The sequence below is a fragment of the Rubneribacter sp. genome (assembly GCF_965361815.1).
The window spans coordinates 1-57,671 of record NZ_CBDTNW010000185.1 but is presented as its reverse complement, the minus strand read 5'-3'; the positions used below and the strand labels follow the sequence as shown (position 1 = coordinate 57,671).

Annotated in this window: 40 protein-coding genes (1 of these 40 running past the window's edge); 27 read left to right on the top strand and 13 right to left on the bottom strand. The window is 63.7% G+C overall.

The annotated features are described in order from the left end of the window. Together cydB and ACWKY3_RS13430 are read left to right on the top strand one after the other, a co-directional pair. On the top strand, positions 1-242 hold the 3' portion of the coding sequence (gene cydB, locus ACWKY3_RS13435; RefSeq protein WP_449316902.1) for a cytochrome d ubiquinol oxidase subunit II. The gene continues 796 nt to the left of window position 1, outside the view; the window shows 242 of its 1,038 coding nt (coding positions 797-1,038); its start codon lies beyond the left edge, outside the window; the stop codon is at positions 240-242. Between the two features lie 297 nt (positions 243-539). Next, positions 540-1,628 carry a hypothetical protein gene (locus tag ACWKY3_RS13430; RefSeq protein WP_449316901.1) on the top strand — a complete coding sequence of 363 codons (1,089 nt, stop codon included), beginning with the start codon at positions 540-542 and terminating at the stop codon, positions 1,626-1,628. A gap of 29 nt (positions 1,629-1,657) precedes the next feature. On the opposite strand, the gene ACWKY3_RS13425 is transcribed toward ACWKY3_RS13430, so the two are convergent. Beyond that, positions 1,658-2,101, bottom strand: a complete 444-nt coding sequence (locus ACWKY3_RS13425) for a GatB/YqeY domain-containing protein (protein ID WP_449316900.1) — start codon at positions 2,099-2,101, stop codon at positions 1,658-1,660. A gap of 1,023 nt (positions 2,102-3,124) precedes the next feature. Between ACWKY3_RS13425 and ACWKY3_RS13420 the strand changes: the two genes are divergently transcribed. The 8 genes from ACWKY3_RS13420 (at position 3,125) to ACWKY3_RS13385 (ending at position 11,198) form a co-directional block, all read left to right on the top strand. Next, positions 3,125-3,613 (top strand): PH domain-containing protein, encoded by a 489-nt coding sequence (locus ACWKY3_RS13420; RefSeq protein ID WP_449316899.1) that lies wholly within the window; start codon positions 3,125-3,127, stop codon positions 3,611-3,613. After that, complete coding sequence (locus tag ACWKY3_RS13415) at positions 3,613-5,418, top strand: PH domain-containing protein (protein WP_449316898.1); 1,806 nt, start codon at positions 3,613-3,615, stop codon at positions 5,416-5,418. Before ACWKY3_RS13420 ends, ACWKY3_RS13415 begins: the two co-directional genes overlap by 1 nt. Positions 5,419-5,584: 166 nt before the next feature. Continuing rightward, complete coding sequence (gene trhA / locus ACWKY3_RS13410; RefSeq protein ID WP_449316897.1) at positions 5,585-6,268, top strand: PAQR family membrane homeostasis protein TrhA; 684 nt, start codon at positions 5,585-5,587, stop codon at positions 6,266-6,268. Between the two features lie 15 nt (positions 6,269-6,283). Next, entirely contained in the window at positions 6,284-7,624 is a 1,341-nt protein-coding gene (locus ACWKY3_RS13405; RefSeq protein ID WP_449316896.1) for a hemolysin family protein, read from the top strand. Then, the gene (locus ACWKY3_RS13400; RefSeq protein ID WP_449316895.1) at positions 7,621-8,622 is read left to right on the top strand and encodes a PspC domain-containing protein; all 1,002 of its coding nucleotides are present in this window, start codon (positions 7,621-7,623) and stop codon (positions 8,620-8,622) included. The genes ACWKY3_RS13405 and ACWKY3_RS13400 overlap by 4 nt, the downstream gene beginning before the upstream one ends. 273 nt (positions 8,623-8,895) lie before the next feature. Beyond that, a complete protein-coding gene (locus tag ACWKY3_RS13395) occupies positions 8,896-9,714 on the top strand; it encodes a CMP-2-keto-3-deoxyoctulosonic acid synthetase (RefSeq protein ID WP_449316894.1) in 819 nt (272 codons plus the stop codon). Between the two features lie 113 nt (positions 9,715-9,827). Continuing rightward, positions 9,828-10,487: a potassium channel family protein gene (locus tag ACWKY3_RS13390; RefSeq protein WP_449316893.1), complete on the top strand. Its 660-nt coding sequence runs from the start codon at positions 9,828-9,830 to the stop codon at positions 10,485-10,487. Positions 10,488-10,520: 33 nt separating this feature from the next. Beyond that, complete coding sequence (locus tag ACWKY3_RS13385) at positions 10,521-11,198, top strand: potassium channel family protein (RefSeq protein ID WP_449316892.1); 678 nt, start codon at positions 10,521-10,523, stop codon at positions 11,196-11,198. A 95-nt stretch (positions 11,199-11,293) separates the two neighbouring features. On the opposite strand, the gene ACWKY3_RS13380 is transcribed toward ACWKY3_RS13385, so the two are convergent. Beyond that, the gene (locus tag ACWKY3_RS13380) at positions 11,294-11,827 is read right to left on the bottom strand and encodes an MOSC domain-containing protein (RefSeq protein WP_449316891.1); all 534 of its coding nucleotides are present in this window, start codon (positions 11,825-11,827) and stop codon (positions 11,294-11,296) included. 786 nt (positions 11,828-12,613) lie between these two features. On the opposite strand from ACWKY3_RS13380, the gene purB reads away from it, so the two are divergent. Continuing rightward, positions 12,614-13,963 carry an adenylosuccinate lyase gene (gene purB, locus ACWKY3_RS13375; protein ID WP_449316890.1) on the top strand — a complete coding sequence of 450 codons (1,350 nt, stop codon included), beginning with the start codon at positions 12,614-12,616 and terminating at the stop codon, positions 13,961-13,963. 368 nt (positions 13,964-14,331) lie between these two features. Beyond that, positions 14,332-15,387, top strand: a complete 1,056-nt coding sequence (locus ACWKY3_RS13370; RefSeq protein ID WP_449316889.1) for a DNA cytosine methyltransferase — start codon at positions 14,332-14,334, stop codon at positions 15,385-15,387. 273 nt (positions 15,388-15,660) lie between these two features. Here the strand turns inward: ACWKY3_RS13370 and ACWKY3_RS13365 are convergent, their stop codons facing one another. The 3 genes from ACWKY3_RS13365 to ACWKY3_RS13355 form a co-directional block, all read right to left on the bottom strand. Then, entirely contained in the window at positions 15,661-16,755 is a 1,095-nt protein-coding gene (locus ACWKY3_RS13365; protein ID WP_449316888.1) for a restriction endonuclease, SacI family, read from the bottom strand. 484 nt (positions 16,756-17,239) lie between these two features. Then, positions 17,240-19,492 (bottom strand): oxidoreductase, encoded by a 2,253-nt coding sequence (locus ACWKY3_RS13360; RefSeq protein WP_449316887.1) that lies wholly within the window; start codon positions 19,490-19,492, stop codon positions 17,240-17,242. Between the two features lie 100 nt (positions 19,493-19,592). Continuing rightward, positions 19,593-21,140, bottom strand: coding sequence for a response regulator transcription factor (locus ACWKY3_RS13355; protein ID WP_449316886.1), 1,548 nt, complete (start codon positions 21,138-21,140; stop codon positions 19,593-19,595). Positions 21,141-21,686: 546 nt separating this feature from the next. Here ACWKY3_RS13355 and ACWKY3_RS13350 point away from each other — a divergent pair. The 6 genes from ACWKY3_RS13350 to ACWKY3_RS13325 all read left to right on the top strand — a co-directional run bounded on the left by ACWKY3_RS13350 (position 21,687) and on the right by ACWKY3_RS13325 (position 27,517). Continuing rightward, the gene (locus ACWKY3_RS13350) at positions 21,687-21,899 is read left to right on the top strand and encodes a hypothetical protein (protein ID WP_449316885.1); all 213 of its coding nucleotides are present in this window, start codon (positions 21,687-21,689) and stop codon (positions 21,897-21,899) included. A gap of 33 nt (positions 21,900-21,932) precedes the next feature. Further along, entirely contained in the window at positions 21,933-22,928 is a 996-nt protein-coding gene (locus ACWKY3_RS13345; RefSeq protein ID WP_449316884.1) for a PDDEXK nuclease domain-containing protein, read from the top strand. 412 nt (positions 22,929-23,340) lie between these two features. After that, complete coding sequence (locus ACWKY3_RS13340) at positions 23,341-24,228, top strand: AraC family transcriptional regulator (protein WP_449316883.1); 888 nt, start codon at positions 23,341-23,343, stop codon at positions 24,226-24,228. A gap of 246 nt (positions 24,229-24,474) precedes the next feature. Further along, complete coding sequence (locus tag ACWKY3_RS13335; RefSeq protein WP_449316882.1) at positions 24,475-25,086, top strand: MptD family putative ECF transporter S component; 612 nt, start codon at positions 24,475-24,477, stop codon at positions 25,084-25,086. Positions 25,087-25,095: 9 nt separating this feature from the next. Next, complete coding sequence (locus tag ACWKY3_RS13330; RefSeq protein ID WP_449316881.1) at positions 25,096-25,974, top strand: energy-coupling factor transporter transmembrane component T; 879 nt, start codon at positions 25,096-25,098, stop codon at positions 25,972-25,974. Between the two features lie 19 nt (positions 25,975-25,993). Further along, a complete protein-coding gene (locus ACWKY3_RS13325) occupies positions 25,994-27,517 on the top strand; it encodes an ABC transporter ATP-binding protein (RefSeq protein WP_449316880.1) in 1,524 nt (507 codons plus the stop codon). Between the two features lie 19 nt (positions 27,518-27,536). On the opposite strand, the gene ACWKY3_RS13320 is transcribed toward ACWKY3_RS13325, so the two are convergent. Then, positions 27,537-28,586, bottom strand: a complete 1,050-nt coding sequence (locus tag ACWKY3_RS13320) for a helix-turn-helix transcriptional regulator (RefSeq protein WP_449316879.1) — start codon at positions 28,584-28,586, stop codon at positions 27,537-27,539. Positions 28,587-28,687: 101 nt separating this feature from the next. Here ACWKY3_RS13320 and ACWKY3_RS13315 point away from each other — a divergent pair, with 101 nt between their 5' ends. Further along, positions 28,688-30,583, top strand: a complete 1,896-nt coding sequence (locus ACWKY3_RS13315) for an ABC transporter ATP-binding protein (RefSeq protein ID WP_449316878.1) — start codon at positions 28,688-28,690, stop codon at positions 30,581-30,583. Continuing rightward, positions 30,584-32,314 carry an ABC transporter ATP-binding protein gene (locus ACWKY3_RS13310; RefSeq protein ID WP_449316877.1) on the top strand — a complete coding sequence of 577 codons (1,731 nt, stop codon included), beginning with the start codon at positions 30,584-30,586 and terminating at the stop codon, positions 32,312-32,314. A gap of 324 nt (positions 32,315-32,638) precedes the next feature. On the opposite strand, the gene ACWKY3_RS13305 is transcribed toward ACWKY3_RS13310, so the two are convergent. Then, positions 32,639-34,216, bottom strand: coding sequence for a twin-arginine translocation signal domain-containing protein (locus ACWKY3_RS13305; RefSeq protein ID WP_449316876.1), 1,578 nt, complete (start codon positions 34,214-34,216; stop codon positions 32,639-32,641). A gap of 150 nt (positions 34,217-34,366) precedes the next feature. Here ACWKY3_RS13305 and ACWKY3_RS13300 point away from each other — a divergent pair, with 150 nt between their 5' ends. The 6 genes from ACWKY3_RS13300 (at position 34,367) to ACWKY3_RS13275 (ending at position 48,566) form a co-directional block, all read left to right on the top strand. Beyond that, positions 34,367-35,077, top strand: coding sequence for a response regulator transcription factor (locus ACWKY3_RS13300; RefSeq protein ID WP_087192522.1), 711 nt, complete (start codon positions 34,367-34,369; stop codon positions 35,075-35,077). A gap of 132 nt (positions 35,078-35,209) precedes the next feature. After that, a complete protein-coding gene (locus ACWKY3_RS13295) occupies positions 35,210-36,727 on the top strand; it encodes a sensor histidine kinase (RefSeq protein WP_449316918.1) in 1,518 nt (505 codons plus the stop codon). Between the two features lie 156 nt (positions 36,728-36,883). Beyond that, entirely contained in the window at positions 36,884-37,762 is an 879-nt protein-coding gene (locus tag ACWKY3_RS13290) for a phosphoribosylaminoimidazolesuccinocarboxamide synthase (RefSeq protein WP_449316875.1), read from the top strand. A 231-nt stretch (positions 37,763-37,993) separates the two neighbouring features. Further along, positions 37,994-38,713, top strand: coding sequence for a hypothetical protein (locus ACWKY3_RS13285; protein ID WP_449316874.1), 720 nt, complete (start codon positions 37,994-37,996; stop codon positions 38,711-38,713). Positions 38,714-38,723: 10 nt separating this feature from the next. Continuing rightward, positions 38,724-42,614, top strand: a complete 3,891-nt coding sequence (locus ACWKY3_RS13280; RefSeq protein ID WP_449316873.1) for a phosphoribosylformylglycinamidine synthase — start codon at positions 38,724-38,726, stop codon at positions 42,612-42,614. Between the two features lie 570 nt (positions 42,615-43,184). Continuing rightward, on the top strand, positions 43,185-48,566 hold the full coding sequence (locus ACWKY3_RS13275; RefSeq protein WP_449316872.1) for a YDG domain-containing protein: 5,382 nt from the start codon (positions 43,185-43,187) through the stop codon (positions 48,564-48,566). Between the two features lie 165 nt (positions 48,567-48,731). On the opposite strand, the gene ACWKY3_RS13270 is transcribed toward ACWKY3_RS13275, so the two are convergent. Continuing rightward, positions 48,732-50,291, bottom strand: a complete 1,560-nt coding sequence (locus ACWKY3_RS13270; RefSeq protein WP_449316871.1) for a response regulator transcription factor — start codon at positions 50,289-50,291, stop codon at positions 48,732-48,734. A 259-nt stretch (positions 50,292-50,550) separates the two neighbouring features. Here ACWKY3_RS13270 and ACWKY3_RS13265 point away from each other — a divergent pair, with 259 nt between their 5' ends. Continuing rightward, entirely contained in the window at positions 50,551-52,368 is a 1,818-nt protein-coding gene (locus ACWKY3_RS13265; protein ID WP_449316870.1) for an FAD-binding protein, read from the top strand. Positions 52,369-52,425: 57 nt separating this feature from the next. Here ACWKY3_RS13265 and ACWKY3_RS13260 read toward each other — a convergent pair whose 3' ends face one another. From ACWKY3_RS13260 to ACWKY3_RS13240, 5 genes are all read right to left on the bottom strand, one after another. Then, positions 52,426-53,592 carry an Mbeg1-like protein gene (locus ACWKY3_RS13260; RefSeq protein ID WP_449316869.1) on the bottom strand — a complete coding sequence of 389 codons (1,167 nt, stop codon included), beginning with the start codon at positions 53,590-53,592 and terminating at the stop codon, positions 52,426-52,428. A 743-nt stretch (positions 53,593-54,335) separates the two neighbouring features. Continuing rightward, on the bottom strand, positions 54,336-54,809 hold the full coding sequence (locus ACWKY3_RS13255; RefSeq protein ID WP_449316868.1) for an Asp23/Gls24 family envelope stress response protein: 474 nt from the start codon (positions 54,807-54,809) through the stop codon (positions 54,336-54,338). A gap of 20 nt (positions 54,810-54,829) precedes the next feature. After that, the gene (locus tag ACWKY3_RS13250; RefSeq protein ID WP_449316867.1) at positions 54,830-55,186 is read right to left on the bottom strand and encodes a DUF2273 domain-containing protein; all 357 of its coding nucleotides are present in this window, start codon (positions 55,184-55,186) and stop codon (positions 54,830-54,832) included. Between the two features lie 7 nt (positions 55,187-55,193). Next, entirely contained in the window at positions 55,194-55,817 is a 624-nt protein-coding gene (gene amaP / locus ACWKY3_RS13245; RefSeq protein WP_449316866.1) for an alkaline shock response membrane anchor protein AmaP, read from the bottom strand. Between the two features lie 184 nt (positions 55,818-56,001). Continuing rightward, positions 56,002-57,579: a response regulator transcription factor gene (locus ACWKY3_RS13240; protein ID WP_449316865.1), complete on the bottom strand. Its 1,578-nt coding sequence runs from the start codon at positions 57,577-57,579 to the stop codon at positions 56,002-56,004. Positions 57,580-57,671 lie beyond the last annotated feature (92 nt).

Sequence of the window (57,671 nt, the reverse complement as noted above, 5' to 3'; positions counted from 1 at the left end):
CGGCTTCGGCGCTGCTTTTGGTGCTGCTGCTTGCGGCCTCGATGTTCCCGAACCTCGTGGTCGCCTCGGCCGACAGCGTAGGTCCGGCCATCACGGCCATGAGCGCGGCGTCCTCCGAGCTGTCGCTCATGTGGATGACCGGCATCACGTGCGTGGGCCTGCCGCTGGTGCTGATCTACCATGTGATCATCTACCGCACGTTCCGCGGGCGCATCCGCGAGGAGGATCTGGCCCACTACTAGGAGGACCCGCCTCCCGGCGCGGTTGACGACGGCCCGGTCGCCCGATGGCGGCCGGGCCGTTTCGCGTGCGGCGGCCTTGTGAGTCGGGAGCGGCCTTGCGAGAGCGGCCTTTCGGGACCGCCTCGCGGGATCGCCTCGCGGGACCGGCCTTGCGACGGTGTGGCGAAGGGCCGCTTCAAGGGTTCAATGACGGGTTGAAGCTGGGGCGTTCCGCCCCCTCGCCCTCCTTTGTAAACCATCTCTATGTTATATTTTCTTAGTTGTCTGAAAACGAACCACCGAGAAGGGGAGGGTTCCATGGAAGATAAGATCAACGAGCCGCAGCCGGCCGGGCCGGCGCCCGAGGACCAGCCGCCAACGCCTCCGTCCGAAGCCGCCACGCCCGAGCCTGCGGCCGAAGCCGCGACACCCGAGCCTGCGGCCGCGCCGGAGCAGCCGACGGCGCCGTACGCGCAGCCGCCCGTCACGCCCCCGGTTCCCGCTCCGGGCCAGCCCTACCAGGGTTACGGCCAGCCCGCATCCGGCGCTGCGAAAAGCGCGGGCACGGGCGCGCTCGTGTGCGGCATCCTGGCCATCGTGTTCTCGTGGCTTCCCCTCGTCGGCATCGTCTTGGGCATCGTCGCCATCGTGCTTGCCGGCAAGACCGTGAAGCAGGGCGGCAAAAACGGCAAGACGACGGGCGGCAAGGTGTGCGGCGCCATCGGCATCGCGCTGGCGGTCGTCTGCTTCGTCATATACCTGCTCTTCGGCAGCATCATGATGGCCCTGGTGTCCTCCAACGACCTCTCTTCCGAATACGACGCCATGCTGTCCCAGAGCCTGCAGGAGAACGCCGACGAGATTGCCGGGAGCCTGCCCGACGCCTCCTCGCTTGTGGACCCCGAGGAAACCGCCGCCATCGATGCGGCCACGCCGTACCTCCAGTCCCTCGGCGCGCTTGACGATGCGCAGGTGCAGGCCATTGTCGACGAGGTGGACCAGCGCGCCGCCGAATCCGTGGGCATGACCCTTTCCGAGATGGGCGTGGATCCGGCGTCGCTCGTGCGCTGGGTGTTCGCCGATTACGACTACGAGATAGACGACATACAGATTGTCAAAGGCGGCACCAGCACCATATACGCCCTGGCCACGGTGCGCGACGCCGACGAGCTGGGCACGCTGTTCTTGGAGCGGACGAATGAGTTCGTGAACTCCAGCGAGATGGACGCCATAGCGTCCGAAGAAGAGCTGATCGCGCGCGTGGGTCAGATCTACGAGCAGTGCCTGTCCGAGGTGACCGGCACCACGACGACTTACTTCGAGGTGTCCTTGACGCAGGAGGGCGACGCGTACGTGGTGGACGAGGAAGCCTGGCAGAGCCAGCTGCTCGACTTCTTCGCCCTCTAAGGTTTTGCGACGGCGGGCGTCGCCGGATGCTACGCCAGCTTTTGGCCGAGCATCGCGGCGGCGCCCGCTTTGTCGAAGTTCCCGCCGGTCCGCTGCGTGAGGGCGCCCATGACGCGTCCCATGTCGCGCTTCGTTGAGGCGCCGGTTTCGGCCAGCACCTCGTCGATGAGGGCGGCCAGCTCCTCGCCGGTCACCTGCTTGGGCAGATAGCCCTCCAGAATGGCAACTTGCACGGTCAGGGTGTCGGTGCGCTCTTGGTCGTTGCCGGCTTTGATGGAGCCGTCGAGCGTTTCCTTCGTCTGCTTGATCAGGCGTTTGAGCATGGCGTCCACGTCGGCGTCGGTGATGTCGCGACGCTCGTTCACCTCGATGTTCTTGATCTCGCCGTGCACCTGGCGCAAGATGGACAGTCGCGGCTTGTCCTTGGCTTTCATGGCGGCCTTGATCTCGTCTTTCAGTTGGTCGTAATTCATGCGCGGCCTCCTTTTCGCTGCGTTTGCCTTCCTGCGAGTATACCGCATGAGGCAACCGGCGGCACGGGGCTGCGGTCAGGGGGTGCGAGGGGCGCGAGTCGCGCGCCGCAGAGGGCGACCATCCCTTTCGCAGGATGCTCGGTGCGGACGCCACGGAAGCCGCAGGATGCGAAGGCCGCATGCTGCGGGGATGCGGGAGCCACAGGGGCGCGGGCGCCGCGGAGATGCGAAAGTCGTGCGATTGCGGGAGCTGCGGAGATGCGGACGCCGCAGGAGCGCAAAGGCTGCAGGCATCGCGGGGGGGGGTACGAGCGTTGCAAGAGCCACAGGGATACGGATTGCGCGGCAGCAAGATGGCCAAGATGGCCACAAGATGGCCACAAGCCGTTTACGGTAACGAGTCAGAAAATTTTCGCGCATATTTTACCGTTGGGTTCCCTCACATAGGCTTCGGAGCGAAATCGAAGCCTTTTAGACGCTCGGAAAGCCTTGTTTTCGCCATTTTTTGTTGCATTTACAACAAAAAATGGCTTTTACCAGCACAGACTGATCGAGAACGGTAAAATATGCGCGAAAATTCTTGGATCCATTACCGTAAAAATGCGCAACCGTGACGGGCGGGATGGACGGGATGGGCGAGATGACGGGGTTGGCGGCAGAAGGCGGGCGCGCGCAGATAACGGCCTCCCGCGGCACGGCTGACGGCCGAAACGCCCCCTGCGGCGTGCGTCTAGAAGCTGAGAGCCTCCTGCGAGTCGGCCAGCGGCTGGCGCGATCCCTCCTGCGAGTCGGCCAGCTGCCGAGGCGCTTCCCCTGAGAGGGGCGGCTACCACAGCCCTCCTGCGATGCGGCTGACGGCCAGGGTGCGTAGATGACCGCCACGAAAAGGACGCGCGCATGCAAGCGAAGGGAATGTGGGGGGGGGGTATGGAAGCGCATGACTTCTCAGCTGAAGAGCGGGCGATCTTTGATATTATGAACACTCACATTTCTGTTCATCTTACGACAACGATGAGGACAACCATGAAAGAACTGCCGGTCAACCAGCTTCATCCCAAGATCAAGGCGGTGTGGCGCATCAACGACGCCATTTGGCTCACCCTCGTGTGCCTGTGCTGCGCCGTGCCTTTCGGCATTGTGGCGGCAACGGAGCAGGGCGGTTGGGCCGCCACCGCGCTCGTCGTCACGCTTGTCGCCTATGCGTTGGCGCTGGTGCTGTGGTTGGTCGTCCTGCCGCCCGTTCGGTTCGCCCGATGGCGCTACCAGCTCTCCGACGACTATCTGGACATCGCGAAGGGCATCGTGTGGCGCAAGCGCTACGTGATCCCGTTCATCCGCGTGCAGAACACCGATACGCGCCAAGGGCCCATCCTGCGCATGTTCGGCCTGGCCAGCACCACGGTTGCCACGGCTGCCGGCGAGCATGAGATTCCCGGTTTGGCCTCCGATGTGGCCGAGCAGCTGCGCGACCATGCGGCCGAGCTGGCGCGCCTTGCCCAGGAGGACGTGTGATGAGGGCGCAGTCGCAGCCGCAAGCTCCCCAGCAGCCGCAGCAGCCGCAAGCCCAGCAGCCCCAGCAGCCGGTGCGCCATCGCGTGCATCACAGCTACATCTGGCTGGGCAGCGCCCAGATGGTGCTCGCGCTTCTTGCGGCCTTGCTGGTTGCGGGGTTCTCCTCCATCATCGGCGCCATTGCGGACGGCGCTCGTGCGTTTGCCGACGCGCCGGCCGGGATCATGGTGACCGTCGTGTCGGTGCTCGGGTTCCTCGCGCTCGTAGGCGTTGTCGTGCTCGTGCAGTGGTGGTCGTACCGGCACCTGTACTACGAGCTGGGTCCCGAGGAGTTCAACCTGTACTCCGGCATCTTCAACAAGAAGCGCGTGCACGTGCCCTATCAACGCATCCAGTCGGTCGATCAGCGCGCCACGCTGCCCCAGCGCATCTTCGGCGTGTGCACGGTCGACATCGACACGGCGGGCGGCGCGGCGAACAAGGCCGTGCAGGTTCCCTACGTGCTCAGGTCGCAGGCCGAGGAGCTGCGTCGGGAGCTGTTCGCCCGCAAGCAGGCCGCGGCAGTCGCGCAGGGCGGCGCGGCCGTGGCCCGCGCGCCGCAGGTCACGGCGTCCGCGCCCGGCAACGTGCTGGACGCCCCGGCCGAGATCTGGCAGGACGTGTGCGAGGTGTTCGGCGGCAAAGAGGTGGACACGGGCACGGTGACCTACGAGTACGGCCTGACGAACAGGGAGCTTGTCCTGACGGGACTTTCGAACCATACGTCGCAGGTCGTCATAGTGCTGGGCATCTTGGGCGTGGTGGCGCAGGTGTTCGAGCTTGCGGCGCCTTTGGCCGCAGGCCCGCTCGAGTCCGCGTTCGGACGGGTTTCCTCGGCGGGCTTGCAGCTGTTCGGCGGCAACCTGATAGCGCTGGTCGCGATCGCCGTGGTCGCGTTCTCCGTGGTGCTGTGGGCGTTGTCGGCCGTGGGCGCCTGCATCTCCTACGGCGGATTCAAGGCGCGCCGGCGCGACAGCCGCATCGAGGTGGAGCACGGGCTGCTGCAGCATCGCTTCCAGGGCGTCGATGTGGACCGCGTGCAGTCGGTCATGGTCAAGCAGAGCTTCATCCGGCGCCTCATGGGCTATTGCGAGGTGTCGCTGGGGAAGGTGGACGCCGCCTCCGAGAACTCGGGAGGGCAGGCGCAGGGGTTCGAAATGCAGACGGGGCTGGTCATTCATCCCTTCGTCAAGATGAACCGCGTGCCCGAGATCCTGGCGGGCCTTGTTCCGGAGTTCGCCGACGTTCCCGTGCAGGTCACGCCCGTTGCCCCCGCGGCGTTGCGCCGTGCGCTCGTTCGGCGCTGCATTCTGCTGGGCAGCGGCTTTTGGCTGGCGGCGCTTGCGGCCGTGACGCAGGTCGCGGTCAACCTCTGGGTTGCCCCGCACTATTCCGAGCAGGCGGGCGTCGCGGGCACGGTCAACCTGATAGCGACGGCGTGCTACGTGCTTGCGCTCGTGCTGCTCGTCTTCGACGCTGCAGGCGCGGTCCTGTGGTACCGAGGCTCCGGGTTCGCGTACAACGAGCGCTTCATGCAGGTGAGCAACGGAGGGCTTTCCCGGGAGACCGTGAGCTTCCCGCGCAGGAAGATACAGTTCGGCTACACCAAGACAAACCCCTTCCAACGGCGCTCCGGCACCGCTACGATAAACGTGCGCACCGCAGCGGGCGTTTCGGGCAGCACCATCCGACTGGTCGACGCGCGCGAAGACGATGCGCAGGACTGGCTCGACTGGATGAGGCCCCGAAGGGATGCGACGCAATAGCCCCATGAACACGCAATCGACTTCCACGATGCAAGAGCGCGCCGGCTTAAGGCGGCAAGCCGACCGGGAGGGTCCCCGCGCAAACGGGCCCTCCGGTCGCGAGGCTCCGGCTCCAGGTTGGACCCCCTCGCAGTTCAGGCCCCGGGACTGGGGCGAGGGCCGCGCCTTGCGCCACGAGGTGTCCAACACGGCCGCCAGCGCGGCCAACCGGGCGCGCAACGTCCGCGAGTACACGTTGGGCGAGGAAGTGGCCAACTCCGTGACGCACGGCATTGGGGCGCTGCTGGCCATAGCGGCCATTCCCATCTTGGTGGTGCGCGCCGTGGAGGACGGGGGAGGCGTCTACCTGTTCGCGGCTTTGGTGTACACGCTGACCATGCTGCTGGAATACACCATGTCCACGCTCTACCACGCCATTTCCGCCGAACGCGCGAAACGGGTGTTCAAAGTTTTGGACCACAGCTGCATCTACCTGTTCATCGCGGGTTCCTACACGCCGTTCTGCCTGATCACATTGGCTGACTCCGGAGGGTTGTGGCTGTGCGCGTTCGTGTGGGCCGTGGCCGTGGCCGGCGTGGCGTGCGAGGCGTTCTGGGTGTTTCGGCCCCGTTGGGTGTCGGCTGTGCTCTACCTGCTCATGGGGTGGTGCGTGGTGTGGTTCCTCCCGGCGCTCGTCGCGGCCATTCCGTCCGCGGGTCTGTGGCTGCTTCTGATAGGGGGCATCTGCTATTCTGTGGGATGCGTGTTCTACGTGCTGAAGAAGGTGCCCTACATGCACTCCGTCTTCCACGTATGGGTTCTTGCCGGGAGCGTCCTTCAGTTCCTGGCCATCGCGCTGTACGTCATGTAGCAACGGGAAAGCACCATGGACATTTGGATAAGCATTGTCGTCACGTTTCTGCTCGTGTTGGTGAACGGGTACTTCTCCATGTCGGAGATGGCGTTGGTGAACGCCAAGCTCGTGGTGCTGCAGCACGAGGCGGAAGCGGGCGACAAACGCGCTGCCCGGGCGTATAGCCTGGCGGGCGATTCCAGCCAGTTTCTGGCCACCATCCAGGTGGCCATCACGCTGGTGGGCTTTTTCGCCTCGGCCGCCGCGGCCACGAACCTCTCCGATCCGCTGGCCGCATGGCTTTCCGGCTTCGGCGTGGGCTGGCTTTCCGCCATCTCCTCCTGGCTGGCGCCGGTGCTCATCACGCTTGCGGTGTCGTATCTGAGCATCGTGGTGGGCGAGCTGGTTCCCAAGCGCATGGCCCTGGCGGATGCCGAGGGCGTGAGCAAGGCGGTGGCGGGTCCGCTCGCGGTGTTCGCCAAGATCGTCTCGCCGCTGGTCGCCCTGACCGCCGCCTCGGCGAACGGGCTGTCCGCGTTTTTGGGCGTCAAGGACGCCGACGAGCGTCAGAGCGTGTCGGAAGAGGAGATCAAGTACATGGTCACCGACAACGACGAATTGCTTGACGACGAGAAGCGCATGATCCACGACATCCTGGAGTTGGGCGACATGAGCGTGCACGAGGTCATGCGGCCGCGCGTCGACATGATCTTGGCACAGGACGTCGACACGGTGCGCCAAACCGTGGAGCGCATGCGCGGCACGGGGTACTCGCGCCTGCCCGTGTACCACGAGGACATCGACTGCATCGTGGGCATCGTCCATTACAAGGACCTCGTGGAACCGCTCATGGATGGCAAGGGGGACGATCCGGTGGCCCCGTACGCCTACGAAGCCATGTTCGTTCCCGAAACCAAGGACCTGTACCCGCTGCTTGCGGAGATGCAAACGAATAGGCAACAAATGGCCATCGTGGTTGACGAATACGGCGGAACCGATGGTTTAATAACGGTCGAGGACATCGTGGAGGAGATAGTCGGCGAGATCATCGACGAGTCGGATCGCGAGAACCCCTCCATCGAGCAGGAAGCCGAAGGCGTGTGGATGGTTGACGGCCGGTTTTCCGTGGAGGATGCCGAGGAGCTGGGCTGGCCGGTGGAGGAGTCCTCGGACTACGAGACCATAGCCGGCTGGCTGATGAGCGAGCTTGACACCGTGCCCCAGATGGGGGATCGGTTCGATTTCGGCGGGTATCGGTTCGGGATCCAGGCCATGCGCCGGCGCCGCATCGTGAGGGTGCGGGTCGAGCGCTTGGAGCCGATCCGCGACGGCAGGGGAGACGAGCAGGAAGAGACGTGCCGGGAGGAAGCGTGACGGAGGAAAGGCGGCTCTATCGTTCGCGCGAGGCGCTTGCGGGGGGCGTGTGCGCCGGGGTGGCCGACTACTTCTACGTGGACCCGCTGGCCGTGCGGATTCTGGCCGTCGTGCTGGCAATCGCCTCCGCCGGCGTTCTGGGGATTGCCTACCTGGCGCTGTGGGCCGTGCTGCCGAAGGCTCCCAAGGCGGCGGGCCCTCTTGACGTGGAGCCTCAGTCCGTAAGCTCCGACACGTACGGAGCCGTCGATTGCGACAGGGCCAGGGCAAGCGCCGCTGCGGGCAAAACGCGGTCGACCGCCGCCTCGGCTGCCGGTCAGCGCTACGTTCCCCCCTCGTACGGAGGCACCGCCCATATTCCTCCCGAACCCCCTGCGGCCGCTCCGTACCAGCGCCCCATGCCTCAGCAGCCCTCGCCGCCCCCTCCCGCAACGCCTCCGAGGGAGACGTCGGATCGCTGGGTGGCCGTGGCGCTTTGGGTGGGGTCGATCTTGCTGTTCCTTGGGTTCGCGTCGCTTGCGGCGACGTTCGTCAGCGGGGTTTTCTGGTGGCAGTACTGGCCGCTCATCCTCGTCATCGTGGGTATTGTGCGCATGGTCCTTCCCGGCAGGGAAGGGCATCGCATGGGTGCGCTCGTGCAGGGGCTTGTGTGCTTCTTCACGGGATCGACGCTGCTCATGATGAGCCTGGGGATTGTCTCTTGGAAGTCTTTGCCCCTCATGTTTGAGAGCCTGTGGCCCCTGCTGCTTATGATGGCGGGGTTCGGCGTGCTGGGATCTTCCCTGAAATCCCCCGTCATGACGCTGCTCGCCGGCGTATGCTTCGCGGCGTTTTGCGTATGCGGGCTGCTCTGGTTCTCGGTGCCGGGGTCGATGACCGAGGTCGTGCTTGTCACCCCGTACGGCCGCGAGTACCGCTTCGACGTCGTGCTCGACGATCTTTCGCTGGCGGCGTCGGGCGTTTGGCGGCACGGGCTTGTCCTCGACCCGCTGTGGTGACAATCGCCCCCTCACAGTTCGTTCGCCTTTTTCAGCCGGAGATCGTTAGGGACGCCACCTGCCCGTACGGCTCTTTCCGTTTTGTCAAGCGAACAAAAGATGTAGGGCACCTCCACACTTTTTTGCCTTCGCGCCCTTGCGTCGGCTAAAATGGGTCCCGTCAAAACAGCATACCGCCCATTCCGGCAGCAACCCTTCCCACAATCCACCACGCTGTCAACCGCTTCGGCGGGCCGGGTTCGTGTGCTGCGGGAACGAAAGGCAACCGAGGCTTTGGCTGAGAAGCGCATCAAACAACGGAGGACGGGCATCGTCGCGGCGATCGTCGCGGCCGGCTGCGTGTCGTGCGTGCTGGCCGGATGCATCGGATTCGGCTTCGCCTCTGCGGGAAGCGGGGCGTCCCGCGACATCACTTCGTTCGGCATAGACTCTTTGAGCGACGATTCGTCCGCTGCGCGCAGCGGATTTGGGTCGGAGGCGTCGGACTCGGAGGCTCGCGAGGCCACGGTTCTGGTCAGCGCGACATCGCGCGACATCTCCCAGGGCATAGCCGCCATCGAGGCGGAGGAGGAGGCGGCCCGCCGCGCCGCCGAGGAGGCCGCCCGCAAGGAGGAGGAAGCCCGCATCGCCGCCGCCCAGGAAGCTCGCGCCGCCCAACAGGCGCAGGCTGCCCGGGAGGGATCGGCCGCCGCCATCGCCGCGTTGGGCGAGGTGGACTGGAGCGTGGGCAAGGAAGCCTTCCTCGCCGAATGGACCGCCCGCATCGACGCGTATCTGGCCGGCTCGCCTTTGGCCGGGCAGGGGGCGACGTTCGCGGAGGCCGCATGGGCAAACGGCGTGGATCCGCGCTGGTCGCCCGCCATTTCCAACACCGAAAGCTCCAAGGGCGCCGTGTGCTTCCGCCCGTACAACGCCTGGGGCTGGATGGGCACGACGACGTGGGGCAGCTGGGAAGAGGCCATCAATGCGCACGTGGCGGGGCTTGCCTCCTATTACGGGTACTCCATCACCGTGGCGAACGCCCAGAAGTACTGTCCGCCCACCTATCAGGACTGGTTCAACAAGACCATCGCTCAGATGCAGCTGATCTAATCCAATGATCTTGGAGCGGTTGGCCCGATGATCTCGCGCGCAGTCGCCTTGCTTGCGGTATCCTTAGGAACTGCAAGCGCCAAGGCGCTTTTCGCGTGATCGAAAGGATCCTTATGAGCAACGTGATCGTGGTCGGTTGCGGCCGCGTCGGTTCCCAGTTGGCGAACATGCTGTCCGACAACGGCAGCAACGTATGCGTGATCGACCGCAACGCCGACGCGTTCGCCAACTTGGGGCGCAACTTCAACGGATCGACGGTGCAGGGCGTGGGCTTCGACGAGGAGACGCTTGTGAAGGCCGGCGTGGAGGACTGCGATGTCATGGCCGCCGTCACGCAGTTCGACAACACGAACCTCATGTGCGCCGAAGTGGGTAGCCGCCTGTTCGGGGTGCCGCACGTCATCGCCCGCCTGTACAACCCCGACCACGAGCGCGCCTACATGCAGCTGGGCATCGACTACGTATGCGGCACGTCGCTGGTGGCCGAGGACGTGTTCAGCAAGGTGGTGTCGGGGCATGGGGCGCATCTGGACACGTTCGGCGAGTTCGAGGTGCTGCGGTTTTCCCTTGATCTCAGCTGGACCGACAAGCGCACCATCCGCGTGTCCGAAATGGAGCGCGATCACGACATCCGCATCATTGCGTTCGAGCGGGGGGACGGCTCGGCAAGCTCTATTCCCACGCGCGACTCCATTCTCTACAACGGGGATTCGGTGCTGGCGTGCGTGCGCCATGAGCTGATAGAGTCGTTCTCCAAGTACATCCAGGACTGACGGCGTCGTTGCGGCGACAGGAAAGGACGCAGTATGTACATCGTCATCGCGGGCGGCGGCAAGATAGGCGAGTACCTGGCCTCGGTGCTGTTGAAAAGCGGCAACGACGTGGCCGTGATAGAGGAGAACCTGGAGACGGCCGACCATCTGTCCGTGGCGCTCACCGGGCGCTACCTGGTCATTCACGGTGACGGATGCGATTCCAAGTTCCAGGAGGACGCCGGCATCAGGCGCGCCGACGTGTTCGTGGCCACCACCGGGCAAGACGACGACAACCTGGTGTCGTGCGAGATCGCGCAGCGTGTGTTCAATGTGCCGCGCTGCATCGCGCGCGTGAACAGCCCGAAGAACCTGCGCATCTTCAAGGAGGTGGGCATCGAGTGCGTGTCCTCGACCACGCTCATCGCCAACCTCATCGAGGAGGAGACGCTGCTGGGGAGCATGAGCGTGGCGTCGTCGCTCACGCACGGCAACGTCATGCTCACCGAGATCGTGGTGCCGCGCATGCGGCATCATTCCAACGAGGCGGGGATCCTCGCCTCGTCGCTGCCCATGCCGCCGAAGAGCATGGTGGTGGCCGTGTCGCCCAAAGACGACGACAACGTGGAGGTGGCGGACGAGGACACCGTGATGTACGCCGGCGACACCGCCATCGTGGTGGCCGACAACGAGGTGCTCGACGAGGTGCGCGCGCTGTTCAAGTCGCTGTAACGGGCGGGGCGCTCGCGTGCTGGCGTGCGAGCGTGCGCACGCGCGCATGTGCGAGCCTCCGTCTCCTCTGCGCTTCGCGTCCGTCCGATTTCTGGTCAGCGCTGGGAGGCGGCGAGCTCGGCAAGGGCCTGGGGCGGGGTGTGGGCGCAGGTGCCGTCGCCGAGCGCGACCACCTCAACGGCATCGCCTGCGCTGACCGAGCCGCTTTCGAGCGCGACGAAGAACACGCCCTCGCGCGGAAAGATACAGTCGCCGGCCAGGTGGTAGATGGCGCACTTCGTGTGGCAGACCTTGCCGATCTGCGAAAGCTCGAGCAGCGCGCCGCCCACGCGCACGCGCGTGCCCAGGGGGAGGGCCAGAAGGTCGATGCCCTCGGTGGTGACGTTCTCCGCGAAGTCGCCCTCGGCCACGTCCAGGCCCAGAGCGCGAGCCTTTTCGATGGACTCCCAGGCCAGAAGCGAGACTTGCCGATGCCAGTCGCCGGCGTGCGCGTCTTCGGCAACGCCTTTGCGCGCTTTTATGTCAACGGGGCCGCTGCAAGGCGTCTTGCGCGTGCCTTTGCGTTTGGACACGTTGACGGACCTCACGCGTCCTCGGGCAGATACGGCGGCTTCTGCGGTGACGGCCATGCGCCCTCCTTAAACCTATTGAATGAGTAGGGAATAGCATAGCGGCTTTCCGAGGGATGTCAAGGCAGGGAGGGGCCTGCGGCGCAACGGATTCGCGCGAGGCGAGGCTCACGTCAAACGAGGTGTAGCGTTGGGTGAAGCGCGGTGTCGGGCGAGGTGCGCGCCCAGCGGGATGCCCGACGGCGCTTCGGAAAGCCCCGCCTGCCCGGCGAGCCGGCCACGCCGATCCCGGTTCAACAGGGGCGCTTCCGCAGGTTGGCCACAAACCGCGCCCTGTGGCACTCCGGAGGGCCGATCCGGCGCGCCAACGGGCCGCGTGATTCCGGCGATCTGGGGTTTCTCCAGGCGCGGAGGGGCTGGAGGGAGGAAAACCAGCCCCGCGCGTGCCATAGGGCGCTGTTTGTGGCCAACCTGCGGGCGGCCCCTCGCCGGGCCGCCTCCGGAGGGGGTTCTCGTCAACGGTCTAACAGAGAGCGAGGCATCCGATGGCGAGAAATCACCGAAATCGGAAAAGCTTGGCAGCAGAGGTCTTTCTTTTTCCAGTAAAACACCAGGTCGGCAATTCGGCACTGGGGCTAGAGGGGGCATATGGGCCGTCGGGCCTTCCGACTTCGGTGATTTCTCGCCATTGGGAAGGGTTCTTCTCGCTATCCGTTCGTGCCTGCGCGCCGTTTCCCGCCTCGTCGCCTCCCCTCTTTGCCATCGCGCTTTCCGTGGAAACGCGCCGAGGGTGCGCGCGGTGCGGTATGATGCACCTATCAGGTACGACGTGGGAAAGGGACCGGCGTGATCAACCGCTACACGCGCCCGGCGATGGGCGCCATCTGGGAGCTGCAGAACAAGTTCGAAATCTGGAAGGAGATCGAGGTGCTGGCCTGCGAGGCGCAGGCCGAGCTGGGCCGGTCGGGCATCACGAAGGAGGAGGCCGCGTGGATCCGCGCGCACGCCGACTTCACCGTGGAGCGCATCGACGAGATTGAGAAGGTGACGAACCACGACGTCATCGCGTTCACCACGTGCATGGCGGAGCACATCGACGCCGACGTGCCCGAAGGGCAGGAGAAGCCGAGCCGTTGGGTGCATTATGGCATGACCTCGTCCGACCTGGGCGACACGGCGCTTTCCTACCAGATCACGCAAGCCATCGACATCATCCTCGAGGACATCAGGCAGCTGGGCGAGACGTGCAAGCGTCGCGCGTTCGAGTTCCAGGACACGCTCTGCGTGGGCCGTACGCACGGCATCCACGCCGAACCCATGACGTTCGGCATGAAGTTCGGCAGCTGGGCGTGGGCGCTCAAGCGCGCGCAGACGCGCATGGAGGAGGCCCGCAAGGTGGCCGCCACCGGCGCCATCTCGGGCGCGGTGGGCACGTACTCCAGCATCGACCCGTTCGTGGAGCAGTACGTGTGCGAGAGGCTGGGCCTCGCACCCGACCCGCTGTCAACGCAGGTGCTCGCGCGCGACCGCCACGCGCAGGTCATGGCCGGCCTGGCCGTGACGGCTTCCACGTTGGAGTCCATCGCCATGCAGGTGCGCCTTCTGCAGCAGTCCGACGTCATCGAGGCCGAGGAGCCGTTCGCGAAGGGCCAGAAGGGCAGCTCGGCCATGCCCCACAAGCGCAACCCCATCACGGCCGAGCGCGTGTGCGGCCTTGCGCGCGTGGTGAAGGGCAACGCGCAGGTGGCCTTCGACGACGTGGCGCTGTGGTACGAGCGCGACATCTCGCATTCGGGTGCCGAGCGCGTGGCGCTGGCCGACAGCTTCATCGCGCTGGACTACATGTTCGGCAAGATGCAGTGGATGCTCGACGGCCTGCAGACCTACCCCGCCAAGATGGAGCGCAACCTGTGGCGCACGCGCGGCCTCATCTTCAGCTCGAAGGTGCTGCTGGCGCTGGTGGACACGGGCATCACGCGCGAGGACGCCTACGTGATCGTGCAGCGCAACGCCATGAAGGTGTGGGAGGACATCCAAAACGCGGTTGACGGCCCCACCTACCGCGAGCGCCTGGAGGCTGATCCCGAAGCCGCAGTCGCCCTGTCGTCCGAGGTGCTGGACAAGATCTTCGATCCGTGGGACTTCCTCACCCGCAAAGACGTGGTGTTCAAACGCCTGGAGGGGCTGGAGTTTTGATGCCCCGGGTGGCATAGGGCATTCGATAGCATTCGTCTCGATGGGACCGGTGCTGCGGGGGATCCTTGCAGCGCCGGTCCTTTGCACATGGAAAGCTTCGCAAGAAGCATTGCATGCTTTTGCTTGAGGGGCGGCATGTCGTTGGAGTTGGGTGAGCGCATAGGGGCGCAAAGCATATGATTGCAAATGATTTGCAGAATTGGGGTCGGCCGATATAAGACTCCTTCATCAATCGACCGGTTTGCAGAGATCCCCTTGGCTCCTTCTTCGAATATAAGAATCTGGTAATTGCCGAATCGTATCTAGGAGAAGACTTTTCCCTACGATAAAATACTCCAAATGCACCGGCGCTATTTTGGGAGGAGAGAATGGTCGAAAAAAAAGGACATACAGCCATCTCTCTTTTCGCGGGTGCGGGTGGCCTCGATATTGGTTTTGAGCGGGCGGGTTTTGAAATCGTGTTCGCCAATGAGCTGGATGTTGATGCGGCAAACACATGGAGAGCGAACAGGCCCAATTGCGATGCGATGAACCAAGGCGATATCGGCGATTACATCGAGTCGCTGAAGGCTTACAAAGGGACCACTGTTGTATTTGGCGGCCCGCCATGCCAAGGTTTTTCCGTTGCGGGGAAAATGAACCCCAGCGATCCGCGCAGCAAATTGATTTGGTCCTTTCTTGACGTCGTTGAGTCTGTTCAACCGAAAGCCTTCGTCATTGAAAACGTACGCGCATTGGGATCTTTGAAGAAATGGGAAAGCGTGCGGAATGGCATAATAAAGCGAGCTGGCGAACTTGGCTATTCCTGCGATTTCAAAATCTACTCAGCAAGCGAGTTCGGCGTCCCCCAAAATCGGGAGCGCGTCGTCTTTTTTGGCATTCAGGGCGATTCCTCAAAGCTTGATCAATTCTTTTCGGAAATGGAAAAGAGGAAAAGCAGCCCTAAGACCTTGCGTGAGGTTTTGCTCGGCGTTGGGAAATACGGCACTCCCGATAATCCTCAAACATGCACAGCGCATATTACGCTTGCGAAGCGTCCGGTCTTGAGGCAAAGCCCTTACGCGGGAATGCTCGTCAACGGCGCCGGACGTCCAATGAATTTGGATGGAGCGGCTCATACTCTGCCGGCCTCAATGGGCGGCAATAAAACCCCTATCGTCGATGAAAACGCGCTTGAAACTGGCGAGGAGAATTGGTTTTCCGGGTATCTTCGCCGATTAAGCAACGGGGAGGCCGATCCGGAAACTGAAGTGATTCCGGATACTTTACGGCGCCTGACCGTAAAAGAGGCAGCTGCTCTTCAAACCTTTCCGGACGATTATGTGTTCTGCGGAAGAAAGACGCAGCAATACAAGCAAATTGGAAACGCGGTGGCTAGCGATTTTGCTCAAGCAATCGCCGAATCCGCCTTGGTTTGCTTGTAGCTTCGGATTCCTCTGTAACCCTCTGTTAAACCGGCGTTGACGCGGACCGCCTCCGGTGGGGTCTGCGTCAACGCCGGTTTAGCAGCGGAGCGGAAGCGCCCCTGTTGAACCGGGACCGGCAGAGGTTGGGCCGGGCCGTCGGGCAAAGCCCCGCCGGAGCCTCGGAAAGCCCTCCCGCCCGACGGACAGCTGACAGACGGGGCTTTCCGAGGCGCTCGGCCGAGGGAAGCTCGGTTCGAGGGTTGGCAAACATAAGCTCGTGTCAATGGTGGTCTAACGGAGGGCTCCGTAAACCCACCTCATTGTCTCCGGTGACGCTTTTATTTCAGTCATCGTGGTTCTGAGGAGGTCGAATAGCATCACGGAGTCGATGTTGTGATTGGTGACGAAGAAGAAGTCCATAAGCGCGTCTATCGTCATGACCCCAATCACCATGCCCTTGTTCTCGTACTCCGCCTTGACTTGGTTGAAGTACCTATGCGTCTCTTCGTTCAAGGCGCTGGCCCTTCCTGCGATGAAAAGCATTGCGGGAGCTGAATTCGCGTGGGCTGCTTGCGCGGCTTTTCTGACTTCGGTTTCGGTGAAAGGCTTGTCTTTCAGTTCGATTACCAAGAAGAGTTTTTCTTTGCCAAGGTAGATATCCAGGTCGCCTATTTGCCTGCTTGAAGCACCTGACTGATTGACCGGATGAGGAACTGTCGAGTAGCCTCGTGATTTGGGAAAGAGCACGGAGAAAATTGAATTTGCCACCAAGAGCAAAGAAGATCCCCCGAAGTTTTTGTCAAGTAGATCGCTCATGAACGTTCGCGCTTCAAAAACATTGGTCGTAAGAATGGCGGCCTCGAAAGAAGAGGCTTGCACTCGCTTTCTTTCGGCTTCTTCAAGGCATCGCGTTATAAAGTAATCGAGGCACTCCCTTGCTTTCTCTTGAGCATCCACCAGCGGGAGATACTCGCACAGCAAATTCAGCGCCTTTCTCGGGTCGCCATTGGCTGATTTGTTTGAAACGCTTAAGCGAGGGTGGCGTCCCGGATTGTTGACGAGAGGGTCTTCGTTGCTTCCGTCCAGAACATCATCCAGAAACTCTCTTTGAAAAGGGAATATAACGTGTTTGCAGAACGAGCGCGCATCGTAAGAGCCATCGGTCTCGTCGCTTGCTTGAAGGGAAAGGATGTCAATCCGATCATCTGCGGTTTTTGCGGCTAAGGCTGTAAAAAGAATATATCGATACGTTAGGCAGTTCTTGCCGCTTAGCACAAAATCCACCGCAGGCTGTATTTCGCACGAAATCGAGGGATTGGTTTGAACGCGAAACAAAGAGTCGGCCAGCTCTTTCGTTGCTTTTGTTTGATCAACTGCGATACTCATAATCCCCCAATGCAAATGTCTTTGATCGTTGAATTGCAATTTTTATCAGCGTATCAAAACACTCTGGGATCTGACAAGTTCAGGCATCGCGATAATATCCATACCCCACTCCCAATCCGCGAAGGCGTGGTCGTCGATGTCTTGACGGGCGCGGATAACGTGCCAGACGATGAAGGATTCCTCGTCGAAGGTGTAGAACGCACGGTAGAATCCTACCAGGTGGGAGCGGTAACCTTTCCGATCAAGGGAGTTGTCGAAAAGGGCTTTTCGAGGATGGACGTGTCTCCCAGCAAGGCGATGGCTTTCTTGATGCTTTGGTATGTGCGGGCGGGGCAGGATCGTCGGGTGCGCGCGACGGGCAGCTGCCGATCCGGCAATGGGGCCGCGTTCGAAGAGGAGGGGCCTTCCCCGGCGGCGCAGGCCCCTCGCGCCGGCGCGGCCCCGGCGAGTCTGCCAAGGCCGCGCTTCGGGAAAGGGCGCTTTCTTAGATGGTTCGCGCGGCGGCGTTGGCGGTGCAGATGGCCTCGCCGATGTTGAAGGGGTTCGCGCAGTCCCCCACGGGGTAGACGTCCATGGAAAGCCCCTGCGCGAGGTCGGTGTTGGGCAGGCCGTCCAACGCTTCGATGAGCGTGCCGCAGGGCAGCTCCACCTCCGTGCCGGCATCCGTCTTGACGGTCACGCTGCCGTCGTTCACGCCCAGCACCTCGGCCTGAGGCCAAAAACGCGTGCCGAGCGCCTTGATGAGGGGTTGCGTGTAGGTCTTGACCCAGTACGAGTGGCCTGCGCCAATGGCGCTTGCGGGGCTGGGCGTGACCACCTGGACGTGCTTGCCCTGCGCCATGAGGTACATCACGGCGTCGATGGCCTGGGCGTTCGACCCGACCACCACCACGTTGTCGGCCACGTCGGCGGTGAGGAAGTCGTCGATGGAGACGATGCTCGTGCCGTTGCCGCCGGAAAGCCCCAGTGTGTCGCGCGCAGCACCCACGGCCAGAACCACCGCATCGGGCGCTTGCTCGCTGATGAAGCTCGCGTCCACCTCCTGGTCGGTGACCACGTTCACACCGGCTACTTCCAGCTGCTTGGCCAGGTAGGTTTTAAGCGGAATCAGGTTCTCATGCGGACCCTTCACGTTGCTCGCGAACTCCAAAAGCCCGCCGAGCGATCCTTTCCGCTCGTACAGCGTCACATGGTGGCCCCGTTCGGCCGCCACGCGCGCAGCCTCCATGCCGGCAGGGCCGCCTCCCACCACCATCACGTTCTTCGCGCTGGCAGCCGGCTCCGGGTCGTAGAGCCCGGGCAGCTGGCCGGACACGATGCGGAAGGGGTGCGCGGCGTTCGTGCGGCAGCTGAACACCTGATTGCCCTCCAAATCGGCATCCCAGTGGCAGTGCATGCAGCGCGTGCAGGGGCGGATCTCGTCCAGGCGGCCCTCCTTCAGCTTGGCCAGGTACTCAGGCTCCACGCTCAAGGGGCGGTTCATCAGGATGAAGTCGATCTCGCCATCGGCGATGAGTCGTTCGAAGAACTCGGGGTCGCGCGCGGGGTCCATGTAGGTGACGGCGCCCACGGGAATGGAGACGGCCTTTTTGATCTCGGCGGCCACCTTCGTCATGATGCCGAGGCCCGATTGGTCGGCCTTGAGCATGCCCTGCCAATGGCGCTGGAAGTCGAACTGGGTGCCGTAGCCCGTGGTGCCTTCGATGCCGTAGCCTGCGAAGTACAGATCGCCCGCGAATTCCGCCACGTGCATGCCGCAGGGTCCGATGCGGATATGCAGCGAGTCGGCGCCCGCCTCCTCGATGAGCTTGCACATCTCCTTGTTCTCTTCCACGGTGGTGAACAGCGCGTTGTCGCCGATGTTTTTGTCGTTTTCCTCCGCGCCGTTGACAAGCACCTGCACGGGGAAGTCATCGCCGCATGTCGCCTTGATGCCTCGGACGACTTCGCAGACGAAGCGCGTGCGGTTCTCGAAGGATTGCGGGCCGTACTCGTCGTCGCGTTTGTTGCGGTTGCGGGACATGAACGTCTGGCCGATGTTCTCGCCGGCGGCGTTGATCTCCACGCAATCGAACCCGCATGCCTTGAGCGTGGAGGCGGCCTTCACGGTGTCGGCGATGAGGTCCTGGATCTCCTGAGCGGTCATGTCCATGCAGTCCGACGACTGGAACAATGCGTTGGGGTCGGGTTCGAAGCCGCTGAACATGAGGCCCATGGTGGCCAGCTGGTAGCCCGCGCGACTACCGTTGTCCTTGATGGCCGAGGCGAACGTGCGCAGCTCGTCCTCGGTCCAGTCGGCGAATTTGCCCACATCGGGGACGGCCTTGAAGTGGTCGTACAGCTCGGCGAAGTCGTCGCAGTACACAACGCTCGCGCCGCCCTTGGCAAGCGAGGCGTAGTGCTGCAGGTGCAGATCGCCCGTGATGCCGCGCGATGTGACGCCGATGAAGCCGGCGGCCGATTTCACCACGCGGTTGGGCAGTGCGAGGGCGCCCATCTTCCATTCGGTGAACAGCGACGGGCACGTTCCGCTTGCGGTTGCCGTCGAAGCGTTTTGCGGATTGAGCCGCGACGCGTGGGCACGCACTTCGGTGCCGGCGTTCGCGGTGTCGGCACCGCTCTCTGCGGCGACGGTCGCAGCCTCTTTGGGCGCGCAGCTTGCAAGGCCCAGCGATGCGACGGCGCCTGCGGCAAGGGCCGATCCCGCCAGAAACGACCGTCTGGACAAAGCTCCCATGATGTTCTCCTCTCCTTGTTGGCGATGCCCCGCAATCTTGTCGGGGCGGCGTCCACGATAGGGGAGGGCGCGGTGCGAGCGGTGTCTCAAAACGGGTGATTCAGGTGTCGGCTTGGGTGATTTCGCCGCTTTCGCCCATACGCTCGCAGTAGCTGATGAGCTGTTGGCGGGTGTGCACGTCGGTGGCCCGGTAGATCCGCTTGACGTGGGATCGCACGGTGTTCTGGCTGATGATCAACTCGTCGGCGATGGCGGGAACGTTCTTGCCGCGCAGCAGCAGCTCGAGGACCTCCGCCTCGCGCGCGCTCAGCTGGTGGCGCCGCTGCAGCAGGGCGGCGCGTTCGCGCGGGCCCATCGGGGACACTGGCTGGTTGGCGGCGGGGTCGACGCATTGCGGGTGGGGGACGGGTGCGTCGTCGGTGTTCGGGCGGGGGGTTGCGCGCCGATCCGCCTCAGCCCCCTCCTGTTTGCGCCTGCGCGCGTACACGAAGGCCATGCTCAACACGTAGACGCAGAAGAACACGCCGAACACCACCAACAGCTCTGCGGAGTTCGACGAGCGCAGCACCAGGGGCATGACGTACTCGAGCGCAACGCAGAAGGCCATGAGGGAGAAAAGCCCGACGGCGTAGAAAAGCTCGAACACCAGGTTGTTCCGGTGCGCCAACGAGATGGCGTCCGTGCAGAACAGCGCGAACACCACCACGAAGTACAGGCAGGACCCTGCAAGCAACATGCCCAGAGAGTACGGATAGCCCGCAAAGGGGACGGGGAACAGGGCCAAGATGAGCGCGGGCGTGACGTACTTGAAGAACTGGATGGAGCAACGCGGGCCCTTGATGCGGCTGAGCGCAAGGAACACCACGCCGGCGGCAACCGCTTGCGCCGCGCAGACCACGCCCAACTGGGTGCCGGGGTCGAGCGCATTCATAAGCCCCAGGTAGTTCATGGTGGGGGCAACGATCTGCAGCGCCACAACGCAGAAGAGGACCTCGCCGAAGCGCTTGAAAGCAGGGAGGTAACGACGCCTCAGGATCGAGGGGGTGATAGTCGCGCGAGGTTGCCGTGCGGCGACGTCGGAACGTGCGGGGCTGCCGTGCGTTCGGTCGAATGCGAGCAGGACGACGCTGCATGCGGCGGATACGAGCAGCGCTATCGCCAGGCATTCATGGAGGCTTTCGAGGGGGGCGCTCGCGCACCAGGCGTTGGCGAGCGCGGAACACAGCAGCACGAACGGCAGCACGGATCGCGCTTTCTCCGGCGTTAAGGAAATGCGCGCCATCCAGAACATGTGCAGGCACGCGTACGACCATCCCGCGCAAAACGCAGTCGCGCAAAGCGCTGGCAAGCCGCTTGTCCACAGGCCGCTGAAGAGCAATGCCGTTGCGAGCAGGACGGCCGGGAGCGTTGTTTGCATGTGGAAGCGCCCGTTTGCGCCTGTGGCGCAAGCTGCGGCCGCCCGTGCGAGTATGCCGGCGAGCATGCCGACGGTGGCGAACAGCAGGTACCAGTCGGCAAGGGGCTGCGCGACGGGCCCGAGCAGCGAACCGTCTGTCAGCACGGTGCTGCCGTTCCATACGCCTATGCCGTACAAGCTGAGGTTCGCGCCCGCCCCCAGCGCTACGATCAGGGATTCCTTTGCCGACATTTTCCTCCCTCGCTTCGTCGAGGCCATTATAACGAAGCGGAGGGGTCTTCGACGCAAGGAGCTCTTGCGGGTGCGATGCCGGAAGGAACGAGGCGCCGCCGGATTGCCCTGGTTTGGGATGCCGCGTGCCGGTTAGGGTGCCGCCTGCCGGTTGGGCCCCGGTTGGGCCTTGCTGGCTGCCTGTCGGTCGAATCGGCGCGGTTGTTCGATTTTCCGGGAATCGCTCGAGTTCCAGGTCGGTTGCGCTAGCCGAACTGGCGATCAATGGGGCTGGCTGCACTGTCGAACTAGCGGTTGCGTCGACATCGGCAGAGTTGGTCGAGGTGCCGGCATGGCTGATGCCGGTAGCCTTAGACGGCAAGACGATGATCCCTCTTATTTTCCTTGTCATATTTTGACGAGGAAGAGTGGAAAGATCAAAATGATGAGAAGCAGGGAGAGGGCTGTGCTCTTGGAAACGGACATGGTTGAGTTCAAGCGCAAGTTCACATGGCGGGCGCTTAAAGCGATTATGGCGTTTGCCAATGCCAACGACGGATCGCGCACGTGGGAATCGAGGATAACGGCACGGTGGTAGCCCCTCCGTGGGAGCCGGTTAATGAAAAAAACGTGAGCATATCTGCCATTCGAAAAGCCGGAGGCTTTGTTGCGGGCAAAAGGAGCGACGCGCCGGTAATTAAGGGGCTCGCAGAGACGGAGAAGATAACATCACAATTCGCGGTCTTTAGGGAAGGGCGTTGGGCATGGATGCATCGTTAGAGCGCGTGGGGGAGCGGGCTTGTCCCGACAGATTTGTACGACAGGATCGCAGGCGTTCTCGATGCGGCAAGAAACCGTGCCTACACCGCCGTCAACTTTGCCATGGTGCAGGCATATTGGGAAATCGGGCGCAGCATTGTCGAGGAGCAAGGCGGCGAGGAACGGGCGGAATACGGCAACGCCCTCATTATTAACCTTTCCGAGAAACTCACAGCGGATTACGGCAAGGGCTTCGACGAGCGCAATCTTCGTTTTATGAGGCGTTTTTACACGACATTCCCAATTCGGAACGCGTTGCGTTCCGAATTGGCATGGACGCATTATCGGCTGCTATGCAAGGTTAAGGACGAAGATGCTCGCCTGTGGTACATGAACGAGGCCGCAAACGAGCACTGGTCGAGCCGCCAACTCGACCGACAGATTTCAACGCTATATTACGAGCGACTCCTCGCGAGCAGAGAAAAAGAGCCGGTCATCGAAGAGGCAAACGAAAAACTGGTTCAGGTTGAACCGGTCGATTTCATCAAAGACCCCTACGTGCTTGAATTTCTCAACCTCAAAGAATATCCGAGGCTCCACGAGAGCAATTTGGAGCAGGCGCTCATCGACAAACTCCAGGAGTTTCTGCTTGAATTGGAGACGGGCTTTTGCTTCGTGGCGCGGCAGAAGCGTATGCGCTATGAACACGATGACTTTTATCTCGACCTCGTGTTCTACCACGCCATTCTCAAATGCTACGTGATTATTGATCTCAAAGTTGGCAAACTTACGCACACCGATGTAGGGCAGATGGATAGCTATATCCGTATGTTTGATGCGTTGCAGAGACGCGACGACGATAATCCTACCATCGGACTCATCCTCTGCTCAGAAAAGAACGAAGCCGTTGCTCGTTACTCGGCCCTTGCAGACGGAAAGCAGCTGTTCGCCTCGAAATACGTGCTTGAACTGCCTTCGGTTGAGGAACTTGAAGCCCAAATGGAAAATACTCGCCGCGCATTCGAAGCGAATATCGGAAGCGAAGGGTAGGCAACCTGTGTTGAATATCACGCAAGACCGTCTTTGGCGACGTTCGGCGGTGCGGTATAAATGGTGCAACCCCAACTTCTCGATTTTTTACCGCAAGGTGTGAGGCCGTTTGAGTGTGCTACGCGTGCCCTGCGTCACCTGGCACTTTGACGCACGTGTGGATTGTACCAAGAAGGAAAAGCGCATGGTTTTGGCGGGCTGTCAGGTCGCGACAGGTGCCATGGTGGATGTCGTAGGTGGGCGCTCTAGCCGCCCCGGGGTTTCCTCCATAAAAGTTAGATGATGTATACTTATCAAGAGGAAATGATCGGTGCCGGGAGGTGTCATGCGGTTCACATACGAGGATGCGGGGTTCGCGCCAAGTTCGCTTGTGATAGAACGCCCCTCGTGCGCCGAGGCAGGCTGGCCAGACATGCAGGCAAGGAATTGCGGAGCGCTCATCTGGGAGGACGGCTACGATGTGGGCGCGTTCGCGTCGGGTTCCATGCGCGCTTTCAGAGCGGGCGAGGGCGTGTCGGTTTGCGTGTCCGATTTCCTTATGCGCCAAGATGTCGTTCAGCGAGAGACGCGCGTTGGCGTTGACCTGTACCAATTCGGATGCTGCCTCGAAGGCTCAATGTCGTGGCGGGTGGAAGGCGGCTCCGAGCAGATTGTGGATGCCGGTGACGTGGTTGTTCAGCACGTGTCCGACGGTGAGTGCGAAAGCGCGCTAGCGGGTGGGCAACCATGCAGGACCGTGAGCGTGATGGTGCAGGGAAGCCGTCTTCGCTCGCTGGTGCCCAAAGACGTGCTGAACACCTTCGATACAGCTGTTGCAACCATGCCGCTGAGTGTTGAGGCGAATGCTGCCGCACGGACTATCTGGGGACACCAAGGAGGGGGTTGGGCTGATCGGATGATGCTCGAAGCCAAGGCGCTCGAGCTTGTTTCCCGGCTTCTGGGGGAATTAGCTGCCGGTTCGTGCTGTGCAAGGCCAGCCGACGTGTTGCCTGACGATTTCGCCGCCTTGCTTGCGGCAAAACGCTGCTTGGAGGGGCATTTGGAGGAGCGAATTACCATAGCTGACCTTTCCCGGCGGGTGTATCTCAACGAGTGCAAGCTCAAGTGCGGATTCAAGCGTTGCTTTGGTCTCACAATTCAAGAGTACCGCCGGCGATGCCGTATGTACGCTGCGCGTGATCTCATTGTTTGCGGGGGCTTACGTGTGAAAGATGTGGCTTGGAAGGTGGGCTACTCCAACGTCAGCCACTTTATCGAGGCGTATCGTAAAGAATTCGGCGCCACGCCCACAGGTCGCTAGGGAAGCGCTCGCAATTTGCATCTGCCATCGCGTTTGCAGTGATTGCATTCCGGCAAAGCCCTCTTCTGCGTGAAGTTATATGAGGCGAACTTATCCCTATCGGGGTATACAACATCCCGATAAGGGCATTCTGATCCCTTGTCCCGTGGTTTCATAAAGTTAGACAAGGTGAATGAATGCCGTTTCCGAAGAGGGGCTCGCTGTGGCTCGCGATTCGGACGGCGTTCGTCCGAAAAGGAGCAGGCCATGGCAGAGCAAATGAGAACGACAGCCGCATCGAAAGGACTGAAAGCGCGAGATTTCGCCACGCTCGGTATCTTTTCGGCATTGTTATTCGTGCTGACAATGGTAGTGGGCATGTTGATGAACAATCCGCTGGCGTTAGTGCCGTGGGCGCCCACGGTTATTGCGGTTGTCGGCGGACCGTTGTACCTGATGATGCCAGCCAAGGTGGGCAAACGGGGCGCCATTCTTGTTCCTGCGTTGGTGATAGGCGTCATCTGGGCGCTTATGGGCGGTATGTTCGTGCTGGTGGGCATGGTGATTGCCGGTATTGTGGGCGAAATTATCGTGACGCGTACGAACTATAAGAGCTTCGCCGCTATGACCGTTGCGTATGTGCTCTTCATTGTGGCCTATCATTTTGGGTCGGTGTCCATTGCGTGGATTGTGAGCGATTATTTCACCCAGTTCGCCAGCTATCCTGCAGAAATCGCGGCCATGATGGAGGGGGCTATAAACTCTCTGAACGGCTATGTGTCCATTATGGCTTCAGTTGCGGGCGCGTTGGTGGGCGCATTGTTTGGACGTGCGGTGCTGAAGAAGCATTTTGTGGCTGCGGGCGTTGTGCAGGGCTAGGCCATACCTATGTGCGCTGCAAAGGAGTGTGCCGATGATGCAGAAAGCGCTGTTTCGGACGCACCGGGGGAAGCGGTTCTCAAAATTGGTGTGATTGCCGCACCTCTGTCGGCTGCTCCTCGTGTCGAAGACACGCTTGAGGTGCCTGCATCCGCCTACTCGCGCGAAGCCGAGGTTGCTGATGCGGATGCTTGCGCGCGACTGTTCGACCCGCGTGTTGTGCTGTTGCAGGTGGTGCTTGCTGCAGCATGCGGGTTTTGTCTGAACCGTCCTGCGGCAAGCGCAGCAGCGGGCGTTGCTATCGCGATAGCGCTTGCCGTTATAGGATGTCGGCGTCAGGCTCTTGTGCTGCTTGTGTGGACAGCGGTTGTGAATGCACTATGTTTGGTCATTTTGGCTGTTCCAAGCTGGGGCGCAGTCGGCGCGTTTGTGGTGGTGTTCTTTGTGCTGCGCAAAGCGGTGCCGCTTGCGGGTGCAGCGCTTTTGTTTTTGAATGGTGTCACGGTGAGCCGCCTCATAGCGGTGCTCACGCTGTGGCGTCTGCCCAAACCCTTCGTTTTGACTTTGGCGGTGGCGTATCGGTTTGTACCCACTGTCGGCAACGAGGTGTCCCTTATTTGCGATGCGCTTGCTATGCGCGGCAGGCCGTTGACAGTGCGCGGTTTTCTACGCTCTCCGCGTGAGATGCTGGAATGCGTGCTTGTGCCGCTCATGATGCGTTGCACACGTGTGGCCGATGAGTTGGCGGCATCAGCCACTGCACGTGCTGTGGAAAACCCCGCGCCGCGTGTCTCGCGTTATGAGCTGAAGATGCGTGGTCGTGATGGTGCGCTTCTTGCGGCAACGTTGGTTTGTGCGGCGGCGGTAGTCGCTCTTGAACTTGCGTGAAGAGGAGCGCGAAGTTCTTATGACTCCCGACAACGTGGTGAACATCAGGGATTTTTCATGGCGTTACCGTTCGTCTGAGGCGCTTGCGCTCAACGAAGCCAGCCTCACGGTGCGGCAAGGTGAATGCGTCGTGGTCACCGGGGCGTCGGGGTGTGGCAAGTCCACGCTCGTTTCGGTGATGAATGGTTTGATACCGCATTTCCATGAAGGAGAGTATGCGGGCGAGGTGAAGGTCTGTGGCATCGACGTACTGCAGGGCCAAACGTACGAGATAGCGTGTCGGGTGGGCAGTGTGTTTCAAGATCCGCGCAGCCAATTTTTCGCCACTACTACCAGCGATGAAGTGGCGTTTGGCTGCGAGAATCTGGGATTTCCGCGCGAGAAAACGACACAGCGCATGAATGCGGCGTTCTCTGCGCTGGCCGCCGACGATCTGCGTGACCGTAGTATCTTTTCGCTTTCAAGTGGTCAGAAACAGAAGATAGCCATTGCGAGTGCGCTGGCGGTGGATCCTGAACTTATGGTGATGGACGAACCGTCCGCAAACCTTGATAACGAAGCGTGCCGGATGCTGGCTGATGCTGTGGCGGCACTCAAACGAAATGGGCGCACTGTGGTGGTAGCTGAACACCGGTTGAGCTATCTCATGGGAGTGGCTGATCGTGTAGTGGTTATGGAACGCGGGCGCGTGGTTGGGGAACTTTCGCCTGATGAGGCAAGAGCTCTTTCCTGGGAGAGCGCCGCGGAACGCGGATTGCGGTTGCCGAGCCTTGTCAATGTGCCGCTCAACCAGCTATCTGGCGGCGAAGGCTCGGTCAGAGAAGCGCCTGATTTTGAAGCGCGCGGGCTGCGTGTGTCATACGGAAGGCGCCAAGTGCTTGGCGAGGTTGGATTTTCGTGTGTGGGCATGCCTGGGGTGACAGCGATCATCGGTGGCAATGGTGCAGGTAAGACCACGCTCGTGCGTACGCTCTGCGGCCTTAAACGCGAAGCAGAGGGAGAAGTGTGCATTGGTGGCCGCCCGTCCGAGGCTGCAAAGCGTCGGGAGCTCTCTTCATTTGTCATGCAAGATGCCGATTACCAATTGTTTACTGAGAGCGTGGAAGCGGAGGTGCTGTTTGCCCGCACGATAAAGCCCGCTGTACGCAAGCGCGCCGATGCGGCGCTGGCGGCGCTCGGTTTGGACGGTTTTCGCACGGCGCATCCTCTGACGCTTTCAGGCGGCCAGAAGCAACGCCTGACCATAGCGTGCGCGCTTGCGGACACCTCGCCGCTTGTGTTCTTTGACGAGCCAACAAGCGGGCTTGATGGCGGCACTATGCGCGAAGTAGCGCGGTTGGTGCGTTCGCTTGCACGTGAAGGGCGACGGGTATTTGTGGTGACGCATGATTTTGAGTTTGTTGCTGCGGCGTGCGATCGGGTGCTTGCGGTGCGGGCTGGCGTTATTGCGGACGACTTTGCCGTGTGCGAGAAAAATCGCGAGCGGCTGTGTGGGTGGTTGGGTTTAGGAAGCGGGGGAGGAGCCGAAGATGATGAGGGGTGACGTGTATGTGTTGCCGCCGTCAGTTCGCTGTTCTTATCCTGTCGCGCCAAGTGCTGGGAGGCATGCCTGTCTCGCGCTCGAAGGCTACGGTGAAGCTGGACGCGCGCGGGTAGCCCACGGCTGCGGCCACCTCGGCCACGCTCAGGTTGTGGATGGGCAGCAGCTCTTCGGCGCGCTGCATGCGGGCGCGGCGGATGTAGGCGCCCAGGCTCTCGCCTTCTTCCTGCGAAAACGCCGCGCACAGGCGAGTGCGGCTGGTCAAGAGGTCGTGCGCCAGTCCGTCGAGCGTGAGCGGCGCATCGAGGTGCTGTGCGATGTGGCGTTTTGCCGCCCGCGCCAGAGCCGCTTGCTCGTACGTGCCCGCTGCCTTCTCCGCGCGCGTGCGTTCCTCGTACCACATGATGGCTGTGCGCGCGGCTTGCGACACGCGGGCGGCCAGAGTGCCCTCGGTGGCCAGGCGCCCGCCGTACAGCGGCGAGATGGAGTTCATGAGCGCGCCGAGGACGCGTGCCAACTCATCGGTGCAGGTGGACCCTGGTTTGTCCACAAGGGCGCGCGCGGCATTTCGCTCGCGCGGCTCCCAGTGGTCGAACCACGACGGCAGAAGCATGATGGACGTGGCGTTTTGCAGCGACCCCGCGCGCAGCCACGAGGCGGCCTCGCCCGTTTGCTGGCCGAAGACGGCCACGTTGCCTTCGGCGCTCCGTGTTCTCGGCTGTGCGATGGGGCACAGCGCCAGGCTGTCCGAAGACAGCGTGCACAGGCACAGGCTGGTCACTTCGCGCTCGTAAAACAGCAGGTCGCGTTTGACGGTAAGACGATGCGAGGTGACCACGCAGCTTTTCCCGATGGAGTACACGTATATCGCGCCCTCGGCCACGTCGCTGTCTATGGAGCCGAACAGGGCCGAACCGTGCGGGCGCAATGTGGCGCCGAACTGCTCAACCTGGGGAAGGTAGAGCAGTTCGAGGGCGGCGATGCGAAGGGTGCGTGTCGTGCGCGTGTGCATGAAGTAGCCTGCTGTCTCGCTTTTGAATTCGTTCCAACCGGGACGCCAAAGGTTAACCATGGTGTACTTTCATGATACGTTAGGCGCGGCTGACTTGCAAGCGTCTGTGGGCCCATGCTGGCGCTTGATTCGCATAACCGCACATGAGAAGGAGGTTGCATATGTCAACAGAGGCGTCGACGACCGGGGCGGTGTCTGCCCGGGCTGTTTCGCACGAAGATCGCCGCGCCCCCGAAAAGCAGCGAGCACCCGAAAAGCATCGCGGTCCCGTCGCGCAGTTGCTGGACTTCGCAGGCAAGCGGAAAGCCCTCACCTATGTGGGCTGCGTGCTTTCGGCGGTGTCCATGCTCGTGGGCTTTGCGCCCTACGTGTGCATCTGGCTGGTGGCGCGCGATCTTCTGGCCGTGGCGCCCGACTGGGGTGCAGCCTTAGGCATTGCCGCATATGGCTGGTGGGCGCTGGGGTTTTCGGTGCTGTCCATCCTGCTGTATTTCGTAGGCCTTATGTGCACGCATCTGTCGGCGTTTCGTTGCGCGTCGAACATTCGCAAGCGGGCTACCGAGCGCCTCATGCGCGCTTCGCTCGGCTACTTCGACACGCACGCTTCGGGTGCGCTGCGCCGCATGGTGGACGGCTGCGCGGCCGAGACGGAGGGGCTGCTCGCCCACAAGCTGCCCGACACGGCGGGGTCGATCGCCATGGTTGTGGGCATGCTCGTGCTGTTCTTCGTGTTCGACTGGCGGCTGGGGCTTGCGTGTTTGGCATCTGTCATCATCTCCATCTTGTGCATGATGAAGATGATGGGCGGGCGCGGTATGGATTTCATGATGAAGTACCAGGAATCGCTCGTGAGGATGAACAAGACGGGTACCGAATATGTGCGCGGCATTCCTGTGGTCAAAGTGTTCCAGCAGACGGTGTACTCGTTCAAGGCGTTCCACGATGCCATTCAGGAGTTCACCGTGCTTGCGCAGGAGTACGCGGTGAAGTGGTGCCAGGTGCCGCAGTCGCTTTCTCTTTCCGCCATCAACGGCGTGGCGGTGTTTTTGGTGCCGCTTATTATCTTGTTGGCGCCGGGTGAGTCCGATTTTGGGACGTTTCTTGCCAACGTTGCGTTCTATGCCATCTTCTCGGCCATCATCCCCACGGCCATGACGCGCGTGATGTTCATCTCCGATGCGCTGCAAACAAGTCAAGCGGCCATGGCGCAGGTGGGGGCCGTGCTGGCGGCGCCGGTGCCCGCACCTCCCGCCGCGCCCGAGGCTCCGCGCGACAACAGCGTGGTTTTTGACAACGTGACCTTCACCTACGAAGGCGGCGAGCAGCCGGCGCTCGAACAGGTGAGCTTTGAGGTGCCCGCCGGCGCCACGGTGGCGCTTGTGGGGCCTTCGGGCGGCGGCAAGACCACGGCGGCCAGTTTGGTGCCGCGCTTTTGGGATGCGGATGCGGGCAGCGTGCGTGTGGGAGGCGTGGACGTGCGCTGTATCGACCCGCACGACCTCATGGACCGCGTGGCGTTCGTGTTCCAGGCAAACCGCCTGTTCAAGCAAAGCGTGTTGGACAACGTGCGCGCTGCTCGGCCCGACGCGACGCGCGAGGAGGCCATGGCGGCGCTTGAAGCCGCGCAGTGCGCAGACATCGTGGAAAAGCTGCCCGACGGCATGGACACGGTGGTGGGCACAGGCGGCGTGTATCTATCGGGTGGCGAGGTGCAGCGCCTCATGATAGCCCGCGCCATTCTGAAGGACGCACCCATCGTGGTGCTGGACGAGGCCACGGCCTTCGCCGATCCGGAGAACGAGGCGCGCATTCAGGCGGCGTTCAAGCGGCTCGCGGTGTCCGCTACCGGCGAGCGGCGCACCGTGCTCATGATCGCGCATCGGCTGTCCACTGTGGTGAACGCCGATAGGATTGTCGTGCTCGACGGTGGACGCGTGGCCGAGCAGGGCGCGCATGCCGACCTGCTGGCGGCGGGTGGGCTGTACGCCCGTATGTGGGCCGACTACGAACAGGCGGCCAGTTGGAAAATCTCGAGCGCGTCTTCGGAGGTGAGGTAGATGTTGAAGGAAAAGTACGGCCTGACCAACGAAGGCGTGCGCAACGTCAGGGTGGGAACGGCGTGGACGGCGGCATCCAATCTAGCCGTGTTCGGCGGAGTGGGCACGTTGTGGATGCTTATGTCGCAGTTGGTGGAGCACCTGACGATAGACGCGCCGCTACCGGATCTGCCCCCCTACGCTCTTGCGTTGGTCGTGTTCGCGGCGGCGGTGATCGTCACCCAGTACTATGCCTACTACTATCAGTACGGCGTCATCTACAACGAAAGCGGGCGGCAACGCATCAACCTGGCCGAGCGGCTGCGCAAGTTACCGCAGTCGTTCTTCGGAAAGCGTGATCTGGCCGATCTCACCGAGACAATGATGGGCGACGTCAAAACCATCGAGCATGCTTACAGCCATGTGCTGCCCGAACTCTACGGCGCCTACGTCTCGTTCGGCGTGGCCAGCGTGGGGCTGCTTGCGTTCGACTGGCGGTTGGCCCTTGCAGCGCTGTGGAGCGCGCCGGTGGCGTTTGCCCTGCTGTTCGCTTCGCGGAGGCTTTTGGCGCCCATCATGCGCACCACCCGCATGAAGAACCTGCAGGTGTCCGACGACATTCAAGAGGCGCTCGAGTGCGTGCGCGAGGTACGCGCCACCAACCAGGAGGAGCGCTATCTCAGTGGTATCCGCGCCGATGTTGATGCGGCCGAGCGGCAGACTATCAAAGGGGAGCTGGCCACAGGCGTGTGCGTGAACAGCGCGCAGATTGTGCTGCGGTTGGGCCTTGCCACCACCGTGCTGGCGGGAGCGGCCTTCGTTTTGGAGGGAACGTGCGACTTCATGACGCTGTTCGGCTTTTTGCTGGTGGTGTCGCGCATATACGCGCCGTTCGATCAGTGCCTTATGCTCATTGCGGAGCTGTTCGCTGCGCAGACGGCCTCGGCGCGCATGCGCTCGTTCTACGACGAACCCTTGGCAAAGGGCGGCGATGCGTTTTCCCCGCGCGGCCACGACGTGGTGTTCCAAGACGTGTCGTTTTCTTACGGCGGTGGCGAGCAGGTGCTGCGCAACGTGAGCTTCACGGCAAAGGAAGGCGAGGTCACCGCGTTGGTGGGGCCGAGCGGATCGGGTAAATCCACCTGTTCGAAGCTGGCCGCGCGCTTTTGGGATGCCGAGGGCGGGCGCGTCACGGTGGGCGGCGTGGATGTGGCGGGCGTGGACCCCGAGGTGCTGCTGCGTGACTACGCGGTGGTGTTCCAGGACGTGCTGCTGTTCGACGACACGGTGATGGGCAACATCCGCCTGGGGCGGCGCGACGCAACCGACGAGGAGGTGCTGGCCGCCGCGCGCGCCGCGAACTGCGACGAGTTCGTGGGGCGCATGCCGCAGGGCTACCATACGATGATCGGCGAGAACGGCAGCAGGCTTTCCGGCGGCGAGCGCCAGCGCATCTCCATTGCCCGCGCCTTGCTGAAAGACGCGCCCATCGTGCTTTTGGACGAGGCTACCGCCAGTCTGGACGTGGAGAACGAGACGCAGGTGCAAGCCGCGCTCTCGCGCCTTTTGGCAGGCAAGACGGTTATCGTGATAGCGCACCGCATGCGCACCATCGAAAACGCCGACAAGGTGGTGGTGCTCAAAGAGGGTCGCGTGGTCGAACAGGGCGCGCCGGATGAACTCAAGGCGGTAGGTGGTGAGTTCGCCCACATGGTTGAGCTGCAGCGCGCCGCCGCCTCTTGGGCGCTGTAGCGCGACTTGCCGTCGAGGGCGGAGGGAAGACTTCGGGCCGCGCGCCGCGCCTCGGTCTACATGCCTGCGTCTGGCCTGATCGGATCCGTGCACTTTGCCCGCTTCACGCTGCGGCCGCGCGTTCTGCCGGCCCGCCCCGTCGCCGCCGAGGGGTCCCGGAGGGAGCTAAGCGGGATCCTTGGAGCGAAGCCCCCCTTCCAGCGAGCAAACGCGCCCCTGCGCAGCGAAGCGGACCGGCGGGGTGCGGCGCGAGTTCCGCAGCAAAGCGAGGACTGTTTGAGCGCCGCACCCCGCCGGTCCGCTTCGCCACCCCCAGGCGTCGGGTTATGCGAGCGGCTTCCAGATGCGCACGCGGCAGCACTTCACCGCCTCTTCCCCAAGCGGGGTGTGGTCGATGTTCGCGAACGTGACCACGGTGCCGCGCGATCCCGTGGACGCTAGGTACTCGCCGTAATCGTCGGCGCCGCTGTCGGGGTCCAAGGTGAAGTACTCGCCCGACTCAAGGTCCACGCCGCATACGGAGGTGGTGGACTTCACCATGAAGTACTTCCCGCACCAGGCGGGGGCGGCGGTGGGGGTGCGCCCGAAGCAGAACCAGGGCGCTGCGCTGTAGTTGCCGTCGGTCACTGCGGAGGAGGGGGTGTACGTGCCCAGGTTCGCAATGCCGTCACCGTAGTTGTAGATGGCGTCGAAGGCGAAGGAGAACCCGGTTTCGCCGTAACCGGCCTCGATCGGCTTCATGGAGGAGGGCAGCACCATGGTGTCCGTCACCGATCCCGACTCAGCGTCTATCCTGGTCAGCTGGTAATGAACGGACGCCGTGTCGGTGCGGGGGGTGACGATCACGGCGTCGTCGAGGGCATAGGGCGGCGTGGCCATGCGCCCGGTCGAGGAGCAGACGGTTTCCGCGCCGGTCGACCCCAGACGCACGCGCTTGAGGACCGAGTCCTCCGAAGCTCGGTTTCCTCCGGATTTCGGCAGCACCTGCCAAAACGCGTGGCCTCCCGCAGCCGCGATGGAGGGTGTTTCGTAGTCGGCGCCGCCCTCGTCGGCCAGGACGGGCGCCCCAATGCCCGTGCCCGCACCTTCGACGCGCGCGGTGTAGATGCGCCAGATGCCGTCCAGTATGTCGGCTTCGGTCCACACGAGGCCCTCCGACGTGGCGCGCACGTCGTATATCTCGAAGCCCTCGTCAAGACCCACGGCCCCCTCCAGCACGGTGGTGTATTGGCCCGACCCCAAGGACAGCAGCGCCACGTGCGTGAGCGGGCTGGCTCCTTCGGTGGGCAGCAGGCAGGCGGCCACGTTTTCGTCGCTTGCCCAGACAAGCGAGCCGTAGGGGAGCTCGCACGTGGCCGTCAGCCCCACGCGCGTGCCGGCGTCCTCGATGCGCGTCAGGGAATCGGACGCGGTCACGGCGCTGGTGGGAACCTGCAACACGTCAAGCTCGTCATTGGCGTTGCTCTGCATCTGCTGCACGACCACGGCGCCGCCGCCCCCGATGGCGGCCAACGCCCCCACGCCGAGCGCGCCGTACAGAAAGCGCCTGCGCGTGAGCAGCGCCTGCCCGTCGTCGGATGCGCCGGAGCGGTTTGCGCGCGTTTTCGCTCGGGAGGGGCGCGAAGGCTGCGCGGCGGTCGTGCGCCGATGCGCGCCGCCCGCCCGCACGTCGACGCCGCCCCCCAGGCCGGCCACGTTGCCGATGCTGGGGGCTCCTCCTCGCTCGCCGCTCGCGCCACCGCCTCCCAAGCCGGCCACGTTGCCCACGTGGCCGCCCCGCGCGCCCGTCTTTCCGCCGGCGTAGAGGGTCTTGCCGTTTGCGGCGGCCCGCCTGTTGGCGCGCCGTTTGGGCGCCGTGGAGGGTCGCGCGTGGTTGGCGTGTGTCGATCTTCGGGTCACCATGATGTTTATTGTGTCATTTCCCGCACAGGTTCAAGCGGGCTTCGGTCGAATTGCTACAATAAACGCAAACACAAACGTTGCGCTTCCATCTGGCCTGTTGACGCAACGGGCCGCGCGGCATCGGCGACCGACGAGCTTGAGGAGTGATCCATGAGCAACGAAACACGACGCATTCTGCTGGTTGAGGACGAGAAGGCCATCCGCGACGCGGTGACGGCCTACCTTGAACGCGAGAACTACTGGGTGACGGCGGTCGGAGACGGCCAAGAGGCCCTCGAGGAGTTCTCGAAGCACCATTTCGACCTGGTCATCTTAGACCTCATGCTGCCCCGGGTGCCCGGCGAGCGCGTTTGCCGCGCCATCCGCGACAACTCCGACGTGCCCATCATCATGCTCACCGCGAAGGGCGAGGTGGAAGACCGCATCATCGGCTTGGAGCTGGGCGCCGACGACTACCTGGTGAAGCCGTTCAGCCCCCGCGAGCTGGTGGCCCGCTCCCGCGCGCTTTTGCGCCGCGTCCATGCCGACAGCGAGCCGCAGCGCGAGGTGCTGGAGTTCGGCGAGCTCACCATCGACGTGTCGGGCCACAAGGTGCTCGTCAACGGCGAGGAGATCGACCTCACGGCAAGCGAGTTCAAGCTGCTCACCACGCTGTCGCGCTACCCGGGTCGCGTGTACTCGCGCATGGAGCTGGTGGAGAAGGTGCTCGGCTACGACTTCGAAGGCTACGAGCGCACCATCGACTCCCACGTGAAGAACCTGCGCGCCAAGATCGGCGACAATCCGCGCAACCCGAAGTGGCTGCACACGGTGCACGGCGTGGGATATCGTTTCGAGGATCCCACGAAAGCCGCCCAGTAGTCCGGCGTCCGCGCAGGCACCGTGGCAGCATCCGACAACGACCGGGCTCCGGCCGGCGCAAACGCCTCGCCTGCGGGCGGGGTGGAGCGCATCATGGTGGAGCCCGGAACCGCCTCAAGCGGTCCCATCAGCATGCCGCTTGAGGCAAGCGACCCCGAGCCGCGCAAGCGCTCGTTTCTGAAGTGGGGAAACCTCACCTACACCACGCGCGTCACCATGGCGTTCGCGTTCATCGCGGCCATGACGGCGCTCGTGGCCATTGGCGTGCTGTCATTTGTGTGGGAGCAGCACTTTCAGTCCTACACCCAGGAGAACATGAAGCGGCTGGCCCAGTCCACGGCCAACAACATCGCCGAGGTGTATCAAAACACCGGAACGCTTGACGACCAGGAAGTGCGCAACCTGGCAAGCTATTCGGCCCGGCTGACGAAGGGCGCGGGCGTGCGCGTGGTGGACAACCTGAACGACCAGGTGATATTCGACTCCACCGCAGTGAGCATCGACGGCAGCGGCGAGGTGTCCGGCCCGGACGGGTCGGGTCCGAAGAAAACGCTCGCCCCGCCGGAATCGTCCATGGCGTATTCGCTCATCGTGTCCGACGGCGTGGCGGTGGGATCCGTGCAGGTGTGGGTGCTGGGGTCGGAGGCGCTGCTCACCTCGGTTGACGAGCAGTTCCGCGACAACTCGTACCAGGCCATGGTGTTCGCCACGGTGCTGGCCATCGTGCTGGCGTCGTGCATAGGCTTTTTGTTCGCGCGCGCTTTGGTGAGCCCCATCAACCGCATGACCAGCACGGCCAAGGCCATCAAGGAAGGCAATCTGTCGGCGCGCACCAAGCTGCACGGCGAGGACGAGATAGCCCGCCTGGGGGAGACGTTCGACCAGATGGCCGACTCCATCGAGCGCGACCGCGAGCTGGAGCGCCGTTTGACCACCGACGTGGCGCACGAGCTGCGCACGCCGCTCATGGCCATCCAGTCCACGGTGGAGGCCATGGTGGACGGCGTGTTCGAGGCCGACGAGGAGCGCCTGGAAACGGTGAATTCCGAAGTCCAGCGCTTGAGCCGCCTGGTGGACGCCATCTTGAAGCTCTCGCGCTTGGAGAACCGCTCCACGCCCATGAAGGAGGAGATCGTGGACGTGGGCGAGCTTATCGCCAGCATCGTTGCCACGCACGAGGCGTTCGTGGCCGACTCGGGCCTGACGCTTTCCTACGAACGCGAGCGCGATGTGCGGGTGCTCGGCGACGCCGACATGATCCGCCAGGCGGCCGCCAACCTGGTGTCCAACGCGGTGCGCTACACGCCGGAGGGCGGGCGCATCTTCGTTCGGGTGAAGAAGGGCGACCTCATGGCGTCCATCGAGGTGGAGGACACGGGCATCGGCCTTTCGCCCGACGAGGCGAAGATGGTGTTCTCGCGGTTTTGGCGCGCCGATGCCGGACGCACGCGCGAAAGCGGCGGTTTGGGCGTGGGGCTTGCCGTGGTGAAGGAGATCGTCGATCGGCACAACGGCTGGGTGCAGGTGGAAGGCGCCAAGGGCAAAGGGGCGTGCTTCACCATCCATATCCCCCTGTACAACGACGAGGGGCAGCAAAAGGGGCCGAAAGCGCAAAAATCACGTGGAAAGTCCCGCAAAGACCAGAAATAACCCGCGAAATAGACGATAATGCGTACCGTGGGGGCGGCTGCGCAGAGGCGCGCCGCAACGCCGAAGCGCGTCCTTCCGACCGCTTCGCTCGGAAGTGCCGGCGCGCAGCCGCCTCGATCTGCGCGCTGCCGTTGAAAGAGCTACGAAAGGACCGTCATGACGGGGATCGACATCAAGCCCGACGCGCAAGGCAAAGTGCGCGACCTGTACGACCTGGGGGACAAGCTGCTGCTGGTGGCGACGGACCGCATTTCGGCGTTCGACTACGTTCTTGAAGACGAGATTCCGAACAAGGGCGCGGTGCTCACGCAGCTGTCGTGCTTTTGGTTCGAGCTGTTGGACGGCGTGGTTGAGAACCACCTGATCAGCGCCGACGTGGCTGACCTGCCCGATCAGTTCAAGCCCTACGCGGACTACCTGCGCGGCCGCTTCATGCTGGTGAAGAAGGCCGACATGTTCCCCGCCGAGTGCATCGTGCGCGGATACCTGGCCGGCAGCGGCCTCAAAGAGTACCAGAAGCAGGGCACCGTGTGCGGCATCAAGCTGCCCGAGGGTCTGGTGAACTCCTCGAAGCTGCCCGAGCCCATCTTCACGCCGTCCACGAAGGCCGAGATCGGCGACCACGACGAGAACATCAGCTACGAGCGTTTGGTGGAGATCATCGGCGAGGACGACGCGTCGCAGCTGCGCGACCTTGCGATCAAGGTGTACACCGTGGCGCGCGACCATGCATCCGAGCGCGGCGTGATCATCGCCGATACGAAGTTCGAGTTCGGGCGCTTGGGCGGCAAGATCATTCTGGCCGACGAAGTGCTCACGCCCGACTCCTCGCGTTTTTGGCCGGGCGACGAGTACGAGGCGGGCAAGGACCAGCCCAGCTTCGACAAGCAGTACGTGCGCGATTGGCTTTCCGCCAATTGGGACCGTCAGGGCAATCCGCCGCGCCTGCCGCAGGATGTCATCGAGCGCACGAGCCAAAAGTACATCCAGGCTTACGAGCTCATAACCGGACGGACTTTCGTTCCGTTTGCCTGACGGCAGCCGCAGCGCCTTGCTGCCGCGAGGCGTCAAGGCGCCCGCCTTGCCGCTTTAAGCCCTGCTCCGCAGCCCAAAAGGCCGCTTCAAGGGTTTGAGCGGCAATCCGGCACCTTGACGCTTTTCGCCGGCGGGCCCGGGGGTTTGCGAGCTTGCTTTCAGCCTGCGGATTCGCCCTTCGGCTTGCGAGTTTTTGAGTATTGGACCTACGAGTTTTCTGGAGAGAGCAACATGTCCCAGCGCAATCCCCTGAACGATCGCTACCAAACCGACGAGCATCGCGGGCAGACGCGCAAAAGTGCCGCGTCGGTCAAGCCCAAAACGAAAGCCGCCTCGTCGGTGCGCGTGCAGCCCACGGAAAAGACCAAGCAGCAGAAGAAGGCCGAGCAGAAGGCCGCCCGCGCCAAGCAGATGGAGCTTGACCGCCGCTACTACAATCCGCCGACCCCCGAGTACAAGCGTCTGCGCAAGGTCTGGTGGGGCCTGCTCATCGCCGCCATCGTGATGACGGTGCTCTCCTTCGCGGGCCGCTCCTTCTTGCCGGAGACGGTCACGTACGTCACGCTCGGCCTGGCGTACGCGTGCATCATCGGCGCGCTCTACGTGGACTTTTCGAAGATCCGCAAGGTGCGTCGGGCCTATCAGGAGGAAATGTCCAAAAAGAAGTCCAAAGAGCAGCGCGCCCTGGAAAAGCAGAGGAGGGCTGCCGAGCGCGAGGCCGACCAGAGAACGGCCGAGGATCTTGAGAAGACGAAAGAGGAGCTGAAGAAACGGCGCTTGTTCGGCAGCGGTTTCAGTTTGAAGAGGGCCGAGAAGGCGAAGGCCGAAGAGCAGGCCGACAAGGCGGGCAAGGCTGACGGGGCCGATGGGGGCAACGCGGTGCTCGAGCGTGCCAAGGCCAGCGCGAAGAAGGCGTCTGGAAAGGCCGAGGGGCAGGATTCGACCAAGTAAAGGGGGAGGCATGGTTTCCCGCGTCTATGTTGAGAAAAAACCGAGCTTCGACGTGGAGGCGCAACAGCTTCGCGCCGAATTGCGCGCCGTTGTCGCGGAGGGGCTCTCGCCGCTTGCCACGCTGCGTGTCATCAACGTCTACGATGTGGAGGGCATCGATGACGACTTGTTCGAGCGCTGCATACCCACTGTGTTCTCTGAGCCCCAGGTTGACACGGCGAGCCGCACGTTTCCCGTGGAGGGCGTGCTCATGGGTTCTGCCGGCAGCGGCTGCGGCGTGGTGGCTCTGCCCAAGAATGTGGCTGTGTTCGCCGTGGAGGCGTTGCCCGGCCAGTTTGACCAGCGCGCCGATTCCGCCGCCGAGTGCGTGCAGCTTATTTCCCAGGGCGATCGCCCCACGGTGCGCTGCATGAAGGTGTACGTGTTCGAGGGCGCGGTGTCGGACGAGGCGCTTGCAGCCATCAAACACTATGTGATCAACCCGGTGGAATCGCGCGAGGCCTCGCTTGCTTTGCGCGACACGTTGCAGATGGAACAACCCGAACCCGCCGATGTGGAGGTGCTCGAGGGCTTCCTGCAGCTGGACGAAGCGGGGCTGGCGGCGTTTCTGGACGCGCGCGGGTTGGCCATGGACCTGGCCGACATCGTGTTTTGCCAGCGCTACTTCGCCGAGGAAGGGCGCAACCCCACCATCACCGAGATCAAGATGATCGACACCTACTGGTCCGACCACTGCCGTCACACCACGTTTGGCACGCAGCTCGTTGACGTGCAGATAGACGACGCCGCCGTGCGCGCCGCCTACGAGCGCTACCTGGACATGCGCCATGAGCTGGGCCGCGACGAGAAGCCGGTGTGCCTCATGGACATGGGCACCATCGGCGCGCGCTGGTTGAAAGCCAAGGGCGTCATGACGGGCGTGGACGAGTCCGAGGAGGTCAACGCCTGCACGGTGAAGTGCACGGTGGACGTTGACGGCGAGAACCAGGACTGGCTCTACCTGTTCAAGAACGAGACGCACAACCACCCCACCGAGATAGAGCCCTTCGGCGGCGCGGCCACCTGCGTGGGCGGCGCCATCCGCGACCCTTTGAGCGGGCGCAGCTACGTGTACCAGGCCATGCGCGTGACGGGCGCGGCCGACCCCACGGTGCCGGTGAGCCAGACCATTCCCGGCAAGCTGCCGCAGCGCAAGCTGGTGACCACGGCGGCTGCGGGCTACTCGTCCTACGGCAACCAGATTGGCCTGGCAACGGGCCAGGTGAACGAGCTGTACCACCCCGGCTACGCGGCCAAGCGCATGGAGATTGGCGCGGTGGTGGGCGCCACGCCGGCCAGCCACGTGCGGCGCGAGACGCCGGCCCCGGGCGATGTGATCGTGCTGCTGGGCGGGCGCACGGGCCGCGACGGCATCGGCGGGGCCACGGGTTCTTCCAAGGCGCACACCGCCGGCTCGCTTGAAAGCTGCGGCGCGGAGGTGCAAAAGGGCAACGCGCCGGTGGAGCGCAAGATCCAGCGCCTGTTCCGTCGCGGCGAGGCGTGCCGTCTCATCAAGCGCTGCAACGACTTCGGCGCCGGCGGCGTGTCGGTGGCCGTGGGCGAGCTGGCCGACGGCCTGCTCATCAACCTGGACCGCGTGCCCAAGAAATACGACGGTCTGGACGGCACCGAGCTTGCCATCTCCGAGAGCCAGGAACGCATGGCCGTGGCGCTGGCGGCAGAGGACGTGGAGGAGTTCTTGGCGCTGGCACGCGAGGAGAACCTTGAGGCCACGCCCATCGCCGAGGTCACCGAGGAGGCGCGCGTGCGCATGACGTGGCGCGGGCAGACCATCGTGGACGTGAGCCGGGAGTTCCTTGCCAGCAACGGCGCGCCGAAAAGCCAGCATGTGCGGGTGCCCGAGCAGGGGGTGCGCGAGCTTGCGTGGAAGAACCCCCTGGCCAAGGCTGTGTTGGGCAAGGTTCTGGACGCCGCCGACGCCCGCGTGTCCACGCTGCCCGACGTTCCCGGCTGCGGCGACGACACGGTGGAGGCGGGACTGCGCACGCTGCTGACCGACCTCAACGTCTGCTGCAACAAGGGCTTGGCGGAGCGCTTCGATTCCACCATCGGCGCGGGCACGGTGCTCATGCCTTTCGGCGGCGCCTACCAGCTCACGCCCGCCCAGGCCATGGCGGCGAAATTCCCCACGGATGGCGAAACCACCACGTGCAGCGGCATGGCCTGGGGCTTCAACCCTTACCTCATGGAGGCCGACCAGTTCTGCGGTGCGTACGCCGCGGTGGTTGAGAGCGTGGCGAAGCTTATCGCCTCGGGGTTCGCGCGTGCGGACATGTACCTGACGTTCCAGGAATACTTCGAGAAGCTGCGCGACGATCCCGAGCGTTGGGGCAAGCCCGTGGCGGCGGTGCTCGGCGCGCTCATGGCCCAGGTGGATTTGGGCGTGGGGGCCATCGGCGGCAAGGATTCCATGAGCGGGTCGTTCGAGGATTTGGACGTGCCGCCCACGCTTGTGAGCTTCGCCACGGCGGTGGGATCGGTCGAGCACGTGACGTCTCCCGAGTTCAAGGGCGCGGGGCATCGCGTGCTGCTGGTGGGGCCCGATTTCGATTCGTCTGACCGGCTGCCCGACGTGCCAAGCCTGCTTGAGGCGTTCGACCTGGTGGAGCGCCTGATTCGCGAAGGCGCGGCGCTTTCTGCATCCGCATTGGGCTTTGGCGGTTTGGCTGAGAGCGTCTTCAAGGCGTGCGTGGGCAACCGCGTGGGCATCGCGCTTGACGGAGACGTGTTCGATCACGACGGGCCGGATCTGTTCGAGCACCTGTACGGCAGTTTCCTGGTGGAGCTGGCCGACGGCGCGGAGGTGCCCCGGCCGACGGGCGCCGATGTGTGGGAGATCGGCGCGACGACCGAGGCGTACCAGCTTTCCATCTGGGACGAGACGGTGGACCTCGCGGATGTGCAAGAGGCGTGGGAGCATGCGCTGGAGGACGTGTTCCCGTACCGGACCCCTGCCGAGGAGCGCGAGCGCGCAAAGGCCGTTGAGGCCGTGTCCTTCACGGCGGCGGCTCCGCTTGTGCGCAGCGGCGGTCCCCTTGCGCGGCCGCGCGTGGTCATCCCGGTGTTTCCCGGCAACAACTGCGAATACGACAGCGCGCGTGCGTTTGAGCAGGCGGGGGCTGTGGTGGAGACGTTCGTGGTGAACAACCTCACGCCCGATGCGGTGGCCGAGAGCACCGCCGAGCTGGCGCGCCTCATCAAGGGCAGTCAGATCGTCATGATTCCCGGCGGCTTCTCCGGAGGCGACGAGCCCGACGGCTCGGCGAAGTTCATCACGGCGTTCTTCCGCGCCCCGCAGGTGACCGAAGCCGTGCGCGACCTGCTGCAGAACCGCGACGGGCTGATGCTGGGCATCTGCAACGGCTTCCAGGCGCTTGTGAAACTGGGCCTGGTGCCCTACGGCGACATTCGCCCCATGGACGAGGGCTGCCCCACGCTCACGTTCAACGGCATTGGCCGGCACCAGAGCCGTCTGGTGCGCACGCGCGTGGCATCCAGCCTTTCGCCATGGCTTTCCCGCTGCCAGGTTGGAGACATTCACACGGTGCCCATCAGCCATGGCGAGGGTCGTTTCGTGGCCTCGCCGGAGCTGTTGTCGCAGCTTGCGGCGAACGGCCAGGTGGCTGCGCAGTACGTGGATGCGGCGGGCGCGCCGTCGATGGACCTTTCCGTGAACCCTAACGGCAGCGTGCTGGCTATCGAGGCCATCACCAGTCCCGACGGCCGCGTGCTCGGCAAGATGGGCCACAGCGAGCGGCGGGGTTGCGGGCTGTACAAGAACGTCCCCGGCAATACGTTCCAGCCCCTGTTCGAGGGCGGCGTGAGCTACTTCGCCGACTAGGCTGACAGCGGCGCGCGACGCTCGCGAGGGTGCTGCGCGCCGCTGCTCGAGGCGGCGGGGCGGATGCGCGCTTGCGTGCGTCCCGGCGCTTTTGCCTGCATGAGGCTGTGACGCTTCGAGGGCCACGAAGGGCGGGGCATCTCGCCGAGGAGCATCTTGGGGGAAGGGGGCGTTCGGGCGCAGCGGGCGAGAGCGGTGCGCTGCTAAGCGGCGTGGTCAAGCGAGCCGTTCGGGTAAAATCTTGTAATGCCCTAGGAAATATATTGTTTAGGTAGGACCCTGTTGTCGAGACACCCTTTCAGCTGGTATCATGACCGAATTACAAGAATAGACGAGCTGTGCGGTTGGGCGATGGCGAGGTGCCCGATGCCACAACAGACGCCATGAGGAGATTGCATCATGACGGTTTTCGGAGGTTTTGTCCGTGCCGCTCGTTTGGCGGCCGCCGCAGCGCTTGCAGTCGTTCTCGGGACAGCGGCAACGCTCTCCGGCATAGGGGCATCCACTGCATTTGCCGATGACTCACCGGGGGGGGGTTCGTCCGGTAAAAGCGCCACCACGCGTGCAAACGTGGTGATATTCGTTCGGTTCTCGGATCAAACCGACGACTATTTCAACGCGATCTATCAAGGGCAGGAGACTGCCTACAACGGCAAAACCAACGGCGCGCGTTTCGTGGGCTATTACGACGATGCGAACAATGGGCGGTCGTTCTCCCGCTACATGGCCGCCATCTCGGGCGGCGGGCACGCGGTGAAGAACATCTTCCCTCAGTACAATGAGGCAACTGGCGCGGTGGATGTCCTCACTTTGTCGAAAGTGACCTACGGCGAGGCGAAGACGGAGGACAAGGACACCACCGTCGTGAAAGAAGTGATAGAGAAGATAGATCTGACCCCCTACGAAAGCGAACTTGACCAGGACAACGACGGGCGTATCGACAACGTCACCATCATCATGCAGGCAGACGAGGACGTGAAGGGATCGGGTGGTTTTGAGCCGACGCTTCGTTCTCATAAGCTGTCGCTTCTTGACACGTATACGTGGACCGACACCTCGAAATCGACCAATACGTTCAATATGCTGAATTCGAATGTGTTGAGCGGCAAGCGAGCCGGGTTGATTGCGCATGAATATCTGCATTCTTTAGGGTATCCCGATCTGTATTTGCCTGATGACAACAATGGCGATCCTCCGGTGGGCAACTGGGATATGATGGCCGCCGACGCTCGTTTCATGAACCTGCCGCTTGCCTATCTGCGCCAGCATTTCTCTGGCTGGGCGAGCGTACCGGAAGTTGAGGATGTCGGTGCGAACAAGACGACGAACAACGATGGTTCCACCACCTACGAAATCTCCTTGACGGCGTTTTCCGGTGCGAATCCAAATAATGCCGTCATGGTGACCTCGCCGGTGAATCCCTATGAGAAATTTGTCATTGAGCTGCGTGAGCGAACTGACGGATATTATTCCGACGACTCTTTGGATGGCGGCATCCCGGTGAAGTCCGGCGTGATTGTTTATCGCGTGAACACGACGGTGGAGGGTTTGTCGAACTACTACGGCAGTATTGGCGTGACGGTGTTCACCGCGACCGGAGCAAAAGACGACAACCGTTCGGATGCTGCTCTTGGAGGCACTACGATCAACAACGGCGTCACTACCGTGCATCCTACGGCGCTTGGCACTGGCGTGGGCAACAATATCCCCATCACATTTGCCGACGGCATGGATTCCGGCATCAAAGTGACGGACGTCCAGGCCTCGGGCAACGGCGCTGCCACGCTCAAGGTGACGATACCGGATTGGAGCGCCTTCGACCTTTGGGCCAATTCGCAAGGGATCGAAGCGAATGCCTCAATGGTTCGGCTGTTTGATCTGGATGGCCAGATTGTGGCGGCAACGGCGGGCAAGGCGCTTCCGCAGGCCGTTGATTTCTGGACGTATGAAAAGGGGAGTTGGCAACCTGCCGGAACCGCCCTCGGCACCCTGACGGATAGAAGCTCCCTCTCGTTTGGTTCGCTTGATCTGGCAAAAGCGAACGGAATCGTATACGCGGCTTACGCGAACGGCGACGGGAAGGCGGTGGTGAGCGCCTATGCAGGTGGGTCGTGGACTTCGCCGGTGGTCGTCGATACCGCCAACAACAACCAAGTCAGCTTGGGAATGGTGAACGACGTGCCGTATATAGCCTATCATGACGGCGCGTCTGTTAAAGCGGCGGAGGTTTTGCATGGGGGCGGGGCTCTTTCTGTCACCAATAAACGCACTGTTGCAACAGGCGCGTATAGCTTGCCTGCGGTCCTGTCGTTGGGCGGCGAGCTTGTGGTGGGCTATCGTGACAACTCCAACGCCATGTTGTTTTTCGCCAAAGCGAGCGGAGATTCCTTTGCTCAGCTGGGCAGTCCCGGAGCAGCGTCATCGTGCGACGCTATCACCTACAATGACGAATTGTATTTTGCCGCCGCGTCCACCCAAGGCTTGACGGTGAGCAAATACGATGCCGAGAGCGGCACATGGAGAGAGTACGCTTCCAATTCGGAGGACAGCTTCGCGCCCGCCCTGGCCGTTTCGCAGGGCAACTTGTATGTGGTCACTGGGCCTGCCACGCAGGCGCTGAAGGGCGTGTATGCCTATGAAGTGATGGAGGGCAAGCTTGTGCTGGAAGGCCTTCCTGTCAGCAAGGCCGAGCGGGGCAACACCTTTTCCTTGGTTTCCACGGGCAGCACCTTGATCGTCGGTTACGTGGTGGATTCCACCACTGCCGTTGTCAAGGAGAAGGTCATCAGCAACGATCTGCTGTCGATTTCCGTCACGCCTCCCACCAAGACCGCCTATCTTGAAGGCGATCCGGTTTCGTATGACGGCCTTGAAGTGACGGCGAACTATCAGCGCACGACGCGCACGTTGAAGCCGAACGAGTACACGGTGACGGGCTTTGCCACCGACACGGTGGGCAACCATACGGCGACGGTCACCATGAACGGCACTACCGAGTCCAACACATTCGCCTACAAAGTGAGCAGTCGGGCATCGACGAAGAAGGATCCTCAGTACACCGCGCCGGCTGCGGCGACCATCGAGTACGGCCAGCCGGCTTCGGATGTCATGAACTTCACGTTCCATGATCCGGATACGGGAGGAATACTGCCCGGTGAAACGAAGCTGACCAATATCGACGAGAACCCCGACGCCGGCACGTACACAGCTGCCTGGGAGTTCGTTCCCGACGACGCGGCCGCGTACAGCACCGCCAGGGGTACGATGGAGGTCACGGTGACGCAACGCGAGCTTGTGCCGCATGTGGCGATTAATGCAAAAACCTATGACGGCGCAACAGCTGGTGAGGGCAGTGTCGTATCCCTAGCTGGCGCGGTGTACAATGATCAGCCGACGGCGACGGCGACATTTGAGTGGGATACCAAAAACGCAGACGAAACCAACGCTACGGCTCAGGTCACTTTGGATCCCGCATGGCAGAAGAACTACACGCTGCATCTCAACGGTGCCGTTGACATTGCCAATGCCGCGCCCATTGCACCTGCTCCGCTCTCGGTCGAGTGGTCGGGCGTCGAGGATCGTTACGCTGGCGACGGCAAGTCGGTGCGGGCGGAGATCAAGGACAAGGCGACTGCGGTGTTCGGCAGCGATGACGTCGGCCTGTCGCTGGTTATCGACGGGGATCCCGCAAGCGACGGCGGTTCTCCGGGAAAGCACACGGCAGCGGCGTCGTTGACAGGTGCCGATCAAGGCAACTACGAGCTTGATGGCTCCGCCATCCGGGACTACGAGGTTGCGAGCGGCGGTTCCCTTGTGAGCGTCACGAACGTGAAGAACGGATCGAAGCCGACGCGCGACTTCGTGTACGGCGACACCGTCACGGTTGAGGCGACCGTTGCCCCTGCGAACGCGCCGGCGACCCGCAGCGCGTTCGCCGATCCGAAGGACGGGGAGATGGCGCTGTACTGCAACGGCGTGCAGGTGTCCGATCCCGTGCCTGCGGCAGGCAGCACCTACACCATGAAATGCGACACGTCGAGCAAGCTTGTGCCGGCGAACGGTCCGGTGACGCTGGAGGCTCGTTTCGTGGGCGACGCCAACATGGCGGGCAACTCCGCTTTGGTGGAAATCTCCCTTGCCAAAAAGCCGCTGGACGTAGAGATTTCCGGCGCGTCGTTTGACAAGACCTACGATGGCACAACGGACGCCCCTGCCGGTGTCGAGCTGAAGGTTGCTGCCACGACTCCCGCCGTGGGGGCCGATGACCCGCAGGTGGAGGGGACGGTTTCCTACGACAGCCCCGATGCGGGCGCGCGCACGCTCTTCGCGAAGAACGTGGCGGTTGCGGGCGATGCGATGAGGGCTTGGTACACAGTTTCCGATCCCGTCCCGGTTTCGGGCGCTATCAAGAAGGCGGCGCCTCCCGTTGCGGCTCCGCGCGGCGAGCTTGCGGTGATAAACGGCCTGGCAGAAACCGTGTACGAATACAATTGCCAGTCTGATCTGGGCCAGCTTTCGCCGGGGCAGCGGTGGGGCGACCTCGCGTTCGACGTGATCGCGAACAACCTTCGGTCCCCGTACAAGGTGGACGCCAAGCCCGCGCACGTCGAGGGCGGCATTCTGCGCGTGCCCATCGCGGAGGTGCCGAAGGACCAGGCGGTCGAGGGAGGCGTCGGCAGCATCGAATTGAAGGTGACGTCGGGCAACTTCCAAGACTTCACGTTGACGGTGGACGTGCGGGCCGTGAACGCGAAAACGCCGAAGCTGGACGGCGCGGTGTCCGTGGTCGGCTCGCTGACGTACGGGCAACCCCTGGACGGCTTGACCCTCGAAGCCACCTTCGTTGACCCCGATACGAAAGCCGAGGTTGCCGGCACGCTGAGGTGGACGGCCGGTCAGGATCCGCTGCCTGCGGGGTCGCGGCAGGTCGCGTGGGAGTTCGTGCCCGAAAGCCCCGAGTACCTGCCGGTGTCCGGCACCGTGGCCGTCGAGGTTGCCAAGAAGCCCGTCGCGCTTGCGTGGAGCGGGTTGGACGGACGCGTCTACGGCGACGGAGGCTCGGTGGTCGCCGCCACGCAGGACTTCGTGACGGGCGATGCCGTGCAGGTGGCGCTTTCGTTCGACGGCGCGCCCGATGAGCCGACGAACGCCGGCACCTATGCGGTGACGGCGGCTTTGGAGGGCGCCGCTGCGGGGAACTACGCGCTGGCGGCTCCCGCGACCCGGACGCTGACCATTGCGCCGAAGCCGCTGACGCTTTCGGTGGCGGGCGCGGCATCCAAGGTCTACGACGGCACGACGGCGTTGCCGCAGGATGCGCAGATAACGCTGGCGCTGGTGGGCGTGTTGCCGCAGGACGCGCAAGGTGTGGGTTTCGCGTACGACGGCGGGGCGTTTGCGCGTGCCGACGCATGGACCGCCGAGGTGGTGATGAGCGGCGTTCGCCTGACGGGCGATCCCGGCGTGCTGGCGAATTACACGTTGCCAACCTCGGCCGCAGGTCAGGTTGCGGGCGGCATTGCGCCCGCAACCCCAACGCAGCAGGGTGCGGTGACCGCAGGCGCTGCTGCGGCCGGCTCCAAGTTGGAGGACGTGGCGCTGTCGGGCACGTTTTTGGGCATCGACGGCAAGCCGCTGACGGGTTTGCTGGTTTGGGACGATGGCGCCGTTGTGCTCGAAGCCGGCACGCGCGCCTGCGCGTGGACCTTCGTGCCCGACGATGCCAATTACGCGCCGGTGTCCGGCACGCTGGAGCTGACAGTGGCGCAGAAGGATCCTGAGCAGGCGCCGAACGGCGCGGACGGCGGTCAGCCCGAGGTCAAGGCGCTGCCCGTTCTAGCCGCTCTGGCGCCGACCGGCGATGACGGAGCATCGGCGGCGATGGCGCCCGTGTTCGCGGCCATCGCCGCGGCGGCGGCAGTCGCGATCGCCCGTCGCCGCAGCCGTTGCTGACTGACGACAGTTTGAGAATCGAAAGCGGGCGGGACGCCGAGCGCGTCCCGCCCGCTCTTCGTTTTCCGTGCGAAAGACCCGGCTTCTTGCGAGCCTTCGTCATTGCGGGACTTTGCCGAGCGCGATACGCACGGCGTTGCGGGCGGTTCGGCAACGGGGCAGGGGCTAGGCGCGCCCGCTTTCACGCTCGAACAGAGCGATGATCTCGGCGCGGTTGTGGGTGTCGCACTTGCGGTAGATGTTGCGCAGGTGGGTTTTCACGGTTGCCTCGGATATGAACAGGGCGTTCTCGATGTACTTGAGGCCGTGGCCCGTGAGCCAGAGCGCGGCCACCTCTCGTTCGCGCGGCGAGAGGTCGTGCGCGGCGGCGAACGCTCCCACAGGGTCGGCGTCCGCGCGGCCGAGGCCTGCGGGGTTGGCGCCGTTTGCGTTGGGGGCTGCGCCGAGGGGCGCCCCGGCCGCGTCCGCCGCGCCGGATGCCGTGCCGAGGAGCGTGCCCGTTGCGCCTGTTGCCGCTCCGGCGGCAACAGCGCTCGCAGGCCCTGCAGCGCCGCCTTGGGGCTTGGCGTCATCTTCGTCTTCCGCGAAGTCGATCTCCAGCACCACGCGCCCTTCGCTGAACGCGAACCCCACGGCCACCAGGATGAGCATGATGGCCACTGCGTAGAACGCCTCGATGCGAGGCGCGAACAAGGGCGCGAGCGTCTGCCCCAGCGTGTTGCCCGCGCATTCGGCAATCCAGCCCACGGCGAACACCAGATGGGGCTTGACCGGCGTCTTCTTGGCCCAAAGCGCCAGCACCATCCACGTGAGGACTTGGGCCACGATGTTGGCGTAGAACACGAGCGACGCGCTGATGCCCACGGACAGCATGAGCAGGAACACGCCCGCCGCGAACGCCGAGAGCAGCACCTTGTACAGCGCCGAAGGGTCGATGCGCCCATGCAAGAGCAGGGCGCTGGCTGAGAAGAACGCCGTCACGCCCAGCGGCACGAGCAGCGACACGGGGGAGACAACGGCGCTGAACAGCCCGAACTCGGGCGCGAGCGACCCTATGGAGCTGACGATGAAAAACGTGATGGCAAGCCCCACCAGCGTGCGCAACGGCACGGCGGCGGCCATGATGTCGAGAGGTCCCGGTGCGGCGGCCGGGGCCGGGCTGGGAAAGGGCGTGCTCGCCTGCTCGCGCCCGCGATCCGCCTTCGGCAGCACGGACAGCGACAAAAGCGGCAGCAACGTGGCCAGCACGCTGGCCACGTCCGAAGGGCACGCGAGGATGGCCCAGCAAAGCAGCGCCGCAGCCGACACGGCGCATCCCGCCAGCACGATGATGGCGCGCGGCTCGAGTTGCGCGTACGTGTCGAACCACGACATGATGAGGATGATGGCGAAGCACCCCGACAGCACCAGGCCGCCCACGCGCGCTCCGGCGAGCGCGGCCAGCGGCGGGTACGTGCACAGAAAGGTTCCTGCGGCCATGAGCAACGTCGCCGCTGCGACGAACGGCGTGCGTCCTTCGACGGAAGGGAACCGACGGGCGCCCAAGATGCCCGCAAGGCAGGCGACCAACCCCGGTAGCATGGACGCGGCCATGGCGTGGACGGCTCCCGGCGCGCCGAACGCAGGCGACAGCAGCAGCACGACCGCCCAGGCGCACATGCACGCGTAGCCTATCGCGTAGCGCCACTGGGCCGGCGCCACTCCTATGGTGCGAACGTCGATCACATCTACCTCCCGCGCCCATTATGGCATAAGAACTGCGGTTTCATCCCTTTTTCGGCCAAGAATCAACCCTGGCGGTTGATGCGCGGCGGCCCTTGATGGGCAAGGAGGGCGCGCGGCTGGGCCGGCGCCCGCGGCCCGGCGCAGCCGCGTTGGGACGAAATCAACCATGGGGGATGGTGTGCTCCTCGCTCGCATCCGGCATACTTCCCGACGTCAAGCGCGGTCTGGAGGGGCCGCCGTTTCACAGAGAGGACGCATCATGATGAAAAACGAGCAGGGAATGAGCCGCCGCAGCTTCCTGTCGGGAGCCGCTGCGATGGGCGCCGTGCTGGCGGGCGCGGGGCTGGCGGGCTGCGCGCCGAAGTCCGCGTCGGATGCCGCAGCGGAGAAGGAGGCCGGTTCCGCTGCGGGCGCGGCCGGCGCGAGCGGCGCTGCGTCGGGCGGCACGGTGGGCTTCGACGGCACGGGCGTTATGCCGTGGTTGGGCGAGGCGCCGGAGATCGCCGATGCGGATGTCGAGGAGGAGATCGATACCGACGTGGTTGTCGTGGGCTTGGGCTGCGCCGGCGTTCCGGCTGCCCGCGCCGCCGTGGAGGCGGGCGCGAAGGTGGTGTGCCTGGAAAGTTCCGCGAAGCTCAACAGCGCCGCCAGCGACATGGCCATCTTCGGCGGCCAGACGCAGGCCACGTGGGGCCGCGGCGACGGCTTCTTGGACAAGAAGATGGTGGTCAACATGCATATGGAGGAGTGCAGCCACCATGTGAGCCAAAGCGTCATCAGCCGCTACTACGACGAGTCCGGTGCCGCGCTGGACTGGTTCATCGCCGCGAGCAAAGACCTCTACATCGCGCCGGAAAGCTACGCCGAGATCCCCGAGGCAAACCAGGAGAACTATATGTTCCCCTACATGTACCCGGTGCCGGAGACCTACGACTACACCAAGGAGGACCTGCCCTGCTATCCCACCTCGGTGGGCTTCAGCAGCCTGGCCACCATCATGGCCGACAATTTGCAGGTGGCCGTGGACGGCGGCGCGGACGTGCGCTACAACACGAAGGGCGTGAAGCTCATCCAGGACGGCGACGGGGCCGTGACCGGCATCTACGCGCAGGCTGCCGGCTCTGACCAGTACATCAGGATCAACGCCAAGAGCGTGGTTCTGGCCACGGGCGACTACCTGGGCAACGAGGAGATGATGAAGTTTTACGCGCCCGAGTGCGTGGAGAACGGCATCCAGATCCTCAGCATCGACATGGACAACGAAGGCAACTACACCAACATCGGCGAGGGCCACATGATGGGCGCGTGGGCCGGCGCCGCCATCGAGCAGTGGCACGCGCCGATGATCCACCATATGGGCGGCGGCGCGGGGGCCGACGGTCGCGGCGTGATCGGCAACAACGGCTTTCTGTGGCTGAACCTGCGCGGCAAGCGCTTCATGAACGAGGATCTGCCTGGTCAGCAGCTGGAGAACCAGGTGGAGCTGCAGCCGCAGCGCAAGGCGTACCAGTTCTTCGATTCGTCCTGGCCCGAGCAGCTGCAGCACTTCCCGGCGGCCCATGGCGTGGCCTGCTTCTACCGCGAGGAGGAGCTGCCTTCCTACACCGCGTCCGGTCTGAGGATCAACGTGCGCACGGCCGCCGACATCGACGCCGCCGTGGAGGAGGGCCGCTGCCTGAAGGCCGACACGGTGGAAGAGCTTTTGGGTATGATCGACGGCATGGACGTTGAGGCGGCGAAGGCGTCCATCGAGCGCTACAACGAGCTGTGCGCCGCCGGTGAGGACACGGACTTCTTCAAGAGCTCTCAGCGTCTGTTCGGCCTGGTGAACGGACCGTTCTATGCCGCCGAGTGCGGGTGCGCCCTGACGCTTGGCAACCTGGGCGGCCTGGAGTCCGACGAGGAGTGCCGCGTGTACAGCACCGACCGCGAGGTCATTCCCGGTCTGTACGTGTGCGGTGCCACGCAGGGCGGGCGCTTCGCCGTGCAGTACCCCATCTCGCTCAAGGGGCTGTCCGCGGGCATGTGCATGGTGTACGGCAAGATCGCCGGCGAGAACGCCGCCGCCGGCGTGTAGCCGCAAAAAACGCATTGCGCGTCCTGCCGGGCATCCGCCCGTGCGGGGCGCGCACTTTTACGCTTTGGGCTTGGGGGAGAAGCGGCTGGCCACGCTGCGGGCGGTGTCTTGGGCCATGAGGTTCGCAAGCGGGGCCAGGGCGCGCAGCAATACATCGCGGCTTTCGGGATCGATGTTCTTGGCGGCTTCCACGAGCAGCGAAATGGTGCGAGGCCCGCCGCTGATCAGGTCGGAGGCGTCCAGGGCGTTCGATGCGCGGATGGCTTCGAAGGCGGCTTCCACGATCTGGCGCGTCTGGTTGCGGTCGAGGCCGGCGAGCCACTGCGACGACACGGCATGGGCGGACAACGCGGCCTCCGAGAGCCGGTCGGCGTACGCGAAGTCGTTTTCGGCGACCTCCCAGTTGAACGGGCTGTGCTGCTGCATGCCGCGACCGGTGCTGCGCACGACGTGCAGCGTGCAGTCGGCAGGGGTTTCCAGGAGCATGCCCACGACTGATTCCTGCGGCACGGTTTTGTGGACGCGCGGGGCGATGGTGGCGTATTCTTTGTCGCTGACGGCGCCGGCGCCAAATCCCGGTCCGTCGTGATCGTACACGCGCTCGATGCGCTCCCGCACGGCGGGCCTGGCGTGCAGTGCCGCGTACTGCGCCAGGTTGCCGCCTTTGGAGTGCCCGCCCACCATGAGGCGTTTCGGCAGGTGGGGTGCGACGGCTTCCAGGTAGCGGACGGCCAGCTCCTGAGCCGGCACGGGCATTCGGTACGCCATGTCGAAGTCTTCCCGCCAGCCGGTGAACGACTGGTCGGTGCCGCGGAACCCCACGTAGGCGAACTCCCTTTTGCGGGAGAACGTCATGGCGGCGAACTGGACGTGCTCGTCTTCGTCGAACATGCTTGCGCAGTGCTCGATGCTCAGATCCCGGAAGCGTGGGCTGGCCGCAAGCACCACCAGGGTTTCTTTGATGAGGTCTGGATCGAAGCCGGAGAACAGGGTGGAAAAGAGCTCGGCGCGCAGCGCGTCGGCGAACCGCACGGGGCGCGCGGGCGCCAAGCGGCTTTTGAGCGCTCGCCCGAAACCGGCGGGCCGTTGCCAGTTCGATCCCATGGGCGCGATCAGCTCCATGCGCACCATGCAGAACTGCGAGAGGATGACGGAATCCACTGGATTGAACGGCTTCTCGTCGAAGGAGGCGAACTCCGTGGCCAGGTAATCGAGGATGTTCATGCAGCGCGCTCCTTTCCCGCTCCCGCAGGACTTCGCTTCGCAAGCCCGTTATGCCGCCTGGGGTGGTTTGGGCTCCAAGAACCCATCATACCGCTTGAGGCGGCTGGCGTTGGGCGTGGGCAAAGCGCTTTCGGTTCGAAGGGTCCACGAGGTGGGAGGTTGGGCAGGGGGAGGGGGAAGTGTCATGGCGTCTCTGAGTCTCTGCGATGTCTCTGTGTTTCTACGAACGGTAAAGGATTCGAACTTTTTCTCGCGTATTTTACCGTTCCTCGCGGGTCCTGGCCCAGCGACGCTCTTTTTTGCCCCCAACGGTAATGGATTCACAAGTTTTCAAGAATATATTACCGTTGGTTGCGAAAAGGCGCGGAACTTAAGCAGCAACGGTAAAATATCGCTGAAAATTTTCGGATCCGTTACCGTTAGGGAGGGGGAGTGCCCTCAAGGGTGCCCTCAAGGGACCCCCGAAGAAGCCTCGGCGCAGGGGCGTCTTGAGCACATGGGCATCCGGGGGGCACATGGGCGCCCGGGGGCGCGTGGGACCTGGAGCGTCTGGAACGCATGGGCGTCCCGGGGGCGCGGGCGTACCGGCGCTCGGACGTGCGGGCGCCCCGGGGACGCGTGCGCGCTCGCGTGCGGGCATGCGGCGGCACATGGGCGCCCGGGGGTGCGCTCGATCTTGGGGGCGCGCTTGGGAACTCGGATCGTTCCCGCATGCGCCCCGAGATCGCCCGGGCGCGCCCGCGTTAGTTGGATGAGCCGTCTTGCTGCCCGCCGTTGCCGTTTTTCTGGTCGAACTCGTCTTGGGTCATGACGTCCACCACGTTCACGGTCATCTCGACCACGGTGAGGCCGGTCATGTCCTTGAGGTCGCTTGCGACGACGTCTTTGATCTTGTCGAAGATCTGCGGCGCGGATTTGCCGTATTCCAAGATGACGTCGAGGTCGACTTTGGCGTTGCGCTCGTCCACCACATCGGCGCTGACGCCTTTCGTCTTGTCGCTGCCTCCCAGGCCCTCCTGGATGGTGGACAGCAGGCTGCCCTTCATGTCTATGATGCCGTCGATCTTCTGGGTGGACTTCGAGGCGATCTTCTCCACGACGCTTTCGTCGATGATCAGCTTGTACACGGGCTCGGCGGCAACGTCGTCCGCGACGGCGGGATGGGCGGCCTTCTCTTCGGCGAAGGCGTTCGATGCGTTCATGGTGCTTTGGGTCATGATGGATCCTTTCTGTCTGGTTACTGGTTGAATCGGTCAAGGAGGCTTCTCGCCCAGGCGCGGACCGTGCGGTTACCGTCTCGATATGCGCCGATGGCGGCGCCGACGGTGGCGAACACGGCCAGCAGGACGGTCGGCCAAAAGCCGATGATGAGGATGAGGGCCGCCGCGACGAAACCGACGGTGCCGTACAAAACGGCATGGCCGTGATTCTCCACGGAGGACGAGATCGCGCGCCTGACGTTGGCGTACAGGCCGCAGGGGCGTTTGGCCTTTGAGGGGGTGCCGCTTTGCGCGTCGGCCGGCGCCGTTTCGGTTCGGGTTGCGCCGGAGGCGGCTGCGGGCGAGCCGTTTTTGCTTGCGGTCGTTGGGATCATGTCCGCCTCACCTGCCTGTCGCTTGGGCCGCAGCGGGTTGCGCGTGCTTCCGGAGCGCTGCGTCGTCGGCGCGTTTGGTCGCCTGCTGGGTGAAGGCGGGCGTCACCACGTCGGCGTCTCCAACGAAGGCGATGTGCACGGCGTCGACGGGATGGCCGGCGAACGCTCCCACCGTGGCGGCTATCTCGTCTTGGAGCTTCGCCCCCTCCTGCCCAAGCTCCGCATTGCGGCCCGGGTCGATTCTCGCGTAAATGGTCATGCGCGGGTCGCGTTTGCTTGCGATGGAGACCTTCACGCTCTCCGTCTTCATGCCGCGATGCCCTTCCACCACGTGACGGACCGTGGACTGGATGGCGTTTTGCGTGACGGTTATGCTGCCTCCGTCCCGTTCAAGCCTGAGATGGGATTTCTTTCCCGGCTTCGACAAAGCGTCGATGAGGATGATCAGCAGGCCCAGGGCCGTGATGCCCAGCAGCACCGCCTCGGCGACGTAAAACCAGGGCATGTCCGCAAGCCATGCGATGGCGGGGAGCAACGGCTCCCAGGCAAACCACAGAGCCGCAAGCACGCCCACGCCAAGCGTCGATGCAACGACGAAGACGATCATGCAGAATCGCTTGAATCCTCCCATAAGCGGCCTCCTTTCTTCGCCTCGCGTGCGCCGCTTCGGCGGACGCTGTCGGATAGGGTGGGACCACTCTAGGGGAAGCGCCCGGGATGCGGAACCACTTGTACGGAAGTGCGGCCTGACGTTTTCCGGCCCGTTGCCGAGGCCGTTCGCTGTGTGCGGCCGCTCGGTTGCGCGCAGCGAACGGCTAGCGCTGGCGTCGCCGGGCCTCCACCAGGTCGATGACCTCCTGCTTGCTGTGGACGCCCAGTTTGGCGTACACGTGGCGGATGTGCATCTTCACCGTGTTGCGCGACAGGACGAACGTCTCTTCCATAAACGGTAGGTCGCGTCCTTGGGCCAGCTGCTCAAGGACGTCCGTCTCGCGCGGCGTCAGGCCGTGCTCGTCGGCCACCGCTTTGCAAGGGCGCCCCCAGAAGCGCCAATCGTCTTGGAACTCTTCGGCCGAAGGCGCATCGCCCGGACCCTTCGCGGCTGAAGGGCCCGTTTCGACCGCGGCGCGCTCCGCGTCGGCGGGCGCGCCTTCCCGTGAGCGGATGCGATGCGGAAGGGGAAGGAGGGAGCCGTCCGAAAGGTACAGCAGCATTGCGATGTAGGCGAACGCGATGGCGAGCGACGCGGCGTCGTGCGCCTGCGGAAAGCCGGCGGTCGCCAAGGTCGCCGTTGTTGCGGCAAGGGCTCCCAGCAGGTGCCCCGCGACAACGGCGAGGCGGGCGGCTGCGGCGGTGCGCAAGCGGTTCTCGGACATCGCGACGACAAGGGCGGACGATGTCCAGAGGGCGATTTCAAGCAGCATGGTCCCCGCTTCGGCAAGCAGGGAGCCGGCTTCGGGCGAGAGGGCGGACAAAAGGGGCGCCAGCAAAAGCCCGGCGGTCGTGCAGGCGATTCCCGCCCGGAGGATCTCGCGCGTGTCGAGTGAGGGAAGCTTCCAGGTTGCAAGCGCGGCGGCTGCCATGACGGCGAGGGCCGCCGCCGTTTCGGGAAGCGCGCTGGAAGGCTCGCCCGCGCGCAAAAACCCCAGCATCAGGGCTGTCCCGACAAAGCCGAAGACGATTTTTCCGGCAAGGGGGCTTTTGGTCGGCTGCCTTTCAGGGTGCGGCGCGGATGCGGCCCCATGCGCGGACACGGCCCCGTGCACGGACGCGGTCCCGTGCGCGGAGGGGGCGTCTTTTCCCCGCTGGCGCAGTAGGGTCGTTGACATGAGAACCGCGCATCCGGCAAGGCAGGCGAAGCTTGCCGCCAGCGGCAGGGCCGCTCCCCAGATTGTCGCTTCCATGGCGCTTCGGGCGGCTGTCGCGCAAAGGGAGGCTCCTGCCATCGCCAGGGCGGCGGCGCGCGCCGCAGTGGCGCGCGGCAGCGTGGCGAACAGGGTTAGCAGGGGGATGCTCAGCACGGGGCAGACGAGTTTGGCAAGGGCCAGGGACGCGAAAACCAGCGCGCTACCGGCAAGCCACGGCGCGGACAGCAGGGCGAAAAGCCCCGTCGCGCACAGCGCAGCGCCCGGTTTGGCAAGCCACGCAATCTGCGCCGCGCTTCGGCCGGGCGCCGCTTCGGCGGGCGCATGGCGCTTTTCCAGGAGAACCACGGCTCCGAATGCCGCCAGGTAGGCGGCAAGGGATGCAAGGCGGATGGAAAGGATGCCTCCCGGAGGGTTCGCAAGGGAAAGAAGCGCGGCGTCTCCCGTCCAGATGCCGGAGAGCAGAAGGGCAAGGCAGGCTCCGGGCAGCAGGCCCGCATGCTTGGATCCGCGCGTCGGCTCGCCCATACCGTTCCTCCTATCTTGTAGTTGTTGCATTTGAAAGCCTTATATCGGATGCTTTTGGATGCAATGCAGATTCTGGCGGGCAGGGATGGCGA

What these genes read in the sequence shown, in the direction of transcription:
- ACWKY3_RS13430 (WP_449316901.1), top strand. Translation starts at nt 540, where the DNA reads ATGGAAGATAAGATCAACGAGCCGCAGCCGGCCGGGCCGGCGCCCGAG.
- ACWKY3_RS13425 (WP_449316900.1), bottom strand. Translation starts at nt 2,101, where the DNA reads ATGAATTACGACCAACTGAAAGACGAGATCAAGGCCGCCATGAAAGCC.
- ACWKY3_RS13420 (WP_449316899.1), top strand. Translation starts at nt 3,125, where the DNA reads ATGAAAGAACTGCCGGTCAACCAGCTTCATCCCAAGATCAAGGCGGTG.
- ACWKY3_RS13415 (WP_449316898.1), top strand. Translation starts at nt 3,613, where the DNA reads ATGAGGGCGCAGTCGCAGCCGCAAGCTCCCCAGCAGCCGCAGCAGCCG.
- ACWKY3_RS13405 (WP_449316896.1), top strand. Translation starts at nt 6,284, where the DNA reads ATGGACATTTGGATAAGCATTGTCGTCACGTTTCTGCTCGTGTTGGTG.
- ACWKY3_RS13390 (WP_449316893.1), top strand. Translation starts at nt 9,828, where the DNA reads ATGAGCAACGTGATCGTGGTCGGTTGCGGCCGCGTCGGTTCCCAGTTG.
- ACWKY3_RS13385 (WP_449316892.1), top strand. Translation starts at nt 10,521, where the DNA reads ATGTACATCGTCATCGCGGGCGGCGGCAAGATAGGCGAGTACCTGGCC.
- ACWKY3_RS13380 (WP_449316891.1), bottom strand. Translation starts at nt 11,827, where the DNA reads ATGGCCGTCACCGCAGAAGCCGCCGTATCTGCCCGAGGACGCGTGAGG.
- ACWKY3_RS13370 (WP_449316889.1), top strand. Translation starts at nt 14,332, where the DNA reads ATGGTCGAAAAAAAAGGACATACAGCCATCTCTCTTTTCGCGGGTGCG.
- ACWKY3_RS13365 (WP_449316888.1), bottom strand. Translation starts at nt 16,755, where the DNA reads ATGAGTATCGCAGTTGATCAAACAAAAGCAACGAAAGAGCTGGCCGAC.
- ACWKY3_RS13360 (WP_449316887.1), bottom strand. Translation starts at nt 19,492, where the DNA reads ATGGGAGCTTTGTCCAGACGGTCGTTTCTGGCGGGATCGGCCCTTGCC.
- ACWKY3_RS13355 (WP_449316886.1), bottom strand. Translation starts at nt 21,140, where the DNA reads ATGTCGGCAAAGGAATCCCTGATCGTAGCGCTGGGGGCGGGCGCGAAC.
- ACWKY3_RS13340 (WP_449316883.1), top strand. Translation starts at nt 23,341, where the DNA reads ATGCAGGCAAGGAATTGCGGAGCGCTCATCTGGGAGGACGGCTACGAT.
- ACWKY3_RS13335 (WP_449316882.1), top strand. Translation starts at nt 24,475, where the DNA reads ATGGCAGAGCAAATGAGAACGACAGCCGCATCGAAAGGACTGAAAGCG.
- ACWKY3_RS13330 (WP_449316881.1), top strand. Translation starts at nt 25,096, where the DNA reads ATGTGCGCTGCAAAGGAGTGTGCCGATGATGCAGAAAGCGCTGTTTCG.
- ACWKY3_RS13325 (WP_449316880.1), top strand. Translation starts at nt 25,994, where the DNA reads ATGACTCCCGACAACGTGGTGAACATCAGGGATTTTTCATGGCGTTAC.
- ACWKY3_RS13320 (WP_449316879.1), bottom strand. Translation starts at nt 28,586, where the DNA reads ATGGTTAACCTTTGGCGTCCCGGTTGGAACGAATTCAAAAGCGAGACA.
- ACWKY3_RS13315 (WP_449316878.1), top strand. Translation starts at nt 28,688, where the DNA reads ATGTCAACAGAGGCGTCGACGACCGGGGCGGTGTCTGCCCGGGCTGTT.
- ACWKY3_RS13310 (WP_449316877.1), top strand. Translation starts at nt 30,584, where the DNA reads ATGTTGAAGGAAAAGTACGGCCTGACCAACGAAGGCGTGCGCAACGTC.
- ACWKY3_RS13305 (WP_449316876.1), bottom strand. Translation starts at nt 34,216, where the DNA reads ATGGTGACCCGAAGATCGACACACGCCAACCACGCGCGACCCTCCACG.
- ACWKY3_RS13300 (WP_087192522.1), top strand. Translation starts at nt 34,367, where the DNA reads ATGAGCAACGAAACACGACGCATTCTGCTGGTTGAGGACGAGAAGGCC.
- ACWKY3_RS13295 (WP_449316918.1), top strand. Translation starts at nt 35,210, where the DNA reads ATGCCGCTTGAGGCAAGCGACCCCGAGCCGCGCAAGCGCTCGTTTCTG.
- ACWKY3_RS13290 (WP_449316875.1), top strand. Translation starts at nt 36,884, where the DNA reads ATGACGGGGATCGACATCAAGCCCGACGCGCAAGGCAAAGTGCGCGAC.
- ACWKY3_RS13285 (WP_449316874.1), top strand. Translation starts at nt 37,994, where the DNA reads ATGTCCCAGCGCAATCCCCTGAACGATCGCTACCAAACCGACGAGCAT.
- ACWKY3_RS13280 (WP_449316873.1), top strand. Translation starts at nt 38,724, where the DNA reads ATGGTTTCCCGCGTCTATGTTGAGAAAAAACCGAGCTTCGACGTGGAG.
- ACWKY3_RS13265 (WP_449316870.1), top strand. Translation starts at nt 50,551, where the DNA reads ATGATGAAAAACGAGCAGGGAATGAGCCGCCGCAGCTTCCTGTCGGGA.
- ACWKY3_RS13260 (WP_449316869.1), bottom strand. Translation starts at nt 53,592, where the DNA reads ATGAACATCCTCGATTACCTGGCCACGGAGTTCGCCTCCTTCGACGAG.
- ACWKY3_RS13255 (WP_449316868.1), bottom strand. Translation starts at nt 54,809, where the DNA reads ATGACCCAAAGCACCATGAACGCATCGAACGCCTTCGCCGAAGAGAAG.
- ACWKY3_RS13250 (WP_449316867.1), bottom strand. Translation starts at nt 55,186, where the DNA reads ATGATCCCAACGACCGCAAGCAAAAACGGCTCGCCCGCAGCCGCCTCC.
- amaP (WP_449316866.1), bottom strand. Translation starts at nt 55,817, where the DNA reads ATGGGAGGATTCAAGCGATTCTGCATGATCGTCTTCGTCGTTGCATCG.
- ACWKY3_RS13240 (WP_449316865.1), bottom strand. Translation starts at nt 57,579, where the DNA reads ATGGGCGAGCCGACGCGCGGATCCAAGCATGCGGGCCTGCTGCCCGGA.